This window comes from Maribacter sp. UBA3344 (genome assembly GCF_002362375.1).
Lineage (GTDB): Bacteria > Bacteroidota > Bacteroidia > Flavobacteriales > Flavobacteriaceae > Maribacter > Maribacter dokdonensis.
This window is the reverse complement of sequence record NZ_DERI01000012.1, coordinates 230,687-288,357: the sequence shown is the minus strand read 5'-3', so window position 1 is coordinate 288,357 and position 57,671 is coordinate 230,687. Positions and strand designations below refer to the sequence as shown.

Sequence of the window (57,671 nt, the reverse complement as noted above, 5' to 3'; positions counted from 1 at the left end):
CACCGTTCTGCCATGTTTCTGATTCCAACAACGTCCGTCCTTGTTTCATGAGGACAAACACTAACACCAATTATTTTTTCGCAGTTTTTCAATAATGGTTCTACGGGAAGGTTGTTAAGCAAACCTCCGTCTACATAAGTATTACCATTAATTTTAACCGACTTGAATAACAATGGTAATGCACAAGATGCTGCCAATACCTCAATTAATTTGCCTTCAGAAATAATTTCAAATTTTCCAGAGTTGATATTAGAAATACAAACATGTAATGGCAGTATTAAATCTTCAAATTTATGAGCATTCAAATGATTGTTTAAAAAATCTTTAAGGTATGTTAATTCGGTTAGTCTTTTATTTAAGAAGCCTATTTTAAATATTTTTAAAAACGCTTTTTCATGTGAAAGCTTTAATATTTCAGCAGGTTTATATCCTGCACAGTAAAGAGATCCTATTATGCTACCTGCACTTGAACCAGAGATTCTATCAGGAAAAATACCGTTATCATTCAAAGCTTGTAATACGCCAATATGTGCTGCTCCCCTTGCTCCACCACCAGAAAACGCTATTCCAATTTTATCCACCTTGCTACTTTTTAGTATTTATTTTCTTCATAATATCTTCCATCATCTCCACTTGTATTTTCTGAATATTGAGTAATTCTTGTTGTTGATGAATAATAAGATGGTCCAATTTTTCGTGCAAAGTTCTTATTTCCAATTCTGCCTTCAGATTAATCATATAATCTTGTTTGGCACGTTCTCTATCTTTTTCCTCTTGCCTATTCTGACTCATCATAATGACTGGTGCCTGCAATGCAGCCAGACATGATAAAATAAGATTTAATAATATAAATGGATAAGGGTCAAAACCTTTATTGGCAAGTAGTACAATATTTGCTGTAATCCAGATAAAAATAATCAATGAAAAGAGAATAATAAATTTCCAACTCCCTCCAAAAGAGGCTACTTTATCTGCTAACTGCTGCCCAAAACTGCCTTTTGCTTCTTCATTTTTAGAAAGCGAGTTAGCGGTAATCAATTCTTGTTTTTCTATACTTGCTAATACATCTAGCTCTAGTTTTGATAGTTCTCCAGCTTCATTAAGAAGGTAGTTTTCTAGATATTTTTGTCGATACCGATTTAATTCGAAAATTGCGATTTTACTCTGTTTGTTAAAATCAGGGTGTTCAATTTTAATATATTCAAAAATTGAAGGGCGAATATTCTTAGCCAAAATAATTTCTGATTCTGGGTATTCTTTGTTAGATATATTGCTCTTAAATATTTTCATTTTTACTAGTTTTAAATGTCTTAACTTTAAACTACAGTTTTTCTTTTGATAAATCTAAATATCATAAAGACAACAGCCAAAAGTATCAAACCGCAAATAATATAAAACTCGATTTTTTGAAATCGCTTTAAATAGTTGATAATAATTTCTCCAAATGCTAGTCCAAGAAAGGTAAATACCGTTGCCCAAATTAATGTGCTAATGATGCTATATTTTAAAAATGTTACCTGCTTTATATTTTGAGTGCCTAAAACCAATGGGGTTGCAACACGCAATCCATATAAAAACCTATAGCTAACCAAGAATAAAGTTCTATGCTTTTCAAGTTTCTTATGAACGACTTCTATTTTAGTTTTCCACCTTGGTCTATTCGTTAGTATTTCAGCTCTGTTTTTTCCTAAGTTAAAATATATCAGGTCTGATGATATTGTTGCTATTATTGCAATACCAATAACCAACCAAATATTCAAATAGCCGTGTGATGCTGCGATTACTGCTGACAGAAACACGAGTTCTCCTTCGATAAAAATTCCGAAGAAAAAACATGAATATATCCATAAATAATGCAACATAATTATTTATTTTCCTTTATTTTATACGGTCTTATAATCAACCCTAACGGTCTATCATAACTGATATAATTTGAAAACCAATCTACAAAAGCGACCAGTTTATTGCGAAATCCAACCAGGGAAAAAATGTGGATGAACATCCAAACAAACCAAGCAAACGTGCCTTGAAATTTCCACTTAGGTAGATCGACTACCGCTTTTTTTCTTCCTACGGTTGCCATGGTACCTTTATCTTTATATGTAAAAACTTCCATAGGTTTTCCAGAGGTATACCTAATGATATTCTTGGAAAGCAACTTTCCTTGTTGCTGTGCCACAGGTGCCAACATGGGCAATCCTTTTGGATTTTCTTCGATGACATGTGCTGCCACATCGCCAATGGCGAAAATTGTGTCATAGCCTAAGACTTGATTATACTCGTTTATCGATATTCTATTTCCACCTACGATAACATCTTTGGACAAACCATTGATCGGGGCCCCTTTTACACCTGCAGTCCAGATAACGGTATCAGTTTTAAAAGTGGTGTTATCATCCAATGTAATGGTACTTCCGTCATAATCGTTAACTTTTGCATTTAGAAATACATTTATTCCTAACTCCTTTAAATAAATTTCACTTTTCTCCGAGGCATTTGAAGACATGACCGACAATAATTTTGAAGAAGCTTCGTAAAGGTTAATACTCATCTTGCTCACATCTAAACCTGGGAAATCTTTTGGGATTACATAACGTTTCATTTCCGCCAATGCCCCTGCAAGTTCAATTCCAGCTGGACCGCCGCCAACGATAGCTATATTTAGAATTTCATCTAAAAGCTCCTTCTGATTATCTTCCATAGCTTTCTCAAGATTCTGAAAAATAAAACTTCTTAAATTGAGTGCATCGGGAATTGATTTTAATGTGAGAAGTTTATCCTTTACAGGTTCAAAATTGAAAAAATTGTTTTGGCTACCTGTAGCGATAATTAAATAATCATAAGAAATTGCTCCTGCAGTTGTAGCAATTGTATTTTCTTCCGAAGACACAGAAAACACCTCTGCCATTCTGAAACTTATATTTCTATAGTTTCTAAAAATTCTGCGAACAGGGTAGGCTATACTTGCCGGTTCCAATCCACCCGTTGCCACCTGATACATTAAGGGTTGAAAGTTATGATAATTATGCTGATCTATGATCAATACTTCTACCGGTTTGTTCTTAAATGATTTTGCCATCGCAATACCTCCGAAACCTGCACCTATGATTACTATTTTGGGTTTTTGAGCCATATGTTGAATTCTATAAGTAATGACATTGAATTATATATACTTTAAACTATTGTACTCCCAAAAAAATGACCTACCAAAGCTGTTAAAACCATGGCTACAGTTCCCCAAAATGTTATTCTAAATATTGCCTTTTTAATACTGCTTCCACCAACTTTTGCAGCGATTGATCCCAACACGATAAGGAATATAATGGCAAAACCATATTGCAAATATTCCATTTTGGATATTGAACCGAACACGGCAACCAAAACTGGCAACAAGCCACCAAAAGTAAAGGAAGCACCAGAAGAAAGCGCTGCCTGCAATGGATGGGCTTGGGTTATTTCATTGATTCCTAATTCATCACGTGCGTGTGTCTCCAAAGCATTATGTGCGGTTAATTCTGTTGCTACCTGAAGTGCCAAGTTTTTAGAAAGTCCGCGTTTTTCGTAAATACCAGCAAGTTCCTTTAACTCCTCTTCGGGCATTTCTTCGAGTTCCTTGCGTTCTCTTGCCAAATCCGCTTTTTCAATATCGGTTTGCGAACTCACGGACACATATTCTCCTGCTGCCATAGATAAGGCACCTGCTACCAATCCTGCCACACCTGCCAAAATAACAGGTTCTCTTGTGGTGCTGGCAGCTGCCACACCGATAATGATACTTGCGGTTGAGAGAATGCCATCATTAGCACCAAGGACTGCCGCCCTTAACCAATTGCCTCTGTGTCCGTAATGCCGTTCAGTAATCATACAATAATATTACTCTTTAATAATTTTCAAAATTATGGGTAAAACAATAAGTAATAACGGCAATGCAAATGCCAATCCACCAATAACAGCAATAGCCAAAGGCTGGTGCAGTTGTGCTCCTGCCCCGATACCCAAAGCAAGGGGAATCAAGGCCATTACGGCAGCGAAAGCGGTCATTAATTTTGGTCTTAGCCGTGCTGCAATCGAATATTCTATTTTTTCCTCGTGGCTCAATGAGCCATCGCTTTCCTGATATTGACGATAGGTAAAAATGGAGTTCTCCCCGATGATGCCCACAATCATGATGATACCCGTATAACTGCCCACGTTCAAGGGTGTTCCTGTCAAGAAAAGACTCAAAAGCGAGCCTGCCACACCTAAAATGGCGATTACAATAATTGACAATGCAATCTTTATTTTTCGGAATAGAAATAGAATGACAATGAACACCAATAATATGGCGGACACCAAAATCATCAATAGTTCTTTAAATGCCTTTTGCTGATCCTTGTAAGCTCCTCCATATTCTATACTATAACCGGAAGGAAGGCTGATGTTCTGGGTCAATTGGGTTTGAATATCCTTCAAAGTAGAACCCAGATCCCGATTGTTCAACCTCGCCGTGACCACGCCCATCGATTTTTGGTTCTCTCGGTTGATCTCGGCCACGCCCTTGCCCATTTCAATGGCAGCTACCTTATCGATAGGTACGCTTGACCCGTTCGGAAGTAGGATCGCGGTGTTCTTAATATCCGAAACCGAAGTTTTATAGGCATCGGGATAAATCAGGCGTATATTTACAATTTGCTCCCTATCAATCATATTGCTGACCACAGTCCCTTCTATTTGGGTCTGTAACTGCAACTGAAAATCGGCAGGGGTCATCCCGAACTGAGCCAAAACAGGAACATTTGGAATCAGTGAAAGGGTGGGCCCAGCGACAATCAAGCCGTCATTGACATCGGCGGTACCGCTGACCTTTTCTATTTCCATGGCAATTTCTTGAGATAACATTTGCAGTCGGTTTACATCATCGCCGAACACTTTGACCTCTATGGGTTGTACCGATGACATCAAGTCTCCCAACATATCTCCGATGACCTGCCCAAAGTCAATAGTCAGTTGAGGAACCACCTCTTCTATACGAAGGCGTATTTCATCCGAAACCTCCGTAGTAGTCTTGCTTCGCTTGTCCTTTAACTTTATCAAATAATCCCCACGGTTTGGTTCGGTAATAAAAAAGCCCATTTGCGTGCCTAATCTGGCGGAATAGGCATCGACCTCCGGTTGGGTGTCCAATATACCGTTGACAATTTGTAGCATGCGGTCGGTTTCCTCCAGGGTCGTACCTGCGGGACTATTGAAATCCAACACTATGCTTCCTTCATCCATTTCGGGCAAAAAACCTGAAGGCAATTTGGACGGAATGATTACGATAATAGCAATGCAAAGCACCATAAATGCAATGCCGATAATGGGTCTCTCCAGAACATTATGAATCCATTTCGTCTTTGGTTCATGCTTTCGTTTCAGGGATTTTTTCCTTGTAAATAGAATGGATAATACGGGAACAAGTAGCCACGTAACTAAAAAGGAAGCCGTCAGCGCAATAATCATACTAAATGCCATAACTTGAAAATAGGCTCCGGCCACACCCGTCATCAAAATAAAAGGTATGAATATGACCAACGTACTCAAAGAGGAACCAATCATTGCCGGGAACAAATGACCAATGGCCACTCCCGCAACCCAACTCATTGGTTTGTCATCGTTTTCTTCACGGATTTTATGGATCTGTTCGATAATGATGACCACATCGTCGATCATCAAACCAATGGCTGCGGCTACCGCCCCCAAAGTCATTATATTGAAGGTGTAACCAATAGCATTCAGCACAATCAGCGTAAGGGATAAGGAAACGGGAATGGTAAATAGCACGACCATACTTGCCGAAAAGGAACGCAAAAAGAAAATCACAACCAATAAAGCCAAGGCCAGCCCGATCCAGAGAACATCCTTAATACTTGCGATGCTCGTTGTAACAAAATCGGCCTGTTTGTAGTACGGTTTTAAGCTTACCCCTTTCGGTAAAATGTTTGCCAGTTCAGCCACCTTTTGCTCGATGGTATTGTTGACATCGATAAGGTTGGCATTAGGCTGCTTTACCACTGCGATTATCGGGACGTTCTTGCCGTTGGCCAGTATCTTTACGTATTCCTTGACCTCATTGACCTTTACATCGGCAACATCTTTCAAGCGAATCAGGCGATTGGGACTATTGATGATGACCAATTCCTGCAGATCGTTCAGGTCATCGACCGCATTGTCGGTCAGCGTAAGGTACATACGGTTGTAATCGGTAATGTACCCATTGGATTGCAATAAATTGGAATTGACCACGGCATTTTGGATGGCCGAAATAGAAATGCCCAACGATTTGATGATATCAGGACGTAGCTCTACCTGATATTCCTTATCCTTGCCACCGATCACCGCGATATCGGAAACGCCCGGCGTAGCCGCGAGATATGGTTTTACGGTATATTTGGCGATTTTTTTCAGATCCACTTGAGAAAGTCCCTCGCCTTCCAAGGAATAGCCCATAACCGGAAGTATGGACGGGTTCATCTTTTCCACCGAAAAAACGGTACTGGATAGAATGCTACCCTGAGATTGGTTGATAAAGGATTCGATCTGCGATTTGGCGGTATTGATGTCGGTGCTCCAATCCACAAAAACGGAAATCTCACAACTTCCCCGTGAAGTGGTACTTCGTATATATTGCAGCCCTTCGGTACGTCGAATGATGTTTTCCAACGGAATGGTTACCGTGGTCATCATCTTGTCCACCGGTTGTTGTCCGGCATCTGCGATGACCTTAATCTTTGGAAAGGTTATATCAGGAAAGAGACCGGTTTTGAGATTTTTGTAAGCAAAGATTCCACTGATTAAAATCAGGATGCCAATGGCCAACAGCGGAAATTTATATTTGGAGTGTATGTTGTTCATTGTTTCTGTACGCTTACGATGGTCGAATCTTGCATTTGATAACCGCCTTCGGTAACGACTTTATCCCCTAATTGCAATCCTTTCGATTGAATCTGTACCAGCGAATCGTTCTTTAACCTAGGGATTACGGGATGTTTTATGACCATCGAATCATTGGTCAGCTTGAGCACCCAATATTTGGTCAAGAGTTCATTGGTCTGTACGGCGGTTTTCGGTACGGCCATCGCCTTTGCATCCTCTCGATATACCATGCGAACCTGTACATTTAGGTTTTCGGGTAGGTCTTCGTTGGGAAGGGCGATCAAAAAGCTTTGGGACTGGGCCACGGGATCGATGGTCGGCAAAGTACCGGTAATCTTGACGCTAATGGTCTCCTCGTTCTGAAAGAAAATATCGCATTCGGAACCCACGGTTACATAATCCTCATACTCATAGGGAACATTGACCTGAACGACTAAGGATTCAGGCCGCACCACGGTGGCCAAAACATCCCCTTCCGCCACATAATCGTTGGCCGTCACGTTCAGAACGGTAATTACGCCAGAGGCATTGCTCTGGATACTCTGGGGCTTTACGAATTTCGAAAGGCTACTATCGATTTTTACCGCTTCCTTCAGGGCATCCTGTTCCTTGGTTCGGACGGTGGCAAAGGTCTGTCCGGTTCGAATCTGGTCGCCGATTTTGTAATTCATCCAAGAGACATAGCCCGTAACATTGGAGCGGATATTTTCCTTTTTTTGGAATTGAGTGACCCCGTTGAACGTCAGATATTCCTTTATATCATGCTGCTGCACCTCGGCCACCTGAACGCTGATAGGCGCCTTTTTTTCCGAAGTGGTGTCCGCTTTGTTTTTACAGGACCACGCTATCAGGAAGACCATGAAGATCGGGAGTTTTATTAAGTATCTATGTTCCATATATTACCAGTTTATAAAGTTGTATTGGCTCTGCAACAGCCAACGATTGGTCTGCGTTTGCAACTTCGTTTGAACATTTAATTTATAGGTCTGGATGACGTTCAGATAATCGACTATAGATACCTGCCCTTGCACCAATTTACCTTTGTAAATCTCCAGTACATTCTGCTGTTTTTGTAGTTGTTCATCGATGGCCTGCATATTTTCTTCCAAAGCGGTCAGTTGCGCTTCAATACTCTTTAAATTGTTTTCCAATTGTACCGCTGCATTCTCTTTGTAAAACACAAGGTTTTCTTTTTTGATTTCGTTTTGCTGGGCGTTGTACTTCCGCTGTTTTCCGTCATAGATCGGTACCGTCAAACGCAGTCCGGCACTAAGCCCGATCCTCCTGTCGATATTGGTCAATTCCACGGCATTCAGCCCCGTATTCCCATATAGACTTAACTGAGGTTTGTATTGGTTCTCAAAAACCTTTTGGTCCGCCGCTACCTGTAAGCTGTCATTTTCGAATTTTCGTTGGTAAAAATTGGTAATTGGGGCATCTGTAGTCATCAATTCCGGAACTGAAAGGCTATCGGTTTCTGCTAGGGGTATTCCGCTCAAACTATACAATTGATTGATAGCCGTTTTGAGATTATTACGGATTTGTTGAAGCTCTAATTTTTTTGAATCGATGTCCAATTGCAATAACAGGTAGTCGCTTTCCATCAAGACCGCCCTTTTTACAAGAAGTTCGACTACTTTCAGTCGATTTTCAAGGTCTTTCAGGATATCAATCGTGAAATCTTTCTGTAATTGTAGCTGATAAGCCATGATAAAGGCATCGGTAACATTCTTGATTAAATTATGCTCGATGTCTTCTGCGGATAGGGAAAGTGTATTGTTTTGAACCTTATTCTGGAATAGTAAATTATCCACGATCTTTTGATTGAAAAGGTTCTTGGTCACGTTCAACTGGGCGGAATAGAGTCCGCCATTGGTAATTCCAACATCGTACCCATAGGCCCTTGGGGAGGGCGTTGTTGTAACATCGATAAACCTGCCGTTGTTATTGAAATAAGGGGCGACCTGCACTTCAGAGGTCGCATTGACTTGGAATGCCTTGTTCTGGGCGACGATAATATCGTTCTGTATTTCCCCTATTTTCTGTAAGTTGTAGTTCTCTTTTAGGACAGGAAGATTCATCTTTGCCTCTGAGATGAAGTAATCTAAACTAGCTTCCTGAGCTTTTGAAGAAAACACTACAATAGAAAATAGTAGCCAACAAGCAAATTGCTTCATATGCAATAGTTTGATTAAAAGATAGCAAAAGTAAATGAGAAATCTAAAGAAGTTCTAAAGTAGAGAAAAATCAGAATTTCTTGTGCCTGACAAGGGAAGGTGTATGATTTGTAACTGTGCACTATCCACCTCCCGTTGCAGGTCTTTAATTTTCTAATTTTAAACTAAAAGAACACGCTAAATGTAATTGTCAAATCTAAAGATGATTTAAAGTAAATATTTTAGACTAGATAATTTTTGTAGTGAGCTTATCACTTATTCAAATTAAAAAAAACATCATTAAGGTTATTGCCTAAATTCAACAAATCATTTATTCGACGTTAGAAGTATTTGATTAAGGCTATTCAAACTCGTAACTTATTAATAATTTGCTTTCCAAATTTTAGTATTTTCAATAACAAACATTATTCAAGTAAGCAATTTTCTCTCTTCTTTTCTGTTTAGCTTATCTTTAAGGCTATTCATATCTTCACTCAATTTTCTTTCTAAAACCCTTGCATAAATCTGAGTAGTGGAGAGTTTTTTATGCCCTAATAACTTAGAGACAGTTTCAATAGGTACACCATTAGAAAGTGTAACCGTTGTAGCAAAAGTATGTCTTGCAGAATGAAATGTAATATTTTTATTAATCCCTATATTTGAAGTAATCTCTTTTAAGTACAAGTTTATTTTTTAATTTGAAATAACTGGAAGCGCTCTTCCTTTATCCATGTTAGGATAATTTTCATATTTTTTTAAAATTGCAAGAGCCTTATCCAATAAAGGAATTTTAACCTGTTGTTCATTTTTTTGTCTTCGAATGAAAATCCAAAAATCACCATCGATTCCTGGCCTAATGTTTGCTTTATTAAGCAACTTAACATCACTATATGACAAACCTGTATAACAGGCAAAAACAAACAAATCCCTGACAATTTGATATTTCTTTTCTGTAAGTAATGAAACTTCAAAAGTTTCTAAATTCTCTTGTGTAAGAAATTGTTTTGTGAATTTATTAAATTTCAACTTGTATCGAACAAATGGGTTTTTGTCCAACCATTCTAAATCTAATGCTAGATTCATCAATTTTCGAAGTCGCTCTAAATGTTTCATTATATTATTATTTCTCAATGGCTTTGAACTCTGTAAAGTAGAACCCCTTCTTAAATGCTGTTCAAAATCAATAATAAAACTACTATTAATTTGTTTTAAATAAATATCATTTGTTTTTTTCTCTAATATCAGGAAACGCTTTAGATAATTTTCAGTTGTATAATAATTTTTAAGTGTACCCATCTTTAGCTTACCCAACATACTTTTGTTATGGTAAGTAACTAACTCAAGCAAAGTTTTATGTTTTTCATCTTTCCCTAGGAATCTATACTTTATAGATTTTGCGGTAATTAACTTACACTCGGATAAGAGCTCTTTTTGACAATCTAGTAATTTGAAATAAATTTGATTCAAATAAATATTCAAAGCTTTACCTTCAGGAGTTCGTGCTTTTGTTCTTTTTGATTTTGAATCCCAGTTTTTAATTTTTGTTTGCCGTTGTAAACTAATTTCAGCTCTTTTACCGTCAACCGTTACTCTTGCGTAAATTGGAGCTAAACCATCCCTTTCCTTAGATGTATTCAGCCATAGATGAATACTAAATGTTCTTGAAGTTTGCATAAACTGTCGCTTTAAATTAAAAATCGATTTGTTTTACGAAAGTCAAATCGAAGCGAAAGTCAAACGCTAATTAATTACAATGTAATGAAATATCAGTTAACCAAAAGGTAACCGAATAGGTAACCTTTAATTTGATATTAAAGCTAATTAAATAAGTTCAATAAATATTAAAGTTATTGACAATCATACAATTAGCTATTTCACAATGTTTACTAAAACACTATTCGTCGGGATGACAGGATTTGAACCTGCGACCACTCGACCCCCAGCCGAGTGCGCTACCGGACTGCGCTACATCCCGAAATTAAGCCTGCAAAAATAAAGAAGTTCTATAGATTAATATCTAACTTTTACCAAAACTTAAATTAATTATCTCAACGATACTATCCAATCTAACATTCTATTTCCCCAATCTTTTAAATGTTCATCATGTAAACCTAACCCGAAACCGTGACCACCTTTTGGGTAAATATGCATGGTTACCGATACTCCTTTATCCTTAACAGCTTTGTAGAACAGTAAACTATTTTCTACTGGCACTACGGTATCATCTGTTGCGTGTAATAAAAATGTAGGTGGAGTTAGCTCAGTAACTTGTTTTTCATTTGAGAAATAATTGACTAATTCGGAGGTTGGGTTTTCCCCTATTAAATTTTTCTTTGAGCCTAGATGAGTCATTGCTCCAAAAGAAATTACAGGATACCCCAACGCCATAAAATCTGGACGTGCACTTTCATCATCTATACGATCAATTGGCTCATAAACTTTTTCATTAAAATGCGTTCCCAATGTAGATGCTAAATGTCCGCCAGCTGAAAATCCAATAATTCCTATTTTATTCGGCTTTATATTAAACTTTTCAGCATTACCCCGAACTAGCCTTACCGCTCTTTGAGCATCTAAAAGTGGTACGTACTTTTTGTCGGTTTGGGAAATATCTGATGGTAGACGATATTTTACCACTATACCTGCAATACCCTTACTGTTCAAAAATTTTGCAATATCTGTACCTTCCCAATCATAGGCTAATATTCCATACCCTCCGCCAGGAAAAATTAAAACTGCCTCTCCCGTAGCATCTCGTTTTGATGGTAAATACACCTCAATTGTGGGGACTTGAACTTTACTAATTCGCAAAATTTCATTTTGCTCATGCATTTCTTTTTCCACACTTTTTAAGTGATTAGGTATTTTATCTTTAGGCCATAACTGCATAATAGTATCTTGAGCAAAGAAGCTGTTTACCATTAGCAACAATAACAGCAATAGTGTGTTTTTCATATTATATAATTTATACTATTCACAATTCCATTTAAAATTAGCGATAGGGTCATGTGACGCTCCTTGTAAGTTATAGTGCCACCATTCTGTTCTGGTAGACCAAAACCCATATTTTTCCATGGTGCTTTTTAATAGTTTCCTATTATCAAGAATTTCTTTTGGTAAGTCAAAATTATCGTGATAGGCCCTTTTTCCAAAAAAATCAAAATCAGTTCCCATATCTAGCTCCTCCCCTTCTAAAGTAACCAAAGTTATATCTACCGCACCACCTTTATTATGTATAGAACCTTTTACGGGATTGGCAACATATTGTGGATTAGGCACTATTTTCCACATTTTGTATTGTACAGAATTAGGTCTGTAGCAATCATAAAACTTTATTTTTACTCCGCTCTTTTTAAACTCTTCATTAGCTTTTAATAAAGCCTTTACTGTTTTTACTCTTGTATAGCATTCTGCACAATCGTATACTTTTTCCTTTAAAAAATTATTATCGGTTGCGTATCGTAGATCATAGGCAAAACCATTGCTATAATCTGCTAAGCGTACAAATGTTGTATCTTTTAAAGAAGTCAACGGTGTAACTTGCTTCTCAATTTTTATGGCTATTGGTTCTATTTTGGAAATAGAATCTTCGTTAATTTCTACATCAGTAGTTGCCGTTTTTGCTTTTACAGATTTAGCATTGTCCTTACAAGATTGTAAGAATAAGAAACTGATGATGATGATAAGCAAGCACTTATAGCTTAAATAGTTGTATTTTAAAATAATCAACGAACTCATTTTCTATACTCTTTTGGTGTTCAATATATTATACTAAATAGTGTTCATTCTGATAGAAATTTGTCTACCTTACTTAAACCTTTAATTACAGCAATTTAACTAAAAACCATGAACAACAACCTATTCCTAATTTTAACCCTTGCTATTTTTTGTGTCTCCTGTAAAAATGAAAAGAAATCATTTACTACAACAACCGAAGCAGTAGAATCGCCTTGGTTATTAGGTTTTGAGAAAACAGATAAGAACCCTATAATGCAAGCAGATTCTTCTTATACTTTCTTAGATCCTATTTCTAAAAAAGAGGTTCAATGGCAAAAAGCCGATGTTTTTAATCCGGGTGCAATAGTAAAAAACGACACTGTATTTCTGCTATTTAGGGCAGAAGATAATCCTAAAGCTATTTTAGGGCATAGAACTTCTCGTATAGGTTTAGCCTATAGTGTTGATGGTATAAATTTCACCAAACACCCTACTCCTATACTTTTCCCTGACAATGACGAATTTTCTCAATATGATCAACCTGGTGGTATTGAAGACCCACGCATTATAGAAACACCTGACGGTACGTATATTATGCTCTATACAAGTTGGAACAAAGATATTGCCCGTTTATCTAGTGCTACATCTACCGACCTTAAAGAATGGACAAAACAAGGTCCTGTGTTTGAAGATGCTTACGACGGTAAGTTTTTGGACGAATGGAGCAAATCTGGATCAATTGTTACCGAGTTGATTGATGGCAGACTAATTGCAAAAAAAATAAATGGTAAATATTTAATGTATTGGGGCGAATTGTTTGTGAACCTTGCTACTTCTATAAATGGTGTGGATTGGGAACCTACATTAAATGAAAAAGATGAATTACTACATAGTTTTACGCCATCTTTAAATGAATTCGATAGTCACTTAACCGAACCTGGACCACCTGCTTTATATACAGAACATGGTATTTTATTATTATATAACGGAAAAAACTTAAGTGGTGAGGGAGCAACAAGTAAGTTCCCAGAAGGTACATATTGTGGTGGTCAAGCTTTATTTGATAAAAATGATCCTACAAAATTGATAAAGCGATTAGATACTCCTTTCATCTGTCCTAGTCTACCGCACGAAATAAGTGGTCAATATAAAGCTGGAACAACTTTTATTGAAGGCTTGGTATATTTCAATGACAAATGGTTTCTGTATTATGGAACAGCAGATTCTATGGTTGGCTTAGCAGTTAAGGAATAAATAAATTATACTACTTATTTAAATAAAAAAAGCCCCTGCTTCAAAAATGAAATAGGGGCTAATGGTTGGTATTGGTAATTGGTTCTATTCTTCAAGTTGACTTAGATAAACTAAGCTTTTAGGTACTTGAGTGACTACATTCTTAGACTCATCTTCTATGAACATATATTCAATGCCTAATTTCTTAGCTTCAGCAACTACTCCGGCAATATCTATTTGCCCTGTTCCTAAAACAACATTGGTGTCATCTTCTTCATGACCGGTATTATTTCCTTCAATACCTTTTTCCATATCCTTTAGATGTAATAATGTAATTTTCTTTGGATATTTCTTCATTAGCGCTAGCGGATCTGCACCTCCATGTTGTGCCCAAAAAACATCTAATTCAAATGTAAAATGAGTTGCATTCTTAGCCATGTAATCGAATAAAGTACCATTTTCATAAGGTCTAAATTCATACCCATGTGGGTGATACGCCAGTACGAGTCCGTTTTCTTTCAGCTTCTTTCCTGCCTTATTGAAAACTTCTGTGGCGTGTTTTGTTTCTTCTAGATCCCATATGTTATCATCGTGAGGTACCCATGCGCACATTACATATGTAGCACCGAAATCTTTGGCATTTTTTATAACCTTATCTACATCATTTTCTAAATCGTCAAAGCCTGCACCTACACTGACCATCTCTAGATCATTTTCTGCTAATAAAGCTTTAAAATCTTCCAATGGCATATCATAAGTTTCGCCACCTTCGATTTTAGTTATTCCCCATTCATTGATCAATCCTAGGGTGTTAGAAACATCCATTTTAAATTGATTTCTAAGACTATATAACTGTAAACCTACCTCTTGGGCTTGCGCTAAAAAACTACTACCCAAAAGGATAGTGGCAATCATTACTTTTTTTATCATCGAGATATTAATTATGTAAGTAAATTTCCTTCGTCATCCCACTCTGCCATAACGTTACGTTGACTTTGGTCTACGCATTTTGCAATCCATTCTGGGTCATAAGCAACACCATGCTGGTCAAGTACATCTTGCGGTACACCATCCCAAACATTAGGTGAATTTCCTTTATATCCTAAATCTGCAATACCAACTTTAGAAGTATAATACCCCGTAACGGTCAAGCCACGCATGGTATAGAAAAATTGAATTTCTAATGGTTGCTCGCTTAGTGGTTTCTCGATATCATGCCAGCAGATTTCATCGCAAATCTGTTTTTTCTGCTCTAAAGTAGCCGATTTAAATTCAGTACCAAACTCCGTATTACTTTTATGATCTAACCACATTAAACCACCTAAAAGTGTAGGAGCCATTTCTGGAATATCTTTACCCATAAATTCTACAAGCGCTGGCACTTCTGCCTCTATAGGACCACCATGTGGCTCTTTTGGTGGAAGTATCACTACACTTAAAGCTGCAATAGTTTCCATTTCATGCTCGTTAAACAATTGCTCTGCATTTAATTTTTCTATACGATCCAATTCTTCTGGCGTTCTACCAAAAAACTTATCGCTGCTGGTTGAAATCACCTCATCTACAGATTCACCATTTTCAGTCTTACATGAATTGAAGACTAGCCCAGAAGTTGCCGCAGCACCACCGAGTATTAAAGTTTGTAAACTCTTTCTTCTATCCATAATCTAAATATTTTGTGCCTTTAATTGTTCAATGATATAATCTGATGCTCTCCATGAAAGGGCCATAATCGTCCAAGTACAGTTTTTATCTGCTTGAGATACAAAAACACCTGCATCTACTATAAATACATTGTCGGCATCATGTAACTGCTGAAACTTATTGGTCACCGATGTTTTAGGATCATCTCCCATTCTTGTAGTACCTACTTCGTGAATAATCTCACCTGGTTTGTTCAATCCGTAATCTTTATCCTTACCTGGCTTTTCACCTAAGTAATGACCACCCATATTATGAATAATCTCCTCAAAAGAATCTTGCATATGCTTCGCCTGATTCACTTCGTATTCTGAATGCTTATAGTTGAACTTCAAAACTGGTATACCGAATTGATCTACCGTTGTAGGATCAATTTCACAGTAATTATCTTTATAAGCGATTGCTTCTCCACGACCACCAAAACCTATTACGGCACCGTAGTATTTCTTTACATCATCACGTAAGCTTTCTCCATATCCTCCAGATTTTAATCCGAAGTACTGGTTCAATGCATTTGGATCCCAACCAAAACCGTAGTTTGGCTGACTCATACCGCCCCATACCTCTATATGATATCCTCTTGGAAAATTCAGTTTAGAATTATCGTCCCACCATGGTGAGTATACGTGCATACCACCTACACCATCTTCGTTGTAAGAGGTCTTTCTATTTAATAAGCCCGGTATTACACCTGCAGCACCAGATCCTGTAGAATCATGTAAATACCTACCTACTAGATTACTACTATTACCTAGTCCGTTAGGGTGTTGCTTACTTTTAGAGTTTAAAAGTATACGTGCAGAACTACATGCAGATGCTGCTAATACTACAACTTTACCTCTAAGCTTATATTCTTTTCTATCTTCTTTATTGATGTACGATACGCCTGTTGCCTTACCTTCAGCATTGGTGGTAACCTCGCGCACCATGGCATTTACAAATAGTTTTACTTTACCACCACTTTTTTGTGCCGGAAAGATCAAACAACTACCTGATGAGAAATCGGCATATATTTGACATGATCTACCACATTGCCCGCAATAGAAACAAACGCCACGATCTTCATTTATTCTTTTGGTCAACATCGAAAGTCTACCTGGTATCACCGGTATGTTTGACTTCTTTGCGCCATTGATATAAAATAATTCGTGCAATCTTGGTTTCGGGGGAGGAAGAAAGAATCCGTCAGGATCGTTTTCTCTACCTTCATTGGTGCCAAAAACACCAATTAACTTGTCTAATTTATCGTAATATGGCTTAACATCTTCGTATCCTATTGGCCAGTCATCTCCATGGCCATCACGGGTTTTTCCTTTAAAATCTTTTGGTCCGAAACGTAAAGAAATACGCCCCCAATGATTAGTTCGTCCTCCGAGCATTCTTGCACGCCACCACTTAAACTCAGTTCCTTCTGCATGTGTATATGGTTCTCCTTCTACTTCCCAATCTCCCCATGACATATCCCATTCACCAAAAGCTCTATCTGTACCTGCCCCTCTTCTTGGAGAATCATATGGTTGTTTTAATTGCGTCATGGTCTTTGGATCAGCTGGGTCAAAAAACGGACCCGCTTCTACAACAGCTACGTTTAAACCTGCATCTGCCAATTGTTTGGTAGCCATACCACCACCAGCTCCTGAACCTACAATGATTACATCAAAGATTTCTGAGGATTCCTTTATCTGCATAATTTGAAATTAGTTATTGATTACAATTTAACTATTTATTAAAATAAGAACCTGTGTTTTTAGCTGAATAACCATCGTTACTGGACGGACGGACACATTATAAGCACAATAGTCCGTTTTTAGCAATATTGTTATTCGCTTACAAAAGTTGAAGCCGGCAAACCTGCGGCATTGAACAAAGTACTTACATCTGTACTTTTAAAAGCATATCGTACCCCTGTCGGATTTTTTACTTCCTTTGAGCTTACTACTATTTCATTATTCTTTAATTTTGCTTTCGCAGGAAACCATTCTCCCACAGCATTCGAAACTTCAAAAAGTGTTATTTTCTTTCCTTTATTATTTAATCCGTCAGCATTGCTGAACTTCACTTTTAATTGATTGCCGTCTACTTCAAAAGAATCGTATAACGGACCATAAACTTCTTGATCTTGTAATAACCTGTAGTGATTTTTAAGTGCAATATTCGCTAATCTCAAACCTACATCTTGTTTGTTTAATGGGTGAATATCTTCGATTGTACAAATATCACTCGTCATTGCCATGGCTGTATTTTCTAGTGACATTGCCTTTCGTTGCTGATCTCGAACTATGCCGCCAGCAAATTCGTGATCATATTTAAATGGCGCTATTTGAACATAATAAAATGGAAAATCATCTTTCCATTCTGCTCGCCAAGAAGTAATCATATTCGTAAAAAGCTTTTGGTAGCTTTTGGCATTCGCAGTATTTGATTCTCCTTGATACCAAATCGTGCCGCCTATTTTAAACTTCGTCAACGGGGCTACCATACCGTTATACAAAGATGACTTCTCTACCGATACCCATTTGTTAGGCTCTATTTTTTTGTGAGCTTCGACCAATTCAGGGTGTGCTTCAAAAACAGACTCTGGTGTCCACACTTCAGCACTTGAAGCTCCCCATGCGTTATCTATTAATCCGATCGGAATATTCAATTCTTTTTGAACTTTTCTTGCAAAAAAATACGCAACTGCACTAAAATCTTGCATGGTTTCAGGTGAACAAGCAACCCAAGTACCTGCCACATCTTCTTGTGGATATTCTGCAGTTCTCTTCGCTACCGTAAACAATCGGATATTTGGGTAATTGGCATTATCGACTTCAAAATCTCTGTTCGCAATCTTGCTGTTTGCGCTCCACTCCATATTACTTTGCCCAGAACAAAGCCATACCTCACCTATTAATACATCTTTCAGAGTAATTTCGTTACTTTTCCCCTTAAAGATTATTTGAAACGGTCCGCCTGCTTCGGGTGTTTTTACTGTAATCTCCCATTTTGCATCATTGCCTGTTTTGACGGCAAGGCTTTCATCGTTCCAACTTGTATAAATCGTAAATTCTTCGTTGGGATCTGCCCAACCATACAACAACACATCACTCTCTCGTTGCAATACCATTTCATTTGAAAATATCTTAGGTAGTGTAATCTCAGCTTTGGCAAAAGTTGTTACCAATAGGCACAGTATCATCAGGTTAAAACGTAAATTCATTATAATTGATAAAATTTTGATTTAAATATAACTAAATATGCCTCACATTAACAAATTCACAAACATTGAATATTATTTTTAAAGGATTTACTATCTTGACTCTTATAATTACCATATTCATTAGCTCCTAAAAACCAACATGTCTAACCAACCAACATTACTAAAGCGTCGAAATTTTATTAAAGCAGCATCGGCATCGCTACTATTTACTTCTTTACCCACCTTCGGAATCGAGTTTTTCGCAAACGAAAAGCCTAAAAAAGTAGCTCTTATTGGCACTGGTTGGTATGGTACGAGCGATTTATTACGTCTTATACAAGTAGCAAATGTAGAAGTGGTTTCACTTTGTGATGTTGATACAAATCAACTAAACACTGCGGCACAACTAGTTTCTGAACGTCAAAAAAATAAAAAGAAACCTAAACTCTACACTGACTATAGAACCATGCTAGAAAGCAATAGTCTAGATATTGTACTTATTGGTACGCCAGATCATTGGCATGCATTAACGTGTATTGAAGCACTAAAATCTGGAGCTCACGTTTATGTTCAAAAACCGATTAGCGTAGATGTTATGGAAGGTGAAGCAATGGTCGCTGCTGCTAGAAAATATAACAAAGTGGTTCAAGTGGGTACACAGCGAAAAAGTACTCCGCATCTTGTAGCCGCTAAAAAACAAATTATTGATACCGGAATGCTAGGCACTATTGGTCATGTAGATATGAGTTGCTATTACCACATGCGCGCAAATGGTAATCCGCCAGAGCAAGAAGTGCCCAATTTCTTTGATTATGAAATGTGGACAGGTCCCGCACCTATGAGACCTTACGATGGTCTGCCCCACAAAAGATGGTGGCGTACGTTTCGAGAATATGGAAACGGAATTACAGGTGATATGTGTGTACACATGCTAGATACCGTTCGTTGGATGCTTGACTTAGGATGGCCCAAACGTATTAGTTCTGAAGGTGGAATTTTTGTTCAGAAAGATGGAAAATCGAACATATCTGACACACAATCTGCCGTATTTGAGTATGAGGACCATAATTGTAATTGGCAGCATAGAACATGGGGAAACCCAGATGACACAGATTATCCGTGGGCTTTTAAAATCTATGGTGAAAAAGGTGTTCTAAAAGGTGATGTGATGAAAGCGGAATTTATTCCCGTAGATGGCAGCGATTCTATTCGATTTGATGTGGTTTATGAGAAAGAGAAATATCCTGAAGATCTCACCGAAAAAGACATTGAACTGCATGCGGCACCTGCTACGCGAAGACATATGATAGATTTCTTGAATGCCATACAAAACAACACTACACCAGTGGCCGATATTGAAAACGGCCATATTTCTACAGCTAGCTGTATTTTGGCAAATTTATCGATGGATTTGAAAAGACCTTTAATCTATGACCCACAAAGCAGAACAGTATTGAGCGACCCAGAAGCTACCGCACTATTGCAACGCGATTATCGTGGGCAATGGAAACACCCGCACCCAGATACGGTATAAATTACTGTAGTTTTTTAGTAGAGTCCCTAACTAGTAAACTTGTTTTAACGATTTTAGTTTCGTATGGTAAACCGGGGTTTTTAATTCTGTTTATCAACAGCTTAGCTGTAAGTTCACCTATATACTTGCCATGCTGACTAACCATAGTCAAAGACGGAGTTACGTATTTTGACAACTGTCCGTTGGTAAAGCCAATAATTGAAATATCATTAGGCACATTATACCCTCTTGCTTTTACTACTTCTAATACTTGAACAGCAATAAGTTCATCTATACCGATAATACCTTCTATAGTTTTATAATTAAGTAAAAATGACATTAACAAATCTAAATCATCTTTAACCGTAAGATTAATAATCAATTTAGGATCAAAAGGCATCTCAAATTCCTCTAGCGCTTTCTTATAGCCTAAAAGCCTTAATTTCCCTACACTTGAACTAGATATAGGGTTAACTACCGCGATATTTTTACAGCCAATATTAATTAGGTATTTGGTAATTTTATATCCTGCCTCAAGATCATCAACCACAACTTTATCGCATTGTACGTTGTCTGAAACCCTATCAAAAAGAACTACGGGAATATCGTTATTAATAACATCTATTAATGCATCGTGTTTGTCTTCGTTCTGACTTTCTTCTGCTAAAGACATGATAACGCCATCTACGGTACCTGCGTCAAAAAATTCAAGCGTTTTTGTTTCTTTCGCTTTAGATTCGTTACTAATACAGCTAATGATATTATAGCCACTTTCATTGGCTACTTTCTCTATACCATACAGTACTTGGACAAAGAAGTAATTTAATATGTTAGGCACAACCACACCAATAGTTTTGGTACTTCGGTTCAATAAATTAAGTGCAAGTCTATTGGGCTTATAGTGCTTTTCTTTTGCATATGTCTGTATCTTAAGCTTAAGGTCACTACTAATTTCATGACTGTCATTAATCGCTTTAGAAACGGTTGAAATAGACACCTTAAAATGTCCGGCAATATCCTTTAGAGTTACTTTTTTCATAATTTATAACTACAAAAGAACAGATTTAAATTGACACTTTAAATTATTGGTTAAAGCAAACTGTCCCTAATGGAAAACCAAGGGACAGATTACTTCATATTATATAAATTCTAATACCCAAATTTCAACTATTTAAAATAGTCTTAGGGTTTTAATTTTATATGTATTGGTTAATGATATTTTCGAACAATTCTTGCTTACCACTTTGTAATTCCAACTCACCATTTTCTTTGGCAATGTTGTAAAGATCTTTCATATCTAACTTACCGTTTTCAAAATCTTTTCCTTTACCTGAGTCAAAAGAGCTATATCTGTTTACACGTAACTTATTATAAGAAGATGATTCGATAATTTTATCTGCTGTGATCAAAGCTCTAGCAAAAGTATCTGCCCCGCCAATATGTGCATGAAATACATCTTCTAAGTCCGTACTATTTCTTCTTATTTTGGCGTCAAAATTCACTCCACCACCTTGTAATCCACCAGCAGCTAAGAATACCAACATTGCTTCTGTTGTTTCTTGAATGTTATTAGGAAATTGATCGGTATCCCATCCATTTTGGTAATCACCTCTATTGGCATCTAAACTACCTAACATACCAGCTTTTGCAGCTACAGCAATTTCATGCTGAAAAGTGTGTTGTGCCAATGTTGCATGGTTCACCTCAATGTTCATTTTAAAATCGTTATCTAAACCATATTCTTTTAAAAAGCCTATTGCAGTAGCACTATCAAAATCGTACTGATGCTTCATTGGCTCCATTGGTTTTGGCTCTATAAAGAAGTTTCCTTTAAACCCTTGGCTACGCGCGTAATCTCTTGCCATAGCTAAAAACTGACCCATGTGGTCAATTTCACGACCTAAATCTGTATTCAATAAAGACATATAACCTTCTCTACCGCCCCAGAAAACATAATTCTCACCACCTAAAGCAATTGTTGCATCTAAAGCCAATTTAATTTGACCACCTGCTCTTGCCAATACATTAAAATCAGGATTGGTAGATGCACCGTTCATGTATCTCGGATTTGAGAAACAATTCGCCGTACCCCAAAGTAATTTTTTACCCGAATCTTTCTGTTTCTCTTTTAAGTAATCGGTAATAGTTGCCAATCTTTTTTCAGATTCTGCAAAGGTTGATCCTTCTTGAATTAAATCGAAATCATGAAAACAGTAGTAATCAAATCCTATTTTATCAAAGAATTCAAAAGCAGCATCTGCCTTATCTTTTGCCGCTTGTACAGCATCAGAAGATTTATCCCACTCGAAACTCTGCGTTCCGGGTCCAAATGGATCTGAACCTTGTCCACAGAAGGTATGCCAGTAAGCTGTTGAAAACTTAAAGTGATCACGCATGGTCTTACCCGCTACTACTTGGTCCGGATTATAATATTTAAAGGCTAGCGGATTGTCAGATTCCTTTCCTTCAAATTTAATTTTGTCTATTCCTTTAAAATATTCCTTGTTTGCCATTATGTTGATTTTATAAGTTGTTCAATATTAATTCTAATTCTTTTTTCCAAACTGCATATGCGTCTTGGTATGCTTTTTTATCTTTCTTCGGACTAAAAGTCATTACGTAATCATTATCTAAAATTGCCTTACCGAATGCCTCAAAATCGCCTTTGTGAAGATTCGCTGCTCTTGCCGCGCCAATTGCCCCAGTAGTATCATAAATTTCAATGTCATACCCTATTAAGGTTGCCACGGTATTCGAAAATATTTCTGAACGAAAAAGATTGTCGTTGCCTGCACGCATCACATTCACTTTTATTCCGTCAGATTCCATGATTTCCATTCCGTAAACAAACGAAAAAGCTATACCTTCCAATGCTGCACGGCATAAGTGCCCTTTACCGTGATTGTTCAGGTTTAGGTTGATGATCCTAGTACCAACTTCCTTACTTTCCAGCATTCTTTCTGCCCCGTTACCAAAGGGAATCATGGATACCCCATCGCACCCGATCGGCACTTCGTTGGCCAGTATATTCATTTCTTCGTAAGAAGAGACATTTAAATTATTAAGTAACCACCGGTACTGTATTCCCGCTCCGTTGATACAAAGTAATTTTCCTATTCTAGCGGGTTTTCCAGGAGAGTAGTTTACATGTGCAAAATTGTTTACCCTTGAGCTTTCTTTTACAGAAAGATTATCTGTCACTGCATATACAACACCAGATGTGCCGCCCGTTGCCGCTACTTCACCCGGATTAAATACATTTAGGGTCAAAGCGTTATTGGATTGATCACCTGCACGATAAAGAATTGGCGTACCTATTTGTAGCCCACTTTCAGATGCACCTTTTTCATTTACCTTAGATTGTACAGAAAAGGTATCCACAATATCTGGAATCATCTCTTTTTCCAGTCCGTAATGATCAAGTAGAATTTCTGCTATGTCATCACTTTTAAAATCCCAGAATATACCTTCTGACAAGCCGGAAACTGTAGTATTTACCACACCAGATAACTTATAGGCGATAAAATCGCCCGGAAGCATCATTTTATAGATTTGCGCGTAGATATCGGGCTCATTTTCCTTTACCCATTTTAATTTAGAAGCCGTAAAGTTAGATGGCGAGTTCAGTAGATGCGAATTACAGGTATTGGCCCCCATTTCTTCATATGCTTGTTGACCTATACCCACCGCCCTACTATCGCACCATATAATAGATTTTCTAAGTGGATTCCCTTCTTTATCAATAAGCACCAGACCGTGCATTTGATAGGATATACCGATACCCGATATATCTGATTTTTCAATTTTTTCTTGTGTACATAGTTTGTCAATGCCGCTACAAACATAACGCCACCAATCTAATGGACTTTGTTCTGCCCAACCATTTTTTACAGCCTCCATAGACATTTCTGTCTCTGGTTCAGTAACTACCCCAACGCTCTTTCCCGTTGAAGCATTTACCAAGGCTATCTTAATAGATGAGCTTCCTATATCTAATCCTAAATGGTACATAAATAGTATAAATTGGTTTGCTGTAATAAGTTAAACCAAAAATAAGTACTATCCTTAGCAATAGATATTTAGGCTACGAAAAATTATCGTAACTGAATTTAATTAAATTTAAATTTTTAAATAAAAACCATTAAAGTGTTGATTTGCAATTCTTTATATTAATTTTAAATTACTAATAATTTTCGAAAAGGTTTTCGTATTACCTTTACAATCAAAAGAATAAGATTTTAATTTATACCACTTTTATAGCTGATTTTGTAATTGTTCCAATTTAGAAAGTGCTTCTGATTTAGAGTTAACATCTAACTTTAAATAGATATTCTGAATATGGAAATTTACTGCACTTGGTGTTACAAAAAGCTTTTGGGCAATCATTTTATAAGTAGCTCCTTGACATAAAAAATCTACGATCTGATTTTCTCTTTCTGAGAAAAAAGCAAAGGTTTTTCTATGAAAATTGCTAATGATTTTCTTTACTATATCATTACTCATTGCCGCACCTTCTTTTTCCATACTCTTTAGGGCGTGTTCCAATTTATCCAGGGTCAATGGTTTTGTTAAGTAACCATTTGCTCCTTTTTTAAACGCATTCTTAATCACTTCAAAATCATTATTTTCACTGAACATTACAATTTTGATTTCCCAGTCTTTCTTTTTAAACAATTTGATGGCATCTACGCCGTTCATATCGTTCAATTCTATTTCAGAAAGTACAATTTGAGGTTTTGTAAACTTGAAATCTTTGATGGCATCTTTGGCAGACGTGTAACTGCCCACTACTTCATAACCTTCTATTTCCTCAAAATGATTTCTATAAACGGTATGAAGTGAGGTATCTTTTTCCAATACTATTATTCTAATATTTGAGCTTTTCATAATCTCCATAGTTTTTGAAGCCAATATTCTATTTACAGAATAATGACTACGGTTAGTTTTTAATAATTTCAGAAACCTTTTACAAAGGTTAAAACCACTAAACAACGGACATGTAAATGAACAAATAGTGAAAACTATAAATTCAGTTTTACAAATCAATAGACAAACGTTGCCCTAAAGAGCAATCAAAAATTGAAAGTTCTTTGCTATTGTTCAGTTAAAAAATCTAATTGAAAAACGGATGACCGCTAACGTGTCAGTTCATAAAACCGAGCCGTTTGCCAAACAGTAAATCTGTGAGATTTTTGAGTTCTAAAAAATTAGAAAACCTGTGAAGAAAAAGATGTGTTTTAAAATGGGAATTGTGTAGGTAATACTCATTCATGGTTGTGGGGGGATTTGGGGTTATACAATTGGGTTTGAATCTTTTTGGTGTTGGAAATATATAAATTAATGCAACATAGCCGTTGAAAACCCATATATTTTCGTTCAACTACCAATTTTTCTTAAAAAATAAGGTAATTCATCGATAGTTAACGTAAAGTTAAAATCAAGAATTACCACCAATGTAAACCAAATAATAAAGGAGGGGACCCAGTCATCCCCCCGGATAACACCCCTCCTTTTATTGACAATTCAAATCAACCATAAAACCTTAGGAAATTATGGAAACTCAATTCATTATTCTCTACTTATATAATCGTCTTCAAAAGTATTGGATGCTGTTGCAGTTGCTTCGTTCACTTGCATGATCCATTTCTCTTGATTGTATTTACCGTTTAAATCCGTACTTGCAGCCATTTGTGCCTCGTTCTTATAATCATAGTCTGCCAAGTATACATAATATAGACCGTTTTCCTTATTGTAAAATTGCTTTGGATCTAAACCCTTTTCGCGTAAATCTTTCATAAATGCATTCATATACTTTGTTTGGCTGTATACGTTTGCGATAACATAATATCCTGAATTCATATCTATTGCATCTGAATCCACTAACATTTTAACAGGCATTTCTTTAAAATTATCTCTTGTTGATGGAAACTCCTTGAAGTTCGCCCTTCTTGAAGAAGTCGATGTTGCCGCTGTAGATGTATTTGAAGAAGTTGATGTTGTACCCGTAGCAAATGCATCGGCAGGCTCTGTTACAAAATCTATAGCATCATCCACGATATCATTATTTACATATGAGGTGTTTTCCTCTACACTAAAGTCTTGTAAAGAGCTTTTAATGGTAGTATCAATATCGTTACGCAACATTCTTACAATTAGCTCAAAACGCTCTTCAAACGCTGCTATTCTTTCACTCTCAATTGAATCTTGACGAAGAATCAGTTCATCTAAGATTATTTTATTTTCATAAGCCAAACTACTTTCTGAAACAGGTGCATTAGAACTACTTTCTTGCTTTCTTCTACTTGCCTTTCTTGCACTATCTCTTTCTTCTATTAAATTGGCTATTTGCTCTTCATAATTTCTTACGATATTATCTATTTGATTGTCCGATGAATTATCTGCTACCGAAATGGCCAAATCATCATCTTTAAACTTATATGCCAATGTAATCTCATGGTTCCAGCCAAGGTTGGCATCATCACTTGATAGATCTTTCTCCATTAAATAACCTAAAGACATTTTTTCACTTAAGTTAAAACCTACACCAGCTGCTACACCATATTCTTGGTCTACCGTAGTTTGCAACCAACCATAATTTGGCAAGTCTAATAACATGGAACCAAAGTAGTATAGGCTACCATCATAATTTTGCCCTACTTGAGCCATTGGCATTAATCTCGCATTTTCAAAAAGTCCTCTTGAATGCTCAAATGAATGGGTATATTGAACCGATGCCTTAACACTCTTGGTTGACAAATCGGTCAGAAATTCGTTCGTTGTTTGATTGTATTTTACTAAATCTTCTGCATACAGTCCAAAATCAAAACTACCAAGTGATAGATTGATACCTGGTTGTACCGCAATTTTACTTTCTTTTCTAGCATCTGCTATCTCTGGGTCATCTGTACTTACAACAACTCTGTTCTTGTCCAAACCTTGATTAAAGTAAGTTACATTGGTACCAAACGTTAAAACAGATTTGTCTCCTAAACGAACAGATGATGCGTAGTTGGCATTGAAACCAAATTCTTGAACCACACCAGACCATTGGCTATATACGCCAATACCTACAGCTGTATGGTCATTTAACTTATTACTGAAACCTAGAAAGTAGTTTTGACTGTTGTCGTCAAAGGTTGCATATTGGTTTCTATGTAGAATGTTCAAATATGACTTGTTCTCACGTACCAATGAGAATGTTGGGTTTATAAAAAACCTGTTGAAGAATAATTGATTGTGGTAGGTACTACTGGAGCCTAAGTTTGCATTGGTTTCTTGACCTTTTACTGTTTGGACAAGAGCCAATAAAAATAAAGCAATAAGAAAACTACTGATTTTATACGGACTTTCCATAACGTTTGATTTTAATGATTAGAATTGAAATTGTCTATGAATTGGGGGATATGAATAATGGGTGGTTATTCATCTTCAAATACAGAGCTAGAATATTGCATCTGTTTTTCTGAGTTAAAAGCTTCCAAGAAACGATCATCTCTGTCTCTCTCGTTTATAGGTTTATCATTTAAGTTAAATGCTACGTTCTGTGTATGCTTACCTTTTGCAATTCTGTTAGATACCACGTAACCAGAACCATCACCTTGCAATAAGTTTACGGAGTACTCGTCATAAGAACTGTTTATCGTATTGCCCATGTTTACCGCTAGCCCTACACTACGTTGACCAACCTCTACCATGTACACATCTAAACCGCCATAACCTTCCCTACCGTCAGAGGCAAATACTAGACTACCGTTAGATATAGGGTTAGGGTGAATATCATTTTTAGCGGTATTGACCTTTTTACCTAAGTTCTTGGCCTGGCCCAACATTCCGTTTTTTTGAATGGTTGCCACATAAATGTCATACTCGCCAAACGTGCCCGGCATATTAGAAGCAAAGAACAATCTACTGCCATCTGGTGATACGGCTGGGTGCTTTGCCGAGTAATCACCTGGACAAACCGCTACTTCGGTTATTTTTTTCCACTCGCCGCCTACTTTATCAGCTTTATAAATTTTATGAACTGCTTTTTTCTTGGAGAACATTCCGGTTACGGGTTTACGATATACGGTTTTACTATAGTATGCCGTATTACCACCATTGGTCAACGCCACCGGCGGAGCATACTCACCTGGTGCTTTTTTTGCCGGTGTTTTTGTTGTAGCTGCAAATTCGCTACTCACTTGGTTGTCATCCCACGGTAAAAAATTTCGTCTGTTGTTTGAGGTAAGACGTGGGTGAATAACATTACGGGTCATCTTATAGTCATCTTTAACCAGCTCTGTCCAGTTTTCATCGGCAATCTCGTTTTGTACCTCTTTACCTAACTGAGAAACGGCGTGATCAAATCTTTTTTGGTAACTTTTCTTTAAGGTACCATCTTCAGAAATTTCCATAAGTCTGCCATACCAGTATAAGGCATTCTCATATTTTTTGGTCAGGAAATTGGCATTACCTAGGTCCTCAAAGATTTCTTCATCTGAATAACCAAGTGATTTTAGCTTGTTGTAATTCTCTGTGCGGTTAGAAACTTCTGTAACTTTTCTTTCAAGAAAACTGGTTGAAGAATCGTTGTAGGCCAAATCTTGGCCATAACCCATGGTCGCCATACAGGCGAACAAAAGGCTAATTTTAAATGAATTGTTCATAATACTAGATTTTGGGATTTCATACTCCAAAGGTCTAGCAACTTATTCAATTGATTATTAATAAAAATTCATAGGTTTTATCATATTCTGTAAATCAATAACTTTAATAAATACACATTATTAATTGAATATCAGATATTTAACTCTGTTTTTAAAATTATTTTGACACCTGTTTATTTTTTTTCTTCTCTGAATAATAAGTGTACCCTAAATAGGCCAATTGTAAACCAACGGCCGCCATTTTCAATTTTCTGCTTCTTACTAACATTTTTGCTACTCCAAATAGTGGTGATAATCTCATAGTTTTTCTTTTTTAAGTTCGATAACAATGTAAGCACTACCTAGATTTCAGCTTAACTCTATCCATACAAAATCTATGCTAAAACCTTCTTTTAGAAGCTAATTCTTAGCAGTTTAAAGCTTAACTGCATACAGCTAAAGTACTATTGTATAACGTCAATGTAAACGCCCGTTTACCCTTAAATTGCCTATAACAGAAATGATTAATAACGGGCATGATCGCCTATTAAATTTAATATTATGAATAACGATATAAAGAAAATTGAAGATAGTCTTAAAGACTTGGTAAGTAAAAATGAAGATGCCATTAAAGGTTTTGAAAAAGCATCTGAAAATTCAAAGGATGTAGGCATTAAAAGTTACTTTGAGAAAAAAATTATAGATCGCATGCAGTTCTTGAAAGAACTTAGAGGTTCTGTTCCTGAATTAGATTTAGGTAGCGTTCAAATTGAAGGTAGCGCAGCCGGAACACTACACAGAACGTGGATGGATGTTAAGGCGTTCTTTGCTGAAGATAATGATGAAGCAATGTTAGAGGAAGCAGTAAGGGGTGACAAAGCAGCCATTAACGATTATGATAATGCCTTGGCAGAAACTATGATGCCACACCGTTTAAAGGAAATTATCAGAGCACAAAGAGAACAATTACAGAATGATTTAGAAACTACGGAAGTTCTTGAAGACTATAGATAATATTATATAATTATCAATAAAAATAGCCCTTGTTTTAGCAAGGGCTATTTTTATACGTAATATTTAATTTTAAGTTCTAGCTGCTTTAGCTCGTTTTTTCCTTAGCCAACTTTTGTAGAACTTTTTACCAAAATATAATATCAATGCTTTTTTCATAATCCGAGTTTAATACGTTTTCATTTTATCCTTACGTTTTCTCAACTGTCTTTCCAGATCACTAATAGATTCGTTTACCGACTCTTCAAAATTTTGATTACTGGCTTCTGCAAAAATTCTAGGACCAGGTACACTTAACCGTATATTACAGATCATACCTGTTTCATCAGAAGATGTGTTTTCTTGCTTTATAAATACATCTGCTCTAATTACATCATCAAATTTTGCATGCAATTTGTCCAGCTTGTCCTTGATATATGTTTCCAACCTGTCACTTGCTGTTACACCATCATACTCATATATAATTTCCATAAATTCTCTTGTTTTTACTCGCCTAGCGAGGTTAATAATAAAAGAGGCTTTTCAAACGACAATAATTGCCGCTAGAAAATACCTCTTACTTTATTTATTTTTGATGTTTACTTATCAACGTTTACCATCCATCCTATGCCAAAACGATCGGTACATCTACCAAAATGTCCCCATTCACGTTCCCTAAATTCATGGTGTACTTGACCTCCACTTGACAAGTCATTAAATAACTGTTTGCCTTCGTCCAAATTATCGACATCAACACTCATATTAATTTGATTGCCATTGTTCAAAGGTGTGTCTGGAGAGGCATCGTATGCCATAAAATGAACTCCTTTTCCTTTGAGCTCTGCGTGCTGTAATTTTCCACGATAAGAAGACGGAACATCTATTTTCTTATCCTCGTATGTTTGTTTATTTTTTATGTCTGCACTGAACAGGTTTGCGTAGAAGTTCAATGCTTCTTGACAATTACCGTTAAAGGCTAAATATGCTTGTATTTTCATGATATATTGTTTTAATACAATTTACCCAATACCATACCGTTCCCTTACCTTGAAAAATACAGTTATTGATGCATTACATATTGCAAGATATCTTTACTGTTCCAAGGCAATTTTGGCATCATCAATAAATTGAAAAAACGATAATTTTTCATTGGACCCCGTAAACATTAAATTGGATGACAACTTAAATAAATGCGCCTCGGTTTCAAAAAAATGCATCATATAACCAGCAGTATTGACAAAAGCAACATACTCCCCTATTGCAGGTAATCTAGGCAAGGTTATTTTTCTCTTTAGCAACACATCTCTTTCCAAACAATAGGCTCCTGTAAAAAATACATCTACATTTTCGTTTTTTTCAACCTCAGAATTATATAACATAAATGGGTCTAAAAGAAAATCTGCGCTAGAACTCATCATTTGGCTCATATTCATTTCTAGACCTACCAACCACTGCCCTTTTGCATCTTTTTTGCGGTGAATTACTTTTGCAATTGTCATACCTACCTGATCCAATAATGATCTACCGGGTTCTATTCGCAATTCAACTCCATTCTTTACTAATAATGATGCTACCGACAAACCAGATTGAGTATCCATAAAATCCAGCACCTCTCTAATAAAACTTTCTTTGTTTATCGCATTAAAAAACGGATACGTATTCAGTTTACCACGTAGCTGACCATCTTCCAGTCTAAAACCAAGACCATTGTTGTTAAACGTAATATCATTGCTATCTTCTAAGACCGACTTCTTCAATTGTTCATTGAATGTATTCCATTCTTTTTCATCTTCTAAATAGTTCATTAGTATACCCCCACCTATATCAATAAAGGACATTGCATATCCTTTTTCTTTCAACTTTGAAAAAATTTGGATGCTGGCAACCAAACTTACGCTGCGTTGATAAGTGGAATATCCATCTAAATGAAAGTGAAGTCCGGTTACACTAAGCATATCAAAGGATTTATTGTCACCAACATATGATGCAATGAAATTTACTACCTCATCAACATCAAAACCAAAACGGCTATAAAGTTTTTCTTGGTTCACCGTAAATCCGCTAATGCGAAAACCTACATTTGCTTTTTGACCAATTCTTTTGGCAATTGCTTGGGTTAGTACACACTCGTCTTCATTATCCAATATGATAGGAACGCCATTCTTTATGGCCAATTCAATTTGTGGTTCTGTCTTAATTGCAGCTGTAAGCACTAAATTTTCACTATTACCACCTAATGCCAATGATTGTTCCAATTCTTTAAAACTGGCGGTATCTACACCAATACCCGATGCAAAAGCTTGTTTTACCAACCCTCTAGATTTATTGGCCTTTCTGGCATAGAAGATTCTATATTTTAATCCGTAACTCTCAAAAACTTGTTTGTACATCTCACAATTATTATTGAAAGATGGCAAATGATGTACATTGATCGGTGAACCATATCTTTCTACCAAACCTTTAACAACGGATTGTTCATTAAATAATTCATGCATCCAATCCGATGTTTTCGGTGTAAGTTGATATTTTGGTTTTCCTTTATAGTACATTTTCTTCTCTTCCATAATTTTCGGTGATTCTAGCTTTTTTTAATATGGTGTTACAGGTTTGCTTTGCCCAAATAGTTGCAAAATTGTTTCTAGACCTAGATAAAGTATCATTATCACAGGTTATTCCCTCAGTTGGAGTACCGTAAAATGTAATATGTGAGTCAACTTTACCATGCGCATTTATGGCATTACCGTTTTCATCTATATCTACACAACCCGGGGTATAACTGGTATTTAGTTTATTTTGAAACGCACGTACTAGACCGTTCTTTATTAAGTTTTGGTATAGCTCATTTTTAAATTCACCCTCTCTTGCTCTGGAAATGGTGGCATTGACTATGTAATTTAGTTCTGTAGCCTGGGCATCATTTAATTGCAAAGTATAATTGTCGTCCATGGTGTTTTCCGTAATGGTCGAAACTTTTAGATAAGTGAAATCTAAAATACCCGCTTTACACAATGCCAGCATTTTCTGCATATTCTGTACTGGCGGACCATATGACAATCTATTGAATAGTCCAAAATAGTACGTATCAAACAATTTATGCGAAGCGGCATCCAATCCTCCAAAACTGTACAGTTCATTGAATAACGGACTTATTTTGCGCCATGCGCCAACCGCAGCCATAAATGGACTTTCATTCTCTCCTTTTTTTGCTTCCTGTATTAAAAATTCTAGATAGCATTGTAAAAGCATAGTTGATAAAATAGGCTCATCATTAAAAGGATTTACTATGCTATCCCAATTAAAAACGGGTGATTCAGGATAATCTTCATGAAAGTACTGCACTTGATTTTCTAGTACGGTAAAATCTTCATCATAATAAAATTGATGCCCATAGTTTTTGAACAAAACACTGTAGTAAGCAAAATAGAATTCCTTCTTTATCAAGGGCAGTACCGTGCACTCAAAACTTACAGGTTTATTTTCCTTTAAGTGAGCCATACACTCTTGGGTAAAATAATGTAATTCTATAGAAGATTCAGTGGAACCATTTCTAGGTATCATTGGCAATCCGGTTCTTGAAAACGGATAAATTTTAAATGGTTCTTTACCAGATGCCTCGTATTTTAATACTCCTTTTTCATTTTTGACAAAAGTTCCTTCCCTACCCTCGGTCAACGCCAAAATAGCATCAATGGCGGTTAACCCGAAGCCTTTAATCCCCACTAATGAATCTTTTTTCAGATGTTTTAATGTATCATTGATAGGGTAAATAAAGTTTATCTTTTTAGCATTGTCAATGGATCTATCTCGTTGAGATCTAAACGTATTGTGACCAGTAGTAAAAAGTACCTTGTCACAATTAACCACGTATTCTTGTGATAGCCCATCATTTTTAAAATGCAACTGATATTTGTTATTATTCTTGACTACATTAGTAACCAAACCTATATGATCTATAACTTCTACATTGTCTGGTAAGTGTTCCATAACCTGATGATAACAATCTGATAAATATTCACCTACTAGCGCTCTAGGAGCATATGAATTAGGCGAAGTGCTTACATAATTGTTATTTATAAGCCATGATACAAAATCAGAAGTTTTAGGTACTACTGAAAATGGCTCTTGCAAAGCCCAACCAGAAATATTACCATTGGTATAATTCATGATCAAATACTCCGGTTGATCTTGTCTATAAACATCTCCAGAGGCTAAAAAACCCGTCGAATTAAAAATATGCACTTCTATGTGTTCAAACAGATTATAAGCTTTTATATATGCAATTAATCTTTCAAATGCATAGAAGCCTTTAGGTCCAAAACCTACAATGCCTATTTTATATGATTGTGTATTCTTCATAACATATCTCTTCTACCAACCGCCAATTGGCGTAAAAGCGTTTTTACTTTCCGGAAGTTCTTTTAATAACCAATCTCTATTATAAATGGTATCTAAATAACGCTCTCCACGATCGCATAGAAACAGTGCACAATTACTGTCCTGCTCCATTTTTTGACTGTATTTACGTACCGCACTGATCATTCCACCAGAAGATCCTCCACATAAAATGGCTTCTTTTTCAAGCAAGTTCCAGCATCCGCGGGCACAATCCACATCATCTACATACACATGATCATAAATTCTACTGGTATTTAAAAATTGAGAGGGCACACCGGCACCATGCCCCGGTATCAATCTCTTTAATGGTGGACCGCCAAAAAGAACACTTCCAACGGCATCAACGGCAATAATTTTGGTGTTCAAATGGTTTTCGTGGATATAATCTGCACAGCCCATTAGCGTTCCACAAGTACTTGTAGCAACGAATAAATAATCTAATTTGCCATGTAAAGAATCCATTAGTTCAGACATAGTTTCATGATGCGTTAAAGGATTATTTTGATTCCCATATTGGTTAGACCAATAACTGTTGGGTATTTGATCCAATAATTGTTGAACCCTCTCAAGCCTAGCCGCTAAATAGCCGCCATTTTTCTTGGGTACCGTAACATGCTCAATGCGTACGCCATAGGTTCTTAAAATCTTTTCTGTATGCGAATTTAGTTTGGGGTCCACTACGACTATAAGTTTTAAACCATAATACAAACAAGCTTGGGCAAGGCCCACGGCCATATTTCCAGAACTTGATTCTATAACGGTATCTCCCTTTTTAATAGTTCCGCTAGCAAGTGCCTGTTCTATAATATAAAGTGAGGTTCTATCCTTAATACTCCCCGCAGGGTTAGCTGCCTCTAGTTTACCAAATAAATTAAAATGTGAATCATCAAGAACGTTATTAAGCTTTACCAATGGTGTATTACCTACCGTGTCTATGATAGATTCTGAAATTGAGGTTATATTTTGAGTAATCATACCGTGCTTATCAATTAAATGCCCTTAAGCAATTGGATATTAATTTTGATAAATGTACCGGCATTACTTTTCTTACGATATCACGATAAAATATTATAGTAACTCTTTCAAATTTGACACTTTCAAAGGCTAACCAAAAAGTTGGCATTTCTTTAAGAATATTTAAAGTTAAAACCACCTTAAAACTCTAAAAAAAACCTTAATTTCAAGCGACTCAAACAAATACAAAAAATAGCATGGCAAACTTCAATTTAAAAGTTAATGGAAAAACCCAAGAAGTAGACGTTGACCCATCAACGCCAATGCTTTGGGTGCTACGAGATCATTTAAAATTAGTAGGTACAAAATTTGGTTGTGGTATTGCGCAATGTGGCGCTTGCACCGTTCATTTGGGCGACAATGCCGTTAGGTCTTGTCAACTACCCGTATCAGCGGTTGGCGAACAATCAATTACTACTATTGAAGGTCTCTCTGAAAACGGAGATCACCCAGTTCAAAAAGCTTGGTTAGAAGAAGATGTGTATCAATGTGGATATTGCCAGGCCGGTCAAATTATGAATGCCAGTGCATTTTTAAAGAGAAATCCTAATCCGACCGATACTGAAATTGAAGATGCCATGAACGGTAACATCTGCCGTTGTGGTACTTATACTCGAATTAAGAAAGCAATTAAAAACGCTGCAAGTAGTTCAAATGCGTAAAAGATTTGCACTCTAATTGAGATTTTAACCTTCTAAAAAAACAAAAAGATGACACTCATTAAAACTTCATATAATAGACGTTCCTTTCTAAAAAGTAGTACGCTAGCAGGTGGCGGAATGATCTTAGGGTTTAGCTGGCTTGCTTCATGCAAACCTACTCCAGAACAAATAAAAAGTATACCAAAGGAATGGTTCAACATTAATGGTTTCTTAAAAATTGCCGATAACGGTTTGGTAACCATAATGTCTCCAAATCCAGAAATTGGACAGAATGTAAAAACCTCAATGCCTATGATCATAGCAGATGAACTAGGTGTTGATTGGAAAGACGTTGTGGTTGAACAAGCCCCTTTGAATACCGATATTTTCCAAAGACAACTTGCTGGAGGAAGCCAATCTATAAGAGCTGGTTGGTCTGGACTTAGAATGGCCGGTGCCACAGCAAGACATATGTTAGTTGCTGCGGCAGCGGATGCATGGCAAGTAGATGCCTCTGAAATAACCGTTGACAATGGTGTTATAAGCCATACCGCCTCTGATAATTCCGCTGGTTTTGGGGAAATGGCCTCTAAAGCTGCTACCATGGCGGTGCCAGAAGAGGTTGCGTTAAAAGAAACAAGTGATTTCAATATTATAGGAACGGATAAAAGAAACGTTGACGGACCTAATTTGGTTACCGGTAAACCTTTATTTGGTATTGATATTCAAGAGGAAGGTATGATGATTGCAATGATCATACATCCACCAGCCTTTGGACTCACCTATAAATCAATGGATGCAGAAGCTGTAAAATCTATGCCCGGCATTAAAGATGTTTTCCCTATTGATGTTTATCCTGAAAATGTTGAAAAACAGTGGTCCGATGGTGGTGCAATTGCTAAATTGGTAGCCATTGTAGGGGATTCTACCTGGCAATGTATGCAAGCCAAAAAAGCGTTGAAGGTTGAATGGGAAGAAACTTCGACCTTAGAAAGTACCGAAGGCCATGATGAAGCATTGACTAAATTATTGAATTCTACTTCTAAAAAGCCTGCACGTAAAGATGGTGATGTGGCAAGTGCATTTAGAAAAGCCGATAAGATTATTGAACGTACGTATAGCGCACCATTTTTAGCACACAATACCATGGAGCCCATGAACTTCTTTGCAGATGTAAATGGAGAAAGGGCGTTATTGAACGGTCCCATACAAACACCTGAGTTTTTAGAAAAAACATTGGCTTCTAGATTAGGCTTACCGGTTGAAAAAATCGATATTAAAATGACCCGTATGGGTGGTGGTTTTGGAAGACGCCTCTATGGAACATTTGGAGTAGAAGCTGCGGTGATTTCACAAAAAATGCAAGCTCCCATAAAATTAGTATATACCCGAGAAGATGATATGACCCAGGGAACATATCGCCCTACCTACAAGGTAAAATATAAAGCAGCATTGGATAAAGAGGGTAACTTGCTTGCATGGCATGTTAAAGGTGCCGGATCTAATGACGACCTACTTTTTGAAAACAGGTTTCCTGCCGGTGCCGTAGATAATTACTTAGCTGAGAAGTTTAATTTAGAAACGGTAGTAACTACCGGAGCTTGGCGAGCGCCACGCTCAAACTTTGTTGCCGGTGCAGAACAAGCCTTTATTGATGAAGTTGCAGAAGCCGCAGGTAAAGATCCTATTGAGTTCAGACTGGAACTTTTTGACAGAGCAATTAAAAATCCTGTTGGTGAACCAGAGAAGAACGATTACGATCCCGAGCGTTATGCCGGCGTTTTAAAATTGGTAAGGGATAAATCCGGTTGGTCTAACGGGCAAGGTAGTGCAAAAAGAGGTGTTTCTGCCTATTACTGCCATAACTCTTATGTTGCACAAGTATTAGACTTAAATGATGATACAGATGCTCCAAAAGTTGATAAAGTATGGTGTGCGGTAGATTGCGGTATTGTAATCAACCCAATGGCTGCAAAAAACCAAATTGAAGGTGGTATTATAGATGGCATAGGGCATGCCACCTATAGTGAAATAACCTTTGAAAACGGGCAACCACAGCACAAGAATTTTGACACCTATCGCTTAATAAGACATAAGGAAGCACCTAAAGAAATAGAAACGTTCTTTGTGGATAACGGAATTGACCCAACAGGTTTGGGAGAGCCATCTTTACCTCCAATTATTGGCGCGTTGGCCAATGCCCTTTATAAAGCTACAGGACAAAGACATTATAATCAACCGTTTATTACGGAGAAATCCGTAATAGGTTAATACCCTTATGCTATTGTAATACTAAAACGCCAGAATAAAAATTCTGGCGTTTTTTTAGTTCATATTTTAAATTTCAATACTGCCCTCAAATAACTTCTAGAATCGTTATCTATTGTAAGTATGGTATTATTGTCTCCATCTTTTAGCTTATTGCTTAAACTAAAATTATAAGCCGCCCTTAAATCTAACTGAAAATGTTCTGTAATATGATACTCATATTGTAGACCACCATTGATCAAAGACATATTTATGAGTTCCGCAACATCCGTATCATTCACCAGTGCCCCATTCTGCACATTAGAAGTAAAACCATCTAATTGGGCAAACAACTTTATTCTATGTTTGTCCGATATATGGTATTGTAAATTGGTTTTGGGAATCCCCAAATTATATGACCAATCTGCACTAAATTTCTTGTAGTAGCTTATAAAAGGTAAAGGGAATAAATAGCCTCTATTTTGGGAATACGAAAGCCCTAAGATCAAACGTGATGGCTTATAGTCATCTTCATATTTTTTAATAAAAACCAAGTCTCCTGAAAAGACGATGTCATCAACCGTTAAATTTCTTGCCGTATGGTTTGTACTTATACCCGGCTGAAACCTTACCCCTAATCGCCAATCATTCTTTAGTGGCTGTGTATACCCTATGGTAAAATCAAGTATTCTAAAGTCATTTAATTGATTTCTATCAAACGGCAATTCTTCATCTTTAAAGCGAAGATGAATATTGCTATAATCAAACCCTAAAAACAAATATTTACCATCTCCCTTTAAAGGAATTGGAGCATTTATCAATACTCTAGAACGGGTATATTCTACATCAGAATTTTTATTGGGTATAAACGTAAAATCTATTCTTGCCAAATCGCTCAACTGTGCCGAGGCAGATCCGGTAATCAAAAATAAAAAAAGGATTAAAATTTTATGATGCATGTAATTGTACTTACCATCTAACTAATTAAGGATAATGCAAGTACGGTCTATTTATTGTACTCTTGTTGTTCTAATAAGCATAAAAGTATCTTAAAAGATTTACCTTAAACTACAAATTCAAATCTTTGGTTACCCTAGCCAATTCTTGATCGAATAATTCTTTAGTGACTTCCTTATTATAAAATGGGACCATTTCATTTAATTTATCTTTCCCTTGTTCCGATGCCACCAATTCTGGAAATGCTTTTTCAATAACATCGAGCATTATTTTAACAGAAGTTGAAGCACCAGGTGATGCACCCAACAAACATGTAATTCTACCGTCTTTACTACTTACCAATTGTGTACCAAACTCCAACGAACCGCCTTTAAATTCATCTTTTTTTATCGTTTGAACACGTTGACCTGCAATTACAATTTCCCAATCTTCATTTTTGGCATCCTTAACAAATTGACGCAATGATTCCATGCGATCATCAAAGCTCATGGCCACTTGTTCCAATAAATATTTTGTCAATGGAAGATTATGCCAAAACACGCCCCACATGGATGGTATATTATCAAAATTGATAGATTTAAACAGGTCTAAATAAGAACCTTCCTTTAAAAACTTAGGACTAAAACCTGCAAACGGACCAAACAACAATTCTCTCTTTCCATTGATATAACGGGTATCTAAATGCGGTACCGACATTGGCGGGTCACCAATACCTGCTTTGCTATATACCTTGGCGTTATGCTGATTTTTGATATCTTGATTTTTACAGACCAACCACTCGCCACTAACAGGAAATCCACCGTAGCCGTCTTTCTCCTCAATTTCAACCTTTTGCAGCAATAAAAGACTACCGCCACCGGCACCGATAAAAACATGTTCGGCATCGATTGTATTTTTCTTACCTGTTTCTAAATTTTTCATCTTCACCAACCATTCTTCATCATGGTCAGGGTCTATGTCTTCAACCTCTGTATGGAACAATACTTCAGTATCATATTCATCTTTAAGTATAGCAAATAATTTTTCCGTTAATGCGCCGTAATTCATCTCGGTTCCCCTATCTATTCGCGATGCTGCCATAACCTCATCTTCAGTACGATTATGCATCATTAAAGGAAACCATTCTTTCATTTTTTCAACTTCTCTAGTAAACTCCAATCGAGTTGAACATAAAATGCTCTTTAAAAGCTTTAAAACGATTTTCAAGATAGTTGGCGTTCTCTTCTCCCTTTACCCAGCTATGATGTGGAACGGGAGTGATGAATGTTTTAGGGTCTTTGATCAAGCCTTCCGCTACCAAATAAGACCAGTATTGCTTAGAAATTTCAAACTGGGTGCAGATGTTAATAGCCTTTCTAATATCTACAGCACCATCTTCGTTTTCTGGAGTATAATTCAACTCACATAAGGCAGAGTGACCTGTACCTGCATTGTTCCAAGCAGCAGAGCTTTCTTGTCCCACTTTACCTAATCGTTCAACGATCAGCACATTAAGATCTGGCTTTAACTGTTTTACCAATAAAGCTAATGTAGCACTCATGATACCTGCACCTACACATATTAGGTCATATTCTTCTCGTAAAACCATTATAAATTTTTAAAATGTAATATAAAATTAATCCATCACAAACTTAAAGCCTGCTGTAAGAATGCTGGAACTAAAGGTCGTATTCCTATCATATTTATAGAATTTTACATCTATACTTTTAAGTCCGAGTTTCCAGACATGCATTTTTGTAAAAATATCTGTGTAGGAAACTCCCATTCCAAATTGGTTTGCCGAATATTTAGACAAATCATAATCAGAGGTATAAAACGTATCCGTAGAAAATGCTTCTTCATATCCGTAAAAATAATCTGCCGCTGACTGCTGGTAAAATCTATAAGATGGGTATACCGTAAACTTATCCGTTAGCTTAATAGGCACTTCTACACTTGCCGTGTGCGAGTTAATACCCCAATCATCAAAATAATATCTATAGTAGGATCGTAACACAACACTTTCATTTATATACCAATTCAACCTTCCGCCACCTGCAACTTTAAAGCGGCTATCCGGTAATTGCTCAATAGCATCCGCAAGTTGAAATTCTTGAATAAATGAATCGGCTACATCTGCAAAATAAACGCGTTGAAAAGGTGTACTCAGTAAACCATCTTGCTTTACAAAATCTAAAGCCAATGAACCTTGAAGATTTTTACCTAGAATTTGAGAAAAGCCCAAACCTACCGAATAGGAGTTTCTTGTCTCATCTGTAAACTTCTCAAAAGTAGGACTGTAATCTGTGTTCCCGGTAATTGTTTTGTTTGAAAAGAATCCGTTATCCAACCCATTTGCCCCACTTGCAAAAGGTCTTAGTTCCGTAGGGTAAATGGGAGTCCAAGTATCTAGAAATATATTCGCATTAATACTTACCTCGGTATTTTTTTCATTGAAGAGCTTTGTTAACCCACCACCAAATCCGAATGAAAAATAATCATATTCCGATGACACTGATAGATTTCCGGAGTACATAGTATTTCTATCATCTGAACTATGCGTATATGTGCCGGACAAGTTGGTCCATACATCTGACCTAGAAGCTCCAGTACTTGCTACAAAAGCATCTGCCCTTTCGCTTCCATCAAATGGATCCACATTACTAGAAGATGCAGAGGTGTAGGCAGAAACACCAGCATCAATGGTTAAAATATCATCATCATTCAATGGTACCGATACTATAATAGTTCCCGTAACATCTGTAAGTTCCTCTGTACCAATACCACCGGTAACAGCAGCATTATCACCGTTTTGAGAATAGTAACTGCTCAAGAAATCTACTTCGGTAGTTTCCAACACACGTTTTTTATAAGAGTTGGTTACACCGGTATTTTGCTGGGCGTAACCAGCACCGCATAGCATACATGCAATGAGTAGCACTATAAATTTAAACTTATGTCTTTGTTGTTTCATTACTAACTAATTACAGCCGCAGCCTCCACCTGTTTTACCTCCGTTTGCACCTACCGCTGCTTCTCTATATGAATGCACGGTAATCACATTTCTATCGCACTTTTTATCTTGCAAGGTCATGTCAGGATCGTTGATATTTACTTTATCGTACTCCTTTAATACCGTGCAGCTACTAAGACCACCAATCATTACCAACACAATTAAAATCCTTTTCATTTTACTTATTTATTTGAATATTCTTAGATGTAATTATAGTACCCAAGTCGTCAATAATGATACACTCTACCTTTGGCAACTGCTCTATTCTATTTAAACCCACTTCTTTACCCATTACAAAAACAGATGTTGCAAGCGCATCTGCAAGTTCTGCCTTTGGGGCAAATACTGTTACGCTAACTATTCCCGTTGCCGGATAACCGCTACGGGGATCAATAATATGTGTATATCTGGTATTATTAAAAGTTACGTACTTCTCATAATTACCGGAGGTGACCACCGCTCCATTATCCAAGGGTAATAATGCAAACACCTTGTTCTTATTCATTGGGTTGGTAATGGCTACTTGCCAACTATCACCATTAGGTTGCTTTCCCCAAGTATTCATATCTCCAGATGCATTTATAATACCTGCTACCACACCTCTGGAAATCAATAGTTCTTTTGCCTTATCCGCCGCATAACCTTTTCCTATTGCTCCAAAACCTATTTTCATACCCTTCAATTTGAGGAAAACGGTATGATCCTTTTTATTCAAAAGGATATTTTGATATCCTACTTTAGATACTGATGCTTTAATGGTTGCTTCCTCAGGCATTTTAGTCATGCTACCGTCAAACCTCCAGATGTTATCCATTGATGCATAACTGATATCAAAAGCACCATCGGTCAATGTAGAAATTCCTATTCCCCTTTGTATTAAATTGAACAATTCCGCATCAACTTTAACAGGTTGTACTCCTGCGTTTTTATTAATTTCCGATGTCTGTGAATTTGGATCCCAAGAAGAAATCAACTTTTCTATTCTTGTTATTTCACTGACAGCCAAATTAATATACTCTTGACCTTCAATAGGATCTTTAGCTACAACCGTAATATCAAAACGGCTACCCATTAATTTTATAGTACGCTTAAAAGGCTCTTGAGCCAGAAGCTGCCCAACAGAACATATCATTACTATGAGAACTAGTTTTTTCAAGCTATTTTATGAATGAATTTAATTCTGCAATGTATTCTTTTGGTGACAGTTTTTTATAACTGGTTTCGCCATAAACTTTACCATCCGCATTCATTACTACCACGAAGGGGAAGATACCTTGACGGTTGTACTTTTCTGCTAAAACCTTGTTCTTATTTAATTGCACTACTGGCAATGCATTCTTTTTTCTACGTGGAAAATCTGCTTGTAACATAATATAATGGTCCATGGCATACTCCTTAAACTCATCTGTTGACCACACCGATCTATCTAATTTAATACAAGGTGCACACCAATCTGAACCTTGAAAAACAAGGACAATAGGCAAATTGTGAGTTTTAGCAAGTTCTTTTGCTTCAGTAAAATCCGTCTGCCAATCTTGGGCAATAGCGGTACCTAACCCTATGACCAACATCAAAACTGTAATTACGTATTTTTTCATAAAATTCAATTCTGCTGCAACAAATTAATACAAAGCACTTTGCAGTATCTGCGTTTTAAAAGCTACGGCAATGCAATAGCCTCTAATAGCTTAACGCACCTTTTAGTAAAAATTGTGTACTTGATGATACTGATGTTCACTACTTTAAATGACCAATGTGTTATTATATGTAAGCTAGTCAAGATTTGAGATAGTATTCCCCCAAAACTCTTTAAACATCTTTCTCTATTATGTGATTTTCATCATATTTAAGAATACCCTTGATCTATATTTTTGAAACTTGAAAATTTAGAATCAACAAGTTGTGTTTATTTTAAAAACTACACATTATAAAAACATGATTTTTTAAACAAAAATGTCAGTTTATAAACCATAAATAGTATTCCCTGACAAAATCCTATAAATTTGATAAACACTAATCCCATTTACACGTGAGTAAAGCCATATATATTGTTACTACAGAACCAAATAGTGGAAAATCAATTATTTCATTAGGTCTTATGCAACTTCTTTTAAGTAGAACTGCCAAGGTTGGTTATTTCAGACCAATTATCGATGATGTTCCCAAAGGGAAAACCGACAATCATATTGACACTGTTTTAAGCTACTTTAATGTAGATATGAAGCCTGAAGAAGCTTTTGCATATACACGAAGCCAGGTGGTTCAATTAAAAAACCTAGATAAAGATGATGAAATTGTAGGGCATATTATACACAAGTATAAAACTATAGAAAAAAAGTTCGATTTCGTTTTAGTGGAAGGAACCGATTTTTCTGGAGAAGGTGCCATAATTGAATGGGACATTAATGTTCTTATTGCAAAAAACCTAGGCATACCTGCAGTTATTCTAGCAAGCGGAAAAAACAAAACTTTGGATGAGTTGGTCGGTAATCTTTACATGGCCTATGACTCTTTTAAAGAGAAAGGTGTAGATGTACTTTTAATCGTAGCCAATAAAGTACAACCAGAAAATGTTTCTATTGTTTCTGAAGGTTTAAAAGAAAAACTACCCAATGACATATTGGTAGGTACCATACCTGTAAACCCTATTTTAGGCAGCCCTACTTTAAAGGAAATTGCCCAAGAATTAGATGCTAAAATACTTTTTGGTGAAGATTATATCAATAATCAAGTTGGTAGCTTTAGTGTTGGCGCCATGCAATTACGTAACTACATAACCCATTTAAAAGATGATAGCTTGGTGATTACACCTGGTGATCGCGCAGATATTATTTTAGGGGCGCTACAAGCCAATATTTCTACCAACTACCCTAGCTTGTCCGGTATTGTTCTAACCGGTGGTTTATTACCGGAAGAATCCATTATAAAGTTGATAGAGGGACTTTCAGACATCATTCCCATTCTATCTGTAGCAAGAGGTACCTTCCATGTCACCAATAAAATAGGGACTATTAGACCACGTATTTATGCTGAAAATACCGAAAAAATACAGACCTCAATACAAGAGTTCGAAAAACACATTCCTACCAAAGAACTGGCCGAAAGGTTAATCACTTTTAAAGCTAAGGGAATTACCCCTAGAATGTTTCAATATAACCTTCTGCAAAAAGCCAAATCATCTAAAAAACATATTGTACTGCCCGAAGGTTCAGATGAACGAATTCTGATGGCAACCAAAATGCTGATAGATGCCGAAGCGGTAACCATTACACTTTTAGGCAATAGAGATCAGATTATTTCAAAAATCACTGAACTGGATATTGACATAGACCTTAGCACCATAAACATTATTGATCCTACAACATCTGACAATTTTTTAGATTACTCCACTACCCTGTTTGAATTACGTAAGCATAAAAACGTAAACTTGGCAATGGCCAAAGATTTAATGGAAGACGTATCATATTATGGTACCATGATGGTTTATAAAGGGCATGCTGACGGCATGGTTTCCGGTGCCGTACATACCACCCAACATACCATAAGACCTGCATTACAGTTTATAAAAACAAAGCCTGGTGTTTCTATAGTATCTTCTATATTTTTTATGTGTTTACCCAATAGGGTCACTGTTTTTGGAGATTGTGCCATTAACCCTAATCCTACTTCAGAGCAATTATCTGAAATTGCAATTTCATCTGCCGCTACAAGTGCTGCATTTGGCATAGAACCTAAAGTAGCCATGCTATCGTATTCTTCTGGAGCATCGGGTGTTGGTGAAGATGTTGATAGAGTACGAAAAGCTACTGAAATCATAAAAGATAAAAGACCCGACCTAAAAGTGGAAGGCCCCATTCAATATGATGCAGCAGTTGATGCCAAAGTTGGTTTAAGTAAATTGCCCGAATCTGAAGTTGCAGGACAAGCTAGCGTGTTTATATTCCCTGACTTGAATACAGGAAATAATACTTATAAAGCGGTACAAAGAGAAACTGGTGCCTTGGCGATCGGACCAATGTTACAAGGTCTAAATAAACCGGTTAATGATTTAAGCCGAGGTTGTACCGTAGATGATATTTTTAACACCGTAATAATTACTGCTATTCAAGCAGAAGGATTCTAAACTCATTTTCATGAATATTTTAATTATCAACTCTGGTAGCTCATCTATAAAATATCAACTTTTAGATATGCCTGCGGCAAAGATTATTTGTCAAGGATCTATAGAGCCTATTGGTAGTACCCAAGCTATTTCAACCTATAAAACGGATACACATAAGGTTGAAAAAACCTATGAAATTGCAACTCACAAAGCTGGTCTGGAGCGAATTACTTCTCTTTTGCTTGATGCTGAAATGGGCGTGATCGATAGTACTGAGGAAATAGATGCCATTGGTCATCGTGTGGTACATGGTGGTAAAGATTATGTTGATACTACTTTAATCAATGAAGAAGTTAAACAAAAAATAAAATCACTTTCTCCCCTAGCCCCTTTACACAACCCTGCCAATCTAGAAGGAATACTAATGGCGGAAGAAATTTTTAAATCATCTAAGCAAATCGTTGTTTTCGATACTGCCTTTCATGGAACGTTACCAATAAAAGCTAAAAAATATGCCGTACCCAATATCCTGTTCGAAGAAAAGAGAGTTCAGGCGTATGGGTTTCATGGTACCAGCCACAAATATGTTTCAGAAAAAGCAAATGAATATCTAAGTAATCAAAATACCAAGCTCATTTCCATTCACTTGGGTAACGGGTGTAGCATTACAGCTATTGAAAATGGTAAAAGTATTGATCACAGTATGGGATTTGCACCGTCTAACGGATTGGTAATGGGTACACGAAGTGGTGATATTGACCATTCCATTATTTTTTATATGGTGAATACACTTGGGTATAGTTTAGATGAAGTAAATGAACTTTTGAACAAAAAAAGTGGAATGCTAGGCCTTACAGGTTACAATGACCTACGTGATATTGAAGTAGAGGCGAGTAAAGGTAATACCGACTGCATTCTTGCCTTAGAAATGAATGCCTACCGAATTAAAAAATACATAGGCGCCTATATTGCGGCAATGAACGGTTTAGATGCTATCATTTTCACCGCAGGAATTGGAGAAAACTCCAGTTTAATGCGCCAACTTGTGTGCAAGGATATGGATTGTTTTAATCTTCATTTAGACGACTCCAAAAATGATTTAAGATCTAAAAATGTTAGAGAAATAAATACCACGGATTCTAAGGTAAAAATTCTGGTAATCCCTACAAATGAAGAATTGGAAATTGCCAAACAGGTTTACCAATTAATTAATTAGTTCTAATTATAAGCCTTGGAAATTGTTCTGTAATTGATGGCTAAATTCCAAGGCTTTCCCATATATAATGAACCAGTTTCATATGTCCAATTCTCCTGACATTTGTTTTAAAATTATTTCGGATAATTTGGCTTGAAATTTTGCATTACTAAACCTAACCCTAGCATTTATATAATTAAGTTGTGCCGTTCTAAACTCAATTGTAGGAATGATACCTATTCTATACTTTTCTACCGTAATATCTAGATTTTCCTTGGCTATTGCTTCATTATTTCCTTCCAATTCTATTAAACTTATATTGGTAAGATAGGTTTGATAGGTTGTGCTCAATGTAGATAGTAATTCCTGTTCTTTTTCTTTAATGGCAATGGCTGCATTTTCCAATTCCATTTTTCCTATTTTCTCATTCCTGTTTTGATTGAATCCATCAAACAGATTTAATGTTGCGCCAAATCCGTAACTAAATCCGTTAGACTCAGAACTTGTAGTAAAACCAAGACTAGATTCTGATTTTCCAAAATTATAACCTGTAGTAGCATAAATGGTGGGGTACCTTGATGCCTTAACCTGTTTAAGTTCCAACTCACTAATTCTCTTACTTATTCTCTCTGCATTTAATTCTGGATTATTGGCCATTAATTTAGATTCTAAATCAGGTAACAATAAACTCTGATCAACGAATATTTCGGGTACTGCCTTAAAATCGGTTGTTAAGTCTCTCGCCAATTGTTCGTTCAACTGAATTTTGGTATTTGCATATAGTTCTTTTTGGCGCTGCATTAAAGTTTGATCGGTATTTAAATCTACTTGAGCATTTAAAACTTCCAATTTAGATGCCTTTCCAATAGAGAATCTATTTCTAGCCAATTCTACTCTTTGTTCTGAAATATAAATAGTACTGTCCAAAGCGGCTAATTGCTGTTGTTGTTGTACCAAATCGTAGTAGGTAATCATTACCTCGCCAACCTTGGTCAATACCACTTGCTTTAATTCTTCTGCACCTAATTCCCGGTTCTGTTTCAATTGATCATATGCCGCAAACATACTTAACCCATCAAATAAGAACCAATCTAAAGTTACTCCATAGTCCAAACTATTGTTTTTAGCATTGTCCTGTTCTACTTGAGAACCATCTGTTCTTGTTTGTGATAAATTCTGCACACTATTATTATCTTCAATACTTGCTTCTAAAGTAGGAAGCATACCAGCAAAACCTGGACTTACGGAGACAGAATCAATTTTTAAATTGTTGGCGGCCGTGATGATCTGATAGTTGTTCTTCACCGTAATCTTAACGGCATCTTCAATAGTCAGAATTTCTTGTGCGGCGGCGTTAAGATGTAAAATAATTAAAAATAAAAATGGTAGCTTGGTTATATTCATTCTAGTTGGTTTCAAATACTTTAAACTCCGGTCTCTCTACTTTTTCCCTAGACCACAATAAATACAGGGCAGGTATCACAAAAAGTGTCAATAGCAAAGAAAACATGGTACCTCCTATTATTACTACACCCATACCTATTCTACTAGTTGATGCCGCTCCAAGAGATAACGCAATTGGTAGAGCGCCTAATGCAATGGTTAAACTGGTCATTAAAATAGGTCTTAACCTTGATTCTGAAGCCTTCATAATTGCCTCACTTTTTTCAATACCTTGCTCCCTTAATTGGTTTGCAAACTCCACAATCAGAATACCATTCTTAGTTACAAGACCAATTAGCATTATAGTACCGATCTGGCTAAATATATTCCAAGATTGCCCAAACAACCACAATGAAAACAGTGCACCGGCAACCGCCATAGGCACCGTTAAAATGATAATAAAAGGGTCAATAAAGCTTTCAAATTGAGCCGCTAAAATCAAAAATATCAGTAATAATGCTAGTCCAAATGCAAAGAGTGTATTGGAACTACTCTCAACAAAATCACGAGACTCACCTCCCAAATCAGTGGTAAAGGTATCATCAAGTACATTTTCCTTAATTCTTTCCATTGCGGCAATACCATCATTTATAGTTTTTCCAGGCGCAAGATTTGCTGAAACCGTAGCTGCCATATAGCGATTGTTATGATATAATTGTGGCGGACTACTATGCTCAGTAGTATGCACTAAATTATCCAATTGGATAAGTAATCCGTCCTTGTTCTTTACAAATATAGATGTGAGGTCCATTGGTGCATTCCTATCCTCCTTATCAAACTGACCTATTACTTGATATTGTTTTCCATTCTTTAAAAAATAGCCAAAACGCTGACCACTTAATGACAATTGCAAAGTCTGGGCTACATCTATAACAGATACTCCTAATGTCTCCGCTTTCTCCCTATCTATGGAAACATATAGCTCCGGTTTATCAAATTTCAAATTGACATCTACATAAGAAAAGGTCTCATCATTCTCAGCTTCTGCCATAAATTCCGGTATGTATTCCTTTAACTTATCAAAATTCTGAGCTTGAATAATATACTGTATCGGTGGACCTCCACGTCTATTCACTGAAATAGTTGGGCGTTCCGATACGTTAGATTTTCCTCCTACATAAGCTTTTGCCCATTCACCTAAATCATTGGCTATCTCTCTTTGCGATCGATCACGCTCACTAGGATCCACCAATGCAATATTAGCCCTACCGCTGTTCACAGATGAAGAACCAAAACCAGGTGAAGTCAAAACCAAACTCACCTTTTTTTCTGGTACCGAATCATTTATCAATTCGGTAATATCGGTCATTAACCTATCCATATACTCATAAGAAGAACCCTCTGGAGCATTAACACTTAAACGTATAAAGCTACGATCATCATAAGGAGCCGTTTCTTTTGGTAGAAGAATATAAAATACCGCAATTAAAGCTATACAGCCCGCTAGAATGGGGAAACTCAACCATTTTCTTTTCATAAAAACCCTTAGCGATTCTGCATAGGATTTATTCATTTGCAAAAAGTATTTCTCAGTTACATGATAAAATTTTGTTTGCTTTTGTTTGCCCGGTTTAATCAAGTAGGCATTGAGCATGGGAGTTAACGATAAAGACACAAATGCCGAAATTAGTACAGCTGCTCCAAGTACTACCCCAAACTCCCTAAATAGCCTTCCTACAAACCCTTCTAAAAAGATGACGGGCAAAAATACGGCTGCCAATGTTATTGATATGGATATTACAGCAAAAAATATTTCATTAGACCCTTTGATAGCCGCCTCAATGGGACTCATACCTTCTTCTACCTTTTTATAAATATTTTCCGTCACAACAATACCATCATCAACAACCAATCCCGTTGCCAATACAATAGCCAAAAGTGTTAAAACATTTATTGAATAACCAAACAACCACATTACGAAAAACGTAGCAATTAAGGATACAGGTATATCAATTAAAGGGCGCATGGCCATTGACCAATTTCTAAAGAAAACGAAGATGACCAATATTACCAGAATTACCGAAATAAGTAAGGTCTCGGCTACTTCGGTAACCGCCCGTCTTACAAAGACGGTGTCATCAATTACAATATTCAGTTTAAAGCCTTCCGGTAAATCTTTTTTAAGGTTTTCGTATTCTTCGTAAAAAGCATCTGCGATTTCCAAATAGTTAGTACCGGGTTGTGGGATTACCGCAGTAGCTACCATGGGCTGACCAGAATCGCTCATTTTAGTCTCCATGTTCTCACCCTCTAATGAAGCTTGGCCTATATCACTTAAACGCACTAACTTATCATTATCTGCCATGATAATGATATTATTAAATTGTTCTTCAGTACTTAAATTACCTATGGTCTTTACTGTTAGCTCTGTGTTATTGCCGGTTAATTTTCCCGATGGTAATTCTACGTTCTGTGCCAATAATGCATCTTGTACATCTGAAACCGTTAATCCATATGAGGAAAGTTTTAAAGGGTCTATCCAGAGCCTCATGGCATATCTTCGTTGACCCCAAATTTGCACACTACTAACGCCTGGTATGGTTTCTATTCTTTGAGCGATGACGTTTTCAGCATAGTCGGATAATTCAAGAATATTTTTATTATCGCTCTGAACGGTCATTGACAATATTCTTTGTGCATCCGCATCAGATTTAGACACCACAGGCGAAGAGTCAAGATCATCGGGCAAACTTCTAATTGCTTGTGACACCTTATCCCTAACATCGTTTGCTGCTTCTTCAAGATCTTTGTCTAGATTAAATTCTATATTAATAGAACTTGAGCCTTGTACACTAGATGAGCTTAAATTTCTAATGCCATCAATAGAATTAATGGCCTTCTCCAGTGGTTCGGTAATTTGAGATTCTATAATATCTGCATTGGCACCAGAATATGTAGTTCTTACCGAAACTTGTGCAGGGTCAATTGACGGAAATTCCCTAATGCCTAAATACGTGTAACCTATAATTCCAAAAAGAACCAGGGTCACATTCATTACTATGGCAAGTACCGGTCTTTTTATGCTTAAAGTAGATAGATTCATTATTCCCCTGTTCTTGCTTCTGGTTGATTAAAATCTATTTCCACCGGTGTGCCATTTTTTAAGGCCATTACGCCATAAGTTAAAATGGTATCACCGGCTTTTAAGCCGGTCAACACCCTAACTTCATTTCCAGTTCTTGTACCAATCTCTACATCTATCTCTTTCGCCCTACCTTTTTCAGATATAAAAATGCGTTTACCGTTCTGTACCGGAATCAAAGATTCTGACGGAACTAATAACGCATTATCAACGCTTTCTAAAGGCAAAAGCACGTTTGCGTAAGTACCTGGATAAATTTTCCCGTCACTATTCTCTGCAATTGCTCTCATTTTCAAGGTTCTGGTAGCAATTTCAACCTCAGGTTCTATAGCATACACGGTAGCCTCATGATTTATATTGGCATCTGAAGTAGTAAAAGTGAGATTTGTACCAATCTCTACCTGGGATGCATACTTTTCGGGTATGGAAAAGGTGATTTTAAGTTTACTGGTATTTACCAATTTAGCAATAGGTGTTAATGGTGTAACATAGGTTCCCTTTGATATGGAACGTAAACCAATGGTACCTGAGAAAGGTGCCCTAACAATAGTTTTTGATAATTGGGCTTGTATGAGTTGTGATTCTGCACTTGCGGACTGAAAATCCGCACTTGCAATTTCATATTCTTCTTGACTAATAGCCTGCTTTTCTAAAAGCAATTTTGCCCTTCGTTCATTTTCAGAAGCTAATTTTTGTGCAGTTTGTACTTTTGACAATTGTGCCTGTAGCTCAACATCATTTACAGTAAAAAGTACTTGACCTTCTACCACTTTACTACCTTCCTCAAAATTGATACTCTCTACAACTCCTGATATTTCACTTCTAATTTCTATTTGTTCATTGGCTTCAATAGTTCCAGAGAGAGAAATATTGTCATTAAATTCTTGTTCTTGTAAAACAAGGCCTTTTACGGTTGTAGCTGTTGATGATTCCTCTGACAGTTTAGGCTCTCCAATTTCATTATTGGCATTTATTCTATAAACGATCAAAGCGGTCAACCCTATCAGCAAGATACCGTAAACAATGTATTTTGTTTTCATAGGTGGTGGATTGTTTTTAGTTAGTTTGGCTACTAACAAATCTAAACCTAAACACCTATTTTGGGGATATCTTAAGCTATATTTAACAAGGTTTTAGCACCATATTTTCAACTATATAAAAAATGATATCAAAGACTATCATAAAGGCAATTAAATATGACTTCAAAATTTAAAAATGGTTTAGTATACCTTATTATTTAACATTTTTTAACCTCTCAGAATTTATACGCTGAACATATTTACACTAAGATAACAGCACAAACTGTTTAATAAAAAAGACGGTGCCTTAGTAGAACGTTTTCGTTCTCTAAAACACCGGATCTTGAACTGTATATTCTATTTCTAGAACAATTATTTATGCTTCACAACTAGCACAATCTTTCTTTTGCTTGAATTTTTGGGCAGCATTCATACTATGTTGGTAGTACAATGACTTCAATCCTAATTTCCATGCGGTTACGTGAATCTTATTGATTTCCTTAACTGGCATTTCTGGATGAACAATAATGTTAACGGATTGACCTTGATCAATATGGTTCTGTCTATTTGCTGCTTGATAGATAATATCCATCTGGTCAATTTCTGAATAGGTTTTAAATACATCTTTCTCCAAATCAGAAAGGAAATCTAAATGCTGTACAGATCCATCAAAATCACGAATGCTTCTCCACACCTCAGTGGTATTCATACCTTTCTCCTCTAAAAGATCAACTAAGAACGGATTTCTTATGGTTGTCTTTACCTTGGCAATATCCTTTACGTATGTATTTGACCAAATTGGTTCTATACCTTGAGAAACCTGACCTAATATGAATGCAGATGACGTTGTAGGTGCAATTGCATTCAATGTCGCATTTCTTCTTCCAAAACCTTTTAAAACCTTTGGCTCTCCAAATTTATCTGCCAACTCTTCAGAAGCACTGTAGGACTTCTCTTTAATTGTCTTAAATATCTCACTATTTAGATTATAGGCTTCTTGACTGTTAAAAGGCAACATTTTAGATTGCAATAATGAATGCCAACCTAATACTCCTAAACCTAGCGCTCTGTTATCTTTTGCAAAATTATAAGCGCGTTCCATGAACAAAAAGGTTTGACGATCTTCCCTATTTTCAGAATCGCGGTATACTTCTAATTTTTCACAGAATTCCGTAATTACAGCATCTAAAAAGAATACCATAGTTTCTACAGCATCTGTATCTTTCCATTTATCGTAGTGAAGAACGTTTACAGAAGACAATACACATACAAAAGACCACTCGTCACTAGATGGCAACATAATCTCCGTACATAGGTTACTAGCATAAATCTTATGACCTTTTTCTTGGTATACATCTGCAGCACCATTGTTGGCATTATCCTTAAAGAAGATATACGGGTAGCCCATTTCACCTCTTCTCTGTAAAACTTTGGCCCAGATAGAACGTTTTTCATTGTCACCATCTACCATTTCTTGCATCCACTCATTCGTAACAGTTACGCCATGAGTCAATTCTTGAATAGGGTTACCTTCAGTTCCAATTTCCAAAAACTCTTCAATATCAGCGTGTTCTACCGGTAAGTAAGGAGAAAAACGACCTCTACGTACAGAACCTTGGCTTACGACATCTACCATAGATTCAAAAAGCTGCATAATATGTACCGCACCAGATGCCTTCCCATTATTTTTAACTTCTGCTCCCCTATGTCTAATATTACCAAAGTAACCAGAGGTACCACCACCTAATTTTGACATCATACCTACTTCAGATTGGGTGTACAAAATGTTACCCATATCATCGGCTATATTAGAGCCAAAACAGCTAATTGGCAATCCTCTTTCTTTTCCAAAATTTGACCATACCGGAGATGCCAATGAGTAAAAACCTTCACTCATATACCCATAGAACTTATCTGAAAAACCAGGCATACCTAATATTTTCTCCGCTCTATCTGCAATTTCACGAATACGGGTTTCGGCTGATACTCCCGGAGTTAAATAACCAGAAGCCAAGAAGTTACGACTATCTTGATTTAACCACTTAAACCCTTCTTCTTTGTCTTGTTTTATACTTTTAAGCGCTTCTTTTCTTGCTTGTACCAGTTCATTAGAACCATTCAGCTTAATTTCTTCTTTTACGCTAGTCTCTAAGTTAATTTTTGAATCGTTCATTTAAAATAAGTCGTCACTGGTTATACTTTGTGTTCTTTTGCTATAGTTAATGGAGCGCTTTACGAAGAAATCGCCATGTTTGGTACCGATTATCTCATCATCAAACCATTCTGTCTGAGATAATAATTCTTCGTCTACCTCAAATATTTTTTCGATTCCAATACTTTCTATCGAATCATTAAATCTCTTTTTAATGAATTCCTTGATTAAGTTTTTAGGAAGGAAATCTATTTCACCTGCTTCAAAAATCCAATCTATAATATCACTCTCGGCCAAGAATGCATCTTTACACATATCTTGAACAGTACTATTAAATTCTACGTTAAACCATGTAGGATTCTCGTCTTTTATAATATTGATGATGTCAATTCCGAAATCGCCATGAATCTGTTCTTCTTTTGAGGTTGCTTCAACGACGTTAGAGATACCTTTAAACATATTCTTATGTTTATTAAAGGCCATGATAATCAAGAACTGAGAGAACAATGATACGTGCTCAATGAATAGTGAGAACAATAAAATTGATTCAGAATACTCTTTGTTGTCTTCACTTTTAGAGTTCTTAAGAGCCGTTTCCAAATAATGAACCCTTTTCATTATTACAGGCTTTTTCTTCAAGTTCTTGAACTCTGCATTTAAACCTAATATTTCCAACAAATGAGAATACGCATCATGATGTCTTACTTCACTTTCTGCAAACGTTGCACCTACAGAACCAATTTCTGGTTTTGGCATCTTATGGTAGATATCTCCCCAGAAGCTCTTAACCGCAACTTCAATTTGGGAAATGGCCAACATCGCATTTTTTATGGCATTTCTTTCAATGTCATTCAAGCCGGTCTTAAAGTCTTGAATGTCACTTGTAAAGTTAAATTCCGTATGTATCCAATATGAATGTCTAATTGCCGATACATATTCGTACAATGCTGGGTATTCATATGGTTTTAGATTCACTCGCTTTTCAAAGATGTTCGATTTTCTTTTCTGTGCTTGCTCATTTCTATATAGAATATATCCCTTAGCAACATCAAAGTAACCGCCTTCCATTAACTTGTTCTCAACGAAATCTTGAACCTCCTCTACTGTAGGAATATAATTATCGTCTAATTTCTTTCTTTCTAACAGTGCTAAATGCACATTATTGGAAATTATTTCAGCTTCACCAGGACCACCATGTTCAACGGCTGTCATAGCCTTTAAAATAGCATTTGTAATTTTGTGTAAATGGAAGGGTTTTGTTGAAAAATCCCGTTTTATGACCTGTGTGATTTTCATGTTAAAATAATGTTAATGATGAACTAATTAAGCGAGGTGTAAAGTTCCAAAATTAATCACCTTATTTTCACATTTACCTCGTTAAGCTTTTAACATGGTTATCAACAATTGCAATTTTAACTAAAAATAGAAGAATGCCAACCTTCTCCAAATCACACACTAAATAACTTTAAATCAATGTCTTATATTGATAAATTTAAATTCTAAATTTAGATTTGCTTAAAGAATTACTTCAGCTAATAATTGTATAAATAATTTTTAATAAAGTTGGCTATAGTCATTTTTTTCTAATAACATACTATTAACATTGATGTAATTTTTTACAATTTAAGTTGACCAACTTAAGTCGTTTTTCTTCAATATAATAGCTTTACCCATCTGTCTAAAAAATTCAATTTTCTCTTTAAAAAATCAAATGGTATCATTTAGAAATGTCAATGGTTTTTTTAATGATTTCACCTTTTTTACCACCAAAACTCTCCGATTGCACTTCAATTTTTATTTTTCCATTTTTTGTAGGAATTTTTGAAATATAAAAATCTTTAGAGGGTGTTTTACCTAACCAAATTTTGTCATTTTCTTCATTTATAAAGTATAAATTATGATATACAGGAGCATCTAAAGTTTTAAAATGAACATACAATTCGGCATTGTTTTCATTTAAAAAGCCATTTACCTGAAATTGAGATGTAGTTGGTGATGGTTCGTGTTTGGAGTTTATGGCAACCTCGCCTAAATACGCACTACCTTTGCCCCTAGTTCTAACTCCGATTTTAATTATACGAACGTTTTTACGAGCGGTTATTCTAAAATTGTTTTTCTTCCAGGAAAGTGAATTTTTAAGCGCATTGGTTAAAATCTCCCCGTTAGATAATTGGCAATAAAACTCTAAACTTATATTACCAATAGTTTTAGCGACAACGCTAAAATTCACGTTCTTTTCTAAACTTATTTTTGTCTTGTACAAAGGTAGTTCTGCATTCTCGTACGCTTCTAAGAATAAGCTACTACCACCAAAATAGCTATCCTCAAAACTAATGGTAGGTTCAACTTTGGTAGTATCTACCTGAAATTGCCATGTTGGCAATACGTCTTGAATACTTAAATTATGCCATTCTTCTCTTGAA

Annotated in this window: 48 protein-coding genes and 1 tRNA gene (2 of these 49 running past the window's edge); 7 read left to right on the top strand and 42 right to left on the bottom strand. The window is 36.4% G+C overall.

Features of this window, described 5'->3' with window-relative positions:
• The 13 genes from B2Z27_RS10490 to B2Z27_RS10430 all read right to left on the bottom strand — a co-directional run.
• Nucleotides 1–581, bottom strand: partial view of a patatin-like phospholipase family protein gene (locus B2Z27_RS10490; RefSeq protein ID WP_286813607.1) — the 5' portion only. The gene continues 187 nt to the left of window position 1, outside the view; only the first 581 of its 768 coding nucleotides appear in the window; its start codon is at nt 579–581; the stop codon falls past the left edge of the window.
• Between the two features lie 4 nt (nt 582–585).
• A complete protein-coding gene (locus B2Z27_RS10485; RefSeq protein WP_286813606.1) occupies nt 586–1,290 on the bottom strand; it encodes a DUF1003 domain-containing protein in 705 nt (234 codons plus the stop codon).
• A 26-nt stretch (nt 1,291–1,316) separates the two neighbouring features.
• The gene (locus tag B2Z27_RS10480; RefSeq protein ID WP_286813605.1) at nt 1,317–1,862 is read right to left on the bottom strand and encodes a DedA family protein; all 546 of its coding nucleotides are present in this window, start codon (nt 1,860–1,862) and stop codon (nt 1,317–1,319) included.
• 2 nt (nt 1,863–1,864) lie between these two features.
• The gene (locus B2Z27_RS10475; protein WP_286813604.1) at nt 1,865–3,133 is read right to left on the bottom strand and encodes an NAD(P)/FAD-dependent oxidoreductase; all 1,269 of its coding nucleotides are present in this window, start codon (nt 3,131–3,133) and stop codon (nt 1,865–1,867) included.
• 41 nt (nt 3,134–3,174) lie between these two features.
• On the bottom strand, nt 3,175–3,864 hold the full coding sequence (locus B2Z27_RS10470; RefSeq protein WP_286813603.1) for a VIT1/CCC1 transporter family protein: 690 nt from the start codon (nt 3,862–3,864) through the stop codon (nt 3,175–3,177).
• A 9-nt stretch (nt 3,865–3,873) separates the two neighbouring features.
• Complete coding sequence (locus tag B2Z27_RS10465) at nt 3,874–6,873, bottom strand: efflux RND transporter permease subunit (RefSeq protein ID WP_286813602.1); 3,000 nt, start codon at nt 6,871–6,873, stop codon at nt 3,874–3,876.
• The gene (locus tag B2Z27_RS10460) at nt 6,870–7,790 is read right to left on the bottom strand and encodes an efflux RND transporter periplasmic adaptor subunit (protein ID WP_286813601.1); all 921 of its coding nucleotides are present in this window, start codon (nt 7,788–7,790) and stop codon (nt 6,870–6,872) included. The genes B2Z27_RS10465 and B2Z27_RS10460 overlap by 4 nt, the downstream gene beginning before the upstream one ends.
• 3 nt (nt 7,791–7,793) lie before the next feature.
• A complete protein-coding gene (locus B2Z27_RS10455) occupies nt 7,794–9,071 on the bottom strand; it encodes a TolC family protein (protein ID WP_286813600.1) in 1,278 nt (425 codons plus the stop codon).
• 408 nt (nt 9,072–9,479) lie between these two features.
• On the bottom strand, nt 9,480–9,734 hold the full coding sequence (locus B2Z27_RS10450; RefSeq protein ID WP_286813599.1) for a tyrosine-type recombinase/integrase: 255 nt from the start codon (nt 9,732–9,734) through the stop codon (nt 9,480–9,482).
• A 9-nt stretch (nt 9,735–9,743) separates the two neighbouring features.
• Nucleotides 9,744–10,724, bottom strand: coding sequence for a site-specific integrase (locus tag B2Z27_RS10445; protein WP_286813598.1), 981 nt, complete (start codon nt 10,722–10,724; stop codon nt 9,744–9,746).
• A gap of 227 nt (nt 10,725–10,951) precedes the next feature.
• Nucleotides 10,952–11,025: transfer RNA gene (locus B2Z27_RS10440), tRNA-Pro, on the bottom strand.
• A 68-nt stretch (nt 11,026–11,093) separates the two neighbouring features.
• On the bottom strand, nt 11,094–12,005 hold the full coding sequence (locus B2Z27_RS10435) for an alpha/beta hydrolase (RefSeq protein ID WP_286813597.1): 912 nt from the start codon (nt 12,003–12,005) through the stop codon (nt 11,094–11,096).
• A gap of 15 nt (nt 12,006–12,020) precedes the next feature.
• Nucleotides 12,021–12,788, bottom strand: coding sequence for a M15 family metallopeptidase (locus B2Z27_RS10430; RefSeq protein WP_286813596.1), 768 nt, complete (start codon nt 12,786–12,788; stop codon nt 12,021–12,023).
• Between the two features lie 108 nt (nt 12,789–12,896).
• On the opposite strand from B2Z27_RS10430, the gene B2Z27_RS10425 reads away from it, so the two are divergent.
• Nucleotides 12,897–14,021 (top strand): glycoside hydrolase family 130 protein, encoded by a 1,125-nt coding sequence (locus B2Z27_RS10425; RefSeq protein WP_286813595.1) that lies wholly within the window; start codon nt 12,897–12,899, stop codon nt 14,019–14,021.
• 84 nt (nt 14,022–14,105) lie between these two features.
• Here the strand turns inward: B2Z27_RS10425 and B2Z27_RS10420 are convergent, their stop codons facing one another.
• From B2Z27_RS10420 to B2Z27_RS10405, 4 genes are all read right to left on the bottom strand, one after another.
• Nucleotides 14,106–14,930, bottom strand: coding sequence for a sugar phosphate isomerase/epimerase family protein (locus tag B2Z27_RS10420; RefSeq protein WP_286813594.1), 825 nt, complete (start codon nt 14,928–14,930; stop codon nt 14,106–14,108).
• An 11-nt stretch (nt 14,931–14,941) separates the two neighbouring features.
• Nucleotides 14,942–15,664, bottom strand: a complete 723-nt coding sequence (locus B2Z27_RS10415) for a gluconate 2-dehydrogenase subunit 3 family protein (RefSeq protein ID WP_286813593.1) — start codon at nt 15,662–15,664, stop codon at nt 14,942–14,944.
• 3 nt (nt 15,665–15,667) lie between these two features.
• Nucleotides 15,668–17,389, bottom strand: coding sequence for a GMC family oxidoreductase (locus B2Z27_RS10410; RefSeq protein WP_286813592.1), 1,722 nt, complete (start codon nt 17,387–17,389; stop codon nt 15,668–15,670).
• A 131-nt stretch (nt 17,390–17,520) separates the two neighbouring features.
• Nucleotides 17,521–18,900, bottom strand: a complete 1,380-nt coding sequence (locus B2Z27_RS10405; protein ID WP_286813591.1) for a sialate O-acetylesterase — start codon at nt 18,898–18,900, stop codon at nt 17,521–17,523.
• A gap of 139 nt (nt 18,901–19,039) precedes the next feature.
• Here B2Z27_RS10405 and B2Z27_RS10400 point away from each other — a divergent pair, with 139 nt between their 5' ends.
• Nucleotides 19,040–20,413, top strand: a complete 1,374-nt coding sequence (locus tag B2Z27_RS10400) for a Gfo/Idh/MocA family protein (RefSeq protein ID WP_286813590.1) — start codon at nt 19,040–19,042, stop codon at nt 20,411–20,413.
• Nucleotide 20,414: 1 nt separating this feature from the next.
• On the opposite strand, the gene B2Z27_RS10395 is transcribed toward B2Z27_RS10400, so the two are convergent.
• The 7 genes from B2Z27_RS10395 to B2Z27_RS10365 form a co-directional block, all read right to left on the bottom strand.
• Nucleotides 20,415–21,431: a LacI family DNA-binding transcriptional regulator gene (locus B2Z27_RS10395; RefSeq protein WP_286813589.1), complete on the bottom strand. Its 1,017-nt coding sequence runs from the start codon at nt 21,429–21,431 to the stop codon at nt 20,415–20,417.
• Nucleotides 21,432–21,588: 157 nt separating this feature from the next.
• The gene (gene xylA / locus B2Z27_RS10390) at nt 21,589–22,905 is read right to left on the bottom strand and encodes a xylose isomerase (RefSeq protein WP_414673371.1); all 1,317 of its coding nucleotides are present in this window, start codon (nt 22,903–22,905) and stop codon (nt 21,589–21,591) included.
• 10 nt (nt 22,906–22,915) lie between these two features.
• Nucleotides 22,916–24,403: a xylulokinase gene (locus tag B2Z27_RS10385; protein WP_286813588.1), complete on the bottom strand. Its 1,488-nt coding sequence runs from the start codon at nt 24,401–24,403 to the stop codon at nt 22,916–22,918.
• A gap of 243 nt (nt 24,404–24,646) precedes the next feature.
• Entirely contained in the window at nt 24,647–25,279 is a 633-nt protein-coding gene (locus tag B2Z27_RS10380; RefSeq protein WP_286813587.1) for a response regulator transcription factor, read from the bottom strand.
• Nucleotides 25,280–25,960: 681 nt separating this feature from the next.
• Nucleotides 25,961–27,745: a PorP/SprF family type IX secretion system membrane protein gene (locus B2Z27_RS10375; RefSeq protein WP_058105500.1), complete on the bottom strand. Its 1,785-nt coding sequence runs from the start codon at nt 27,743–27,745 to the stop codon at nt 25,961–25,963.
• A 65-nt stretch (nt 27,746–27,810) separates the two neighbouring features.
• Complete coding sequence (locus B2Z27_RS10370) at nt 27,811–29,040, bottom strand: TolB family protein (protein ID WP_083414163.1); 1,230 nt, start codon at nt 29,038–29,040, stop codon at nt 27,811–27,813.
• A gap of 157 nt (nt 29,041–29,197) precedes the next feature.
• Nucleotides 29,198–29,341 (bottom strand): hypothetical protein, encoded by a 144-nt coding sequence (locus tag B2Z27_RS10365; RefSeq protein WP_175518911.1) that lies wholly within the window; start codon nt 29,339–29,341, stop codon nt 29,198–29,200.
• Nucleotides 29,342–29,580: 239 nt separating this feature from the next.
• Here B2Z27_RS10365 and B2Z27_RS10360 point away from each other — a divergent pair, with 239 nt between their 5' ends.
• Complete coding sequence (locus B2Z27_RS10360) at nt 29,581–30,033, top strand: ferritin-like domain-containing protein (RefSeq protein WP_058105498.1); 453 nt, start codon at nt 29,581–29,583, stop codon at nt 30,031–30,033.
• 165 nt (nt 30,034–30,198) lie between these two features.
• On the opposite strand, the gene hpf is transcribed toward B2Z27_RS10360, so the two are convergent.
• The 5 genes from hpf to sbnA all read right to left on the bottom strand — a co-directional run bounded on the left by hpf (nt 30,199) and on the right by sbnA (nt 35,379).
• Complete coding sequence (gene hpf, locus B2Z27_RS10355) at nt 30,199–30,501, bottom strand: ribosome hibernation-promoting factor, HPF/YfiA family (RefSeq protein WP_286813586.1); 303 nt, start codon at nt 30,499–30,501, stop codon at nt 30,199–30,201.
• Nucleotides 30,502–30,608: 107 nt separating this feature from the next.
• Nucleotides 30,609–31,007, bottom strand: coding sequence for a VOC family protein (locus B2Z27_RS10350; RefSeq protein ID WP_071339808.1), 399 nt, complete (start codon nt 31,005–31,007; stop codon nt 30,609–30,611).
• Nucleotides 31,008–31,100: 93 nt separating this feature from the next.
• On the bottom strand, nt 31,101–32,573 hold the full coding sequence (locus B2Z27_RS10345; RefSeq protein WP_286813585.1) for a Y4yA family PLP-dependent enzyme: 1,473 nt from the start codon (nt 32,571–32,573) through the stop codon (nt 31,101–31,103).
• Nucleotides 32,548–34,365 carry an FAD/NAD(P)-binding protein gene (locus B2Z27_RS10340; RefSeq protein WP_286813584.1) on the bottom strand — a complete coding sequence of 606 codons (1,818 nt, stop codon included), beginning with the start codon at nt 34,363–34,365 and terminating at the stop codon, nt 32,548–32,550. Before B2Z27_RS10340 ends, B2Z27_RS10345 begins: the two co-directional genes overlap by 26 nt.
• Before the next feature lie 12 nt (nt 34,366–34,377).
• Nucleotides 34,378–35,379 (bottom strand): 2,3-diaminopropionate biosynthesis protein SbnA, encoded by a 1,002-nt coding sequence (gene sbnA, locus B2Z27_RS10335; RefSeq protein ID WP_286813583.1) that lies wholly within the window; start codon nt 35,377–35,379, stop codon nt 34,378–34,380.
• Nucleotides 35,380–35,615: 236 nt separating this feature from the next.
• Between sbnA and B2Z27_RS10330 the strand changes: the two genes are divergently transcribed.
• Nucleotides 35,616–36,080 carry a (2Fe-2S)-binding protein gene (locus tag B2Z27_RS10330; protein ID WP_058105492.1) on the top strand — a complete coding sequence of 155 codons (465 nt, stop codon included), beginning with the start codon at nt 35,616–35,618 and terminating at the stop codon, nt 36,078–36,080.
• A gap of 48 nt (nt 36,081–36,128) precedes the next feature.
• On the top strand, nt 36,129–38,330 hold the full coding sequence (locus B2Z27_RS10325; RefSeq protein ID WP_286813582.1) for a xanthine dehydrogenase family protein molybdopterin-binding subunit: 2,202 nt from the start codon (nt 36,129–36,131) through the stop codon (nt 38,328–38,330).
• A gap of 59 nt (nt 38,331–38,389) precedes the next feature.
• On the opposite strand, the gene B2Z27_RS10320 is transcribed toward B2Z27_RS10325, so the two are convergent.
• From B2Z27_RS10320 to B2Z27_RS10290, 7 genes are all read right to left on the bottom strand, one after another.
• Nucleotides 38,390–39,265, bottom strand: a complete 876-nt coding sequence (locus B2Z27_RS10320; protein WP_286813581.1) for a DUF6268 family outer membrane beta-barrel protein — start codon at nt 39,263–39,265, stop codon at nt 38,390–38,392.
• A gap of 109 nt (nt 39,266–39,374) precedes the next feature.
• Nucleotides 39,375–40,421, bottom strand: coding sequence for a malate:quinone oxidoreductase (locus tag B2Z27_RS10315; protein WP_286813580.1), 1,047 nt, complete (start codon nt 40,419–40,421; stop codon nt 39,375–39,377).
• Nucleotides 40,408–40,851 carry a malate:quinone oxidoreductase gene (locus B2Z27_RS10310; protein WP_286813579.1) on the bottom strand — a complete coding sequence of 148 codons (444 nt, stop codon included), beginning with the start codon at nt 40,849–40,851 and terminating at the stop codon, nt 40,408–40,410. Before B2Z27_RS10310 ends, B2Z27_RS10315 begins: the two co-directional genes overlap by 14 nt.
• 27 nt (nt 40,852–40,878) lie before the next feature.
• The gene (locus tag B2Z27_RS10305; RefSeq protein WP_286813636.1) at nt 40,879–42,165 is read right to left on the bottom strand and encodes a DUF3570 domain-containing protein; all 1,287 of its coding nucleotides are present in this window, start codon (nt 42,163–42,165) and stop codon (nt 40,879–40,881) included.
• Nucleotides 42,166–42,222: 57 nt separating this feature from the next.
• Nucleotides 42,223–42,432: a DUF4266 domain-containing protein gene (locus tag B2Z27_RS10300; protein ID WP_286813578.1), complete on the bottom strand. Its 210-nt coding sequence runs from the start codon at nt 42,430–42,432 to the stop codon at nt 42,223–42,225.
• A 1-nt stretch (nt 42,433) separates the two neighbouring features.
• Entirely contained in the window at nt 42,434–43,387 is a 954-nt protein-coding gene (locus B2Z27_RS10295) for an FAD:protein FMN transferase (RefSeq protein ID WP_286813635.1), read from the bottom strand.
• 25 nt (nt 43,388–43,412) lie between these two features.
• Nucleotides 43,413–43,853 (bottom strand): thioredoxin family protein, encoded by a 441-nt coding sequence (locus B2Z27_RS10290; RefSeq protein ID WP_286813577.1) that lies wholly within the window; start codon nt 43,851–43,853, stop codon nt 43,413–43,415.
• Nucleotides 43,854–44,284: 431 nt separating this feature from the next.
• Here B2Z27_RS10290 and pta point away from each other — a divergent pair, with 431 nt between their 5' ends.
• Both pta and B2Z27_RS10280 read left to right on the top strand, forming a co-directional pair.
• Complete coding sequence (gene pta, locus B2Z27_RS10285) at nt 44,285–46,378, top strand: phosphate acetyltransferase (protein WP_286813576.1); 2,094 nt, start codon at nt 44,285–44,287, stop codon at nt 46,376–46,378.
• A 10-nt stretch (nt 46,379–46,388) separates the two neighbouring features.
• Nucleotides 46,389–47,573, top strand: coding sequence for an acetate/propionate family kinase (locus B2Z27_RS10280; RefSeq protein WP_286813575.1), 1,185 nt, complete (start codon nt 46,389–46,391; stop codon nt 47,571–47,573).
• 78 nt (nt 47,574–47,651) lie between these two features.
• Here the strand turns inward: B2Z27_RS10280 and B2Z27_RS10275 are convergent, their stop codons facing one another.
• The 6 genes from B2Z27_RS10275 to B2Z27_RS10250 form a co-directional block, all read right to left on the bottom strand.
• Complete coding sequence (locus B2Z27_RS10275; RefSeq protein WP_286813574.1) at nt 47,652–48,956, bottom strand: TolC family protein; 1,305 nt, start codon at nt 48,954–48,956, stop codon at nt 47,652–47,654.
• 1 nt (nt 48,957) lies between these two features.
• Nucleotides 48,958–52,038: an efflux RND transporter permease subunit gene (locus B2Z27_RS10270; protein ID WP_286813573.1), complete on the bottom strand. Its 3,081-nt coding sequence runs from the start codon at nt 52,036–52,038 to the stop codon at nt 48,958–48,960.
• Nucleotides 52,038–53,117, bottom strand: a complete 1,080-nt coding sequence (locus B2Z27_RS10265; protein ID WP_071339822.1) for an efflux RND transporter periplasmic adaptor subunit — start codon at nt 53,115–53,117, stop codon at nt 52,038–52,040. The genes B2Z27_RS10270 and B2Z27_RS10265 overlap by 1 nt, the downstream gene beginning before the upstream one ends.
• 355 nt (nt 53,118–53,472) lie before the next feature.
• Nucleotides 53,473–55,269 carry a ribonucleoside-diphosphate reductase subunit alpha gene (locus B2Z27_RS10260; protein WP_071339823.1) on the bottom strand — a complete coding sequence of 599 codons (1,797 nt, stop codon included), beginning with the start codon at nt 55,267–55,269 and terminating at the stop codon, nt 53,473–53,475.
• Nucleotides 55,270–56,544 (bottom strand): ribonucleotide-diphosphate reductase subunit beta, encoded by a 1,275-nt coding sequence (locus B2Z27_RS10255; RefSeq protein WP_058105478.1) that lies wholly within the window; start codon nt 56,542–56,544, stop codon nt 55,270–55,272.
• A gap of 421 nt (nt 56,545–56,965) precedes the next feature.
• Nucleotides 56,966–57,671, bottom strand: partial view of an endo-beta-N-acetylglucosaminidase gene (locus B2Z27_RS10250; protein WP_286813572.1) — the final stretch only. The gene runs 1,205 nt beyond the window's last position; the window shows 706 of its 1,911 coding nt (coding positions 1,206–1,911); the start codon falls outside the window, past its right edge; the stop codon is at nt 56,966–56,968.

Coding starts and splice junctions, on each gene's coding strand:
- B2Z27_RS10485 (WP_286813606.1), bottom strand. CDS start 1,290: ATGAAAATATTTAAGAGCAATATATCTAACAAAGAATACCCAGAATCA.
- B2Z27_RS10480 (WP_286813605.1), bottom strand. CDS start 1,862: ATGTTGCATTATTTATGGATATATTCATGTTTTTTCTTCGGAATTTTT.
- B2Z27_RS10475 (WP_286813604.1), bottom strand. CDS start 3,133: ATGGCTCAAAAACCCAAAATAGTAATCATAGGTGCAGGTTTCGGAGGT.
- B2Z27_RS10470 (WP_286813603.1), bottom strand. CDS start 3,864: ATGATTACTGAACGGCATTACGGACACAGAGGCAATTGGTTAAGGGCG.
- B2Z27_RS10465 (WP_286813602.1), bottom strand. CDS start 6,873: ATGAACAACATACACTCCAAATATAAATTTCCGCTGTTGGCCATTGGC.
- B2Z27_RS10460 (WP_286813601.1), bottom strand. CDS start 7,790: ATGGAACATAGATACTTAATAAAACTCCCGATCTTCATGGTCTTCCTG.
- B2Z27_RS10455 (WP_286813600.1), bottom strand. CDS start 9,071: ATGAAGCAATTTGCTTGTTGGCTACTATTTTCTATTGTAGTGTTTTCT.
- B2Z27_RS10445 (WP_286813598.1), bottom strand. CDS start 10,724: ATGCAAACTTCAAGAACATTTAGTATTCATCTATGGCTGAATACATCT.
- B2Z27_RS10435 (WP_286813597.1), bottom strand. CDS start 12,005: ATGAAAAACACACTATTGCTGTTATTGTTGCTAATGGTAAACAGCTTC.
- B2Z27_RS10430 (WP_286813596.1), bottom strand. CDS start 12,788: ATGAGTTCGTTGATTATTTTAAAATACAACTATTTAAGCTATAAGTGC.
- B2Z27_RS10425 (WP_286813595.1), top strand. CDS start 12,897: ATGAACAACAACCTATTCCTAATTTTAACCCTTGCTATTTTTTGTGTC.
- B2Z27_RS10420 (WP_286813594.1), bottom strand. CDS start 14,930: ATGATAAAAAAAGTAATGATTGCCACTATCCTTTTGGGTAGTAGTTTT.
- B2Z27_RS10415 (WP_286813593.1), bottom strand. CDS start 15,664: ATGGATAGAAGAAAGAGTTTACAAACTTTAATACTCGGTGGTGCTGCG.
- B2Z27_RS10410 (WP_286813592.1), bottom strand. CDS start 17,389: ATGCAGATAAAGGAATCCTCAGAAATCTTTGATGTAATCATTGTAGGT.
- B2Z27_RS10405 (WP_286813591.1), bottom strand. CDS start 18,900: ATGAATTTACGTTTTAACCTGATGATACTGTGCCTATTGGTAACAACT.
- B2Z27_RS10400 (WP_286813590.1), top strand. CDS start 19,040: ATGTCTAACCAACCAACATTACTAAAGCGTCGAAATTTTATTAAAGCA.
- B2Z27_RS10395 (WP_286813589.1), bottom strand. CDS start 21,431: ATGAAAAAAGTAACTCTAAAGGATATTGCCGGACATTTTAAGGTGTCT.
- xylA (WP_414673371.1), bottom strand. CDS start 22,905: ATGGCAAACAAGGAATATTTTAAAGGAATAGACAAAATTAAATTTGAA.
- B2Z27_RS10385 (WP_286813588.1), bottom strand. CDS start 24,403: ATGTACCATTTAGGATTAGATATAGGAAGCTCATCTATTAAGATAGCC.
- B2Z27_RS10380 (WP_286813587.1), bottom strand. CDS start 25,279: ATGAAAAGCTCAAATATTAGAATAATAGTATTGGAAAAAGATACCTCA.
- B2Z27_RS10375 (WP_058105500.1), bottom strand. CDS start 27,745: ATGGAAAGTCCGTATAAAATCAGTAGTTTTCTTATTGCTTTATTTTTA.
- B2Z27_RS10370 (WP_083414163.1), bottom strand. CDS start 29,040: ATGAACAATTCATTTAAAATTAGCCTTTTGTTCGCCTGTATGGCGACC.
- B2Z27_RS10365 (WP_175518911.1), bottom strand. CDS start 29,341: ATGAGATTATCACCACTATTTGGAGTAGCAAAAATGTTAGTAAGAAGC.
- B2Z27_RS10360 (WP_058105498.1), top strand. CDS start 29,581: ATGAATAACGATATAAAGAAAATTGAAGATAGTCTTAAAGACTTGGTA.
- hpf (WP_286813586.1), bottom strand. CDS start 30,501: ATGGAAATTATATATGAGTATGATGGTGTAACAGCAAGTGACAGGTTG.
- B2Z27_RS10350 (WP_071339808.1), bottom strand. CDS start 31,007: ATGAAAATACAAGCATATTTAGCCTTTAACGGTAATTGTCAAGAAGCA.
- B2Z27_RS10345 (WP_286813585.1), bottom strand. CDS start 32,573: ATGGAAGAGAAGAAAATGTACTATAAAGGAAAACCAAAATATCAACTT.
- B2Z27_RS10340 (WP_286813584.1), bottom strand. CDS start 34,365: ATGAAGAATACACAATCATATAAAATAGGCATTGTAGGTTTTGGACCT.
- sbnA (WP_286813583.1), bottom strand. CDS start 35,379: ATGATTACTCAAAATATAACCTCAATTTCAGAATCTATCATAGACACG.
- B2Z27_RS10330 (WP_058105492.1), top strand. CDS start 35,616: ATGGCAAACTTCAATTTAAAAGTTAATGGAAAAACCCAAGAAGTAGAC.
- B2Z27_RS10325 (WP_286813582.1), top strand. CDS start 36,129: ATGACACTCATTAAAACTTCATATAATAGACGTTCCTTTCTAAAAAGT.
- B2Z27_RS10320 (WP_286813581.1), bottom strand. CDS start 39,265: ATGCATCATAAAATTTTAATCCTTTTTTTATTTTTGATTACCGGATCT.
- B2Z27_RS10310 (WP_286813579.1), bottom strand. CDS start 40,851: ATGGTTTTACGAGAAGAATATGACCTAATATGTGTAGGTGCAGGTATC.
- B2Z27_RS10305 (WP_286813636.1), bottom strand. CDS start 42,165: ATGCTATGCGGTGCTGGTTACGCCCAGCAAAATACCGGTGTAACCAAC.
- B2Z27_RS10300 (WP_286813578.1), bottom strand. CDS start 42,432: ATGAAAAGGATTTTAATTGTGTTGGTAATGATTGGTGGTCTTAGTAGC.
- B2Z27_RS10295 (WP_286813635.1), bottom strand. CDS start 43,387: ATGATATGTTCTGTTGGGCAGCTTCTGGCTCAAGAGCCTTTTAAGCGT.
- B2Z27_RS10290 (WP_286813577.1), bottom strand. CDS start 43,853: ATGAAAAAATACGTAATTACAGTTTTGATGTTGGTCATAGGGTTAGGT.
- B2Z27_RS10280 (WP_286813575.1), top strand. CDS start 46,389: ATGAATATTTTAATTATCAACTCTGGTAGCTCATCTATAAAATATCAA.
- B2Z27_RS10275 (WP_286813574.1), bottom strand. CDS start 48,956: ATGAATATAACCAAGCTACCATTTTTATTTTTAATTATTTTACATCTT.
- B2Z27_RS10270 (WP_286813573.1), bottom strand. CDS start 52,038: ATGAATCTATCTACTTTAAGCATAAAAAGACCGGTACTTGCCATAGTA.
- B2Z27_RS10265 (WP_071339822.1), bottom strand. CDS start 53,117: ATGAAAACAAAATACATTGTTTACGGTATCTTGCTGATAGGGTTGACC.
- B2Z27_RS10260 (WP_071339823.1), bottom strand. CDS start 55,269: ATGAACGATTCAAAAATTAACTTAGAGACTAGCGTAAAAGAAGAAATT.
- B2Z27_RS10255 (WP_058105478.1), bottom strand. CDS start 56,544: ATGAAAATCACACAGGTCATAAAACGGGATTTTTCAACAAAACCCTTC.